54 protein-coding genes and 1 riboswitch (1 of these 55 running past the window's edge) are annotated in these 57671 nt (G+C 61.5%); of the genes, 24 read left to right on the top strand and 30 right to left on the bottom strand.

Going from position 1 to position 57671, the window contains the following annotated elements:
• The 5 genes from M3P21_RS16925 to M3P21_RS16905 all read right to left on the bottom strand — a co-directional run.
• On the bottom strand, positions 1-1252 hold the 5' portion of the coding sequence (locus tag M3P21_RS16925) for an ABC transporter ATP-binding protein (protein ID WP_249711789.1). 380 nt of this gene lie to the left of the window's left edge; only the first 1252 of its 1632 coding nucleotides appear in the window; the start codon lies at positions 1250-1252; the stop codon falls past the left edge of the window.
• A gap of 1 nt (position 1253) precedes the next feature.
• A complete protein-coding gene (locus tag M3P21_RS16920) occupies positions 1254-2384 on the bottom strand; it encodes an ABC transporter permease subunit (RefSeq protein ID WP_249711787.1) in 1131 nt (376 codons plus the stop codon).
• On the bottom strand, positions 2377-3294 hold the full coding sequence (oppB, locus tag M3P21_RS16915) for an oligopeptide ABC transporter permease OppB (RefSeq protein ID WP_249711784.1): 918 nt from the start codon (positions 3292-3294) through the stop codon (positions 2377-2379). Before oppB ends, M3P21_RS16920 begins: the two co-directional genes overlap by 8 nt.
• A gap of 61 nt (positions 3295-3355) precedes the next feature.
• Positions 3356-4945 (bottom strand): peptide ABC transporter substrate-binding protein, encoded by a 1590-nt coding sequence (locus M3P21_RS16910; RefSeq protein WP_249711782.1) that lies wholly within the window; start codon positions 4943-4945, stop codon positions 3356-3358.
• Positions 4946-5114: 169 nt separating this feature from the next.
• Positions 5115-6371 carry a cytochrome-c peroxidase gene (locus M3P21_RS16905; RefSeq protein WP_249711780.1) on the bottom strand — a complete coding sequence of 419 codons (1257 nt, stop codon included), beginning with the start codon at positions 6369-6371 and terminating at the stop codon, positions 5115-5117.
• 30 nt (positions 6372-6401) lie between these two features.
• Between M3P21_RS16905 and M3P21_RS16900 the strand changes: the two genes are divergently transcribed.
• Complete coding sequence (locus M3P21_RS16900) at positions 6402-6869, top strand: tetratricopeptide repeat protein (RefSeq protein WP_249711778.1); 468 nt, start codon at positions 6402-6404, stop codon at positions 6867-6869.
• 96 nt (positions 6870-6965) lie between these two features.
• Here M3P21_RS16900 and dctP read toward each other — a convergent pair whose 3' ends face one another.
• From dctP to M3P21_RS16870, 6 genes are read right to left on the bottom strand one after another with little or no spacing between them, the layout of a single operon-like run.
• Positions 6966-8030, bottom strand: coding sequence for a TRAP transporter substrate-binding protein DctP (dctP, locus tag M3P21_RS16895; protein WP_249711776.1), 1065 nt, complete (start codon positions 8028-8030; stop codon positions 6966-6968).
• A 24-nt stretch (positions 8031-8054) separates the two neighbouring features.
• Entirely contained in the window at positions 8055-9530 is a 1476-nt protein-coding gene (locus M3P21_RS16890; RefSeq protein ID WP_249711774.1) for a TRAP transporter large permease, read from the bottom strand.
• Complete coding sequence (locus tag M3P21_RS16885; protein ID WP_249711772.1) at positions 9531-10121, bottom strand: TRAP transporter small permease; 591 nt, start codon at positions 10119-10121, stop codon at positions 9531-9533. It lies immediately after the preceding gene.
• 51 nt (positions 10122-10172) lie between these two features.
• The gene (locus M3P21_RS16880; RefSeq protein WP_249711770.1) at positions 10173-10688 is read right to left on the bottom strand and encodes a flavin reductase family protein; all 516 of its coding nucleotides are present in this window, start codon (positions 10686-10688) and stop codon (positions 10173-10175) included.
• A complete protein-coding gene (locus M3P21_RS16875; RefSeq protein WP_249711769.1) occupies positions 10688-11578 on the bottom strand; it encodes an aldo/keto reductase in 891 nt (296 codons plus the stop codon). Before M3P21_RS16875 ends, M3P21_RS16880 begins: the two co-directional genes overlap by 1 nt.
• On the bottom strand, positions 11578-12732 hold the full coding sequence (locus tag M3P21_RS16870) for an LLM class flavin-dependent oxidoreductase (protein WP_249711768.1): 1155 nt from the start codon (positions 12730-12732) through the stop codon (positions 11578-11580). Before M3P21_RS16870 ends, M3P21_RS16875 begins: the two co-directional genes overlap by 1 nt.
• A gap of 102 nt (positions 12733-12834) precedes the next feature.
• On the opposite strand from M3P21_RS16870, the gene M3P21_RS16865 reads away from it, so the two are divergent.
• The 11 genes from M3P21_RS16865 to infB all read left to right on the top strand — a co-directional run bounded on the left by M3P21_RS16865 (position 12835) and on the right by infB (position 26237).
• Complete coding sequence (locus M3P21_RS16865) at positions 12835-13545, top strand: GntR family transcriptional regulator (RefSeq protein WP_249711767.1); 711 nt, start codon at positions 12835-12837, stop codon at positions 13543-13545.
• A 10-nt stretch (positions 13546-13555) separates the two neighbouring features.
• Positions 13556-14659: a Gfo/Idh/MocA family protein gene (locus M3P21_RS16860; protein WP_249711766.1), complete on the top strand. Its 1104-nt coding sequence runs from the start codon at positions 13556-13558 to the stop codon at positions 14657-14659.
• 143 nt (positions 14660-14802) lie between these two features.
• Entirely contained in the window at positions 14803-15651 is an 849-nt protein-coding gene (locus M3P21_RS16855; RefSeq protein WP_249711763.1) for a flagellar motor protein MotB, read from the top strand.
• Between the two features lie 88 nt (positions 15652-15739).
• Positions 15740-17038 carry a flagellar hook protein FlgE gene (locus tag M3P21_RS16850; RefSeq protein WP_249711761.1) on the top strand — a complete coding sequence of 433 codons (1299 nt, stop codon included), beginning with the start codon at positions 15740-15742 and terminating at the stop codon, positions 17036-17038.
• 36 nt (positions 17039-17074) lie between these two features.
• Positions 17075-18526 carry a flagellar hook-associated protein FlgK gene (gene flgK, locus M3P21_RS16845; RefSeq protein WP_249711759.1) on the top strand — a complete coding sequence of 484 codons (1452 nt, stop codon included), beginning with the start codon at positions 17075-17077 and terminating at the stop codon, positions 18524-18526.
• 3 nt (positions 18527-18529) lie between these two features.
• Positions 18530-19537, top strand: coding sequence for a flagellin (locus tag M3P21_RS16840; RefSeq protein ID WP_249711757.1), 1008 nt, complete (start codon positions 18530-18532; stop codon positions 19535-19537).
• Positions 19534-20634 (top strand): flagellar basal body P-ring protein FlgI, encoded by a 1101-nt coding sequence (locus M3P21_RS16835; protein ID WP_249711755.1) that lies wholly within the window; start codon positions 19534-19536, stop codon positions 20632-20634. The genes M3P21_RS16840 and M3P21_RS16835 overlap by 4 nt, the downstream gene beginning before the upstream one ends.
• Positions 20635-20794: 160 nt before the next feature.
• Entirely contained in the window at positions 20795-21463 is a 669-nt protein-coding gene (gene rimP, locus M3P21_RS16830) for a ribosome maturation factor RimP (protein ID WP_249711753.1), read from the top strand.
• On the top strand, positions 21463-23091 hold the full coding sequence (nusA, locus tag M3P21_RS16825; protein WP_249711751.1) for a transcription termination factor NusA: 1629 nt from the start codon (positions 21463-21465) through the stop codon (positions 23089-23091). Before rimP ends, nusA begins: the two co-directional genes overlap by 1 nt.
• Before the next feature lie 23 nt (positions 23092-23114).
• A complete protein-coding gene (locus M3P21_RS16820) occupies positions 23115-23738 on the top strand; it encodes an RNA-binding protein (protein WP_249711749.1) in 624 nt (207 codons plus the stop codon).
• Between the two features lie 9 nt (positions 23739-23747).
• Positions 23748-26237 (top strand): translation initiation factor IF-2, encoded by a 2490-nt coding sequence (gene infB / locus M3P21_RS16815; protein WP_249711747.1) that lies wholly within the window; start codon positions 23748-23750, stop codon positions 26235-26237.
• Between the two features lie 80 nt (positions 26238-26317).
• On the opposite strand, the gene M3P21_RS22590 is transcribed toward infB, so the two are convergent.
• The 4 genes from M3P21_RS22590 to M3P21_RS16800 form a co-directional block, all read right to left on the bottom strand.
• On the bottom strand, positions 26318-26452 hold the full coding sequence (locus M3P21_RS22590) for a hypothetical protein (RefSeq protein ID WP_283781023.1): 135 nt from the start codon (positions 26450-26452) through the stop codon (positions 26318-26320).
• Positions 26453-26645: 193 nt separating this feature from the next.
• A complete protein-coding gene (gene mutT / locus M3P21_RS16810) occupies positions 26646-27044 on the bottom strand; it encodes an 8-oxo-dGTP diphosphatase MutT (protein ID WP_249711746.1) in 399 nt (132 codons plus the stop codon).
• 56 nt (positions 27045-27100) lie between these two features.
• A complete protein-coding gene (gene argJ / locus M3P21_RS16805) occupies positions 27101-28327 on the bottom strand; it encodes a bifunctional glutamate N-acetyltransferase/amino-acid acetyltransferase ArgJ (RefSeq protein ID WP_249711744.1) in 1227 nt (408 codons plus the stop codon).
• A gap of 5 nt (positions 28328-28332) precedes the next feature.
• Positions 28333-29184, bottom strand: a complete 852-nt coding sequence (locus M3P21_RS16800) for a peptidylprolyl isomerase (protein ID WP_249711742.1) — start codon at positions 29182-29184, stop codon at positions 28333-28335.
• Positions 29185-29359: 175 nt separating this feature from the next.
• Between M3P21_RS16800 and secA the strand changes: the two genes are divergently transcribed.
• From secA to M3P21_RS16785, 3 genes are all read left to right on the top strand, one after another.
• Positions 29360-32107: a preprotein translocase subunit SecA gene (gene secA / locus M3P21_RS16795; RefSeq protein ID WP_249711740.1), complete on the top strand. Its 2748-nt coding sequence runs from the start codon at positions 29360-29362 to the stop codon at positions 32105-32107.
• A gap of 101 nt (positions 32108-32208) precedes the next feature.
• Positions 32209-33189 (top strand): hypothetical protein, encoded by a 981-nt coding sequence (locus tag M3P21_RS16790; protein ID WP_249711738.1) that lies wholly within the window; start codon positions 32209-32211, stop codon positions 33187-33189.
• A 23-nt stretch (positions 33190-33212) separates the two neighbouring features.
• The gene (locus M3P21_RS16785; protein WP_249711735.1) at positions 33213-34772 is read left to right on the top strand and encodes a phosphate ABC transporter substrate-binding/OmpA family protein; all 1560 of its coding nucleotides are present in this window, start codon (positions 33213-33215) and stop codon (positions 34770-34772) included.
• Between the two features lie 44 nt (positions 34773-34816).
• Here M3P21_RS16785 and radC read toward each other — a convergent pair whose 3' ends face one another.
• The 13 genes from radC to dnaK form a co-directional block, all read right to left on the bottom strand.
• Positions 34817-35575 carry a RadC family protein gene (gene radC / locus M3P21_RS16780; protein ID WP_249711733.1) on the bottom strand — a complete coding sequence of 253 codons (759 nt, stop codon included), beginning with the start codon at positions 35573-35575 and terminating at the stop codon, positions 34817-34819.
• A gap of 35 nt (positions 35576-35610) precedes the next feature.
• Complete coding sequence (locus M3P21_RS16775; RefSeq protein ID WP_249711731.1) at positions 35611-36345, bottom strand: ABC transporter permease; 735 nt, start codon at positions 36343-36345, stop codon at positions 35611-35613.
• Complete coding sequence (locus tag M3P21_RS16770) at positions 36342-37070, bottom strand: ABC transporter ATP-binding protein (RefSeq protein ID WP_249711729.1); 729 nt, start codon at positions 37068-37070, stop codon at positions 36342-36344. The genes M3P21_RS16775 and M3P21_RS16770 overlap by 4 nt, the downstream gene beginning before the upstream one ends.
• The gene (gene tenA, locus M3P21_RS16765; protein WP_373320059.1) at positions 37067-37750 is read right to left on the bottom strand and encodes a thiaminase II; all 684 of its coding nucleotides are present in this window, start codon (positions 37748-37750) and stop codon (positions 37067-37069) included. Before tenA ends, M3P21_RS16770 begins: the two co-directional genes overlap by 4 nt.
• On the bottom strand, positions 37747-38682 hold the full coding sequence (locus M3P21_RS16760) for an ABC transporter substrate-binding protein (protein WP_249711727.1): 936 nt from the start codon (positions 38680-38682) through the stop codon (positions 37747-37749). The genes tenA and M3P21_RS16760 overlap by 4 nt, the downstream gene beginning before the upstream one ends.
• 16 nt (positions 38683-38698) lie before the next feature.
• Positions 38699-39664, bottom strand: a complete 966-nt coding sequence (locus tag M3P21_RS16755) for a HesA/MoeB/ThiF family protein (RefSeq protein ID WP_249711724.1) — start codon at positions 39662-39664, stop codon at positions 38699-38701.
• The gene (locus M3P21_RS16750) at positions 39661-40257 is read right to left on the bottom strand and encodes a thiamine phosphate synthase (protein ID WP_249711722.1); all 597 of its coding nucleotides are present in this window, start codon (positions 40255-40257) and stop codon (positions 39661-39663) included. Before M3P21_RS16750 ends, M3P21_RS16755 begins: the two co-directional genes overlap by 4 nt.
• Positions 40254-41024: a thiazole synthase gene (locus M3P21_RS16745; protein WP_249711719.1), complete on the bottom strand. Its 771-nt coding sequence runs from the start codon at positions 41022-41024 to the stop codon at positions 40254-40256. The genes M3P21_RS16750 and M3P21_RS16745 overlap by 4 nt, the downstream gene beginning before the upstream one ends.
• A gap of 3 nt (positions 41025-41027) precedes the next feature.
• A complete protein-coding gene (gene thiS, locus M3P21_RS16740) occupies positions 41028-41222 on the bottom strand; it encodes a sulfur carrier protein ThiS (protein WP_249711717.1) in 195 nt (64 codons plus the stop codon).
• Positions 41206-42183, bottom strand: coding sequence for an FAD-dependent oxidoreductase (locus M3P21_RS16735; protein ID WP_249711715.1), 978 nt, complete (start codon positions 42181-42183; stop codon positions 41206-41208). Before M3P21_RS16735 ends, thiS begins: the two co-directional genes overlap by 17 nt.
• A complete protein-coding gene (gene thiD, locus M3P21_RS16730) occupies positions 42180-42983 on the bottom strand; it encodes a bifunctional hydroxymethylpyrimidine kinase/phosphomethylpyrimidine kinase (RefSeq protein WP_249711714.1) in 804 nt (267 codons plus the stop codon). Before thiD ends, M3P21_RS16735 begins: the two co-directional genes overlap by 4 nt.
• Before the next feature lie 44 nt (positions 42984-43027).
• Positions 43028-43128: riboswitch (TPP riboswitch) on the bottom strand.
• A gap of 115 nt (positions 43129-43243) precedes the next feature.
• Positions 43244-44392, bottom strand: a complete 1149-nt coding sequence (gene dnaJ / locus M3P21_RS16725; protein ID WP_249711713.1) for a molecular chaperone DnaJ — start codon at positions 44390-44392, stop codon at positions 43244-43246.
• A gap of 75 nt (positions 44393-44467) precedes the next feature.
• On the bottom strand, positions 44468-46378 hold the full coding sequence (gene dnaK / locus M3P21_RS16720) for a molecular chaperone DnaK (RefSeq protein WP_249711712.1): 1911 nt from the start codon (positions 46376-46378) through the stop codon (positions 44468-44470).
• 216 nt (positions 46379-46594) lie between these two features.
• Here dnaK and M3P21_RS16715 point away from each other — a divergent pair, with 216 nt between their 5' ends.
• Entirely contained in the window at positions 46595-47197 is a 603-nt protein-coding gene (locus M3P21_RS16715) for an alpha-ketoglutarate-dependent dioxygenase AlkB family protein (RefSeq protein ID WP_249711710.1), read from the top strand.
• A gap of 9 nt (positions 47198-47206) precedes the next feature.
• Here the strand turns inward: M3P21_RS16715 and M3P21_RS16710 are convergent, their stop codons facing one another.
• Both M3P21_RS16710 and M3P21_RS16705 read right to left on the bottom strand, forming a co-directional pair.
• On the bottom strand, positions 47207-47782 hold the full coding sequence (locus tag M3P21_RS16710) for an SH3 domain-containing protein (protein WP_249711708.1): 576 nt from the start codon (positions 47780-47782) through the stop codon (positions 47207-47209).
• A gap of 17 nt (positions 47783-47799) precedes the next feature.
• The gene (locus M3P21_RS16705; RefSeq protein ID WP_373320058.1) at positions 47800-48621 is read right to left on the bottom strand and encodes an ABC transporter permease; all 822 of its coding nucleotides are present in this window, start codon (positions 48619-48621) and stop codon (positions 47800-47802) included.
• A gap of 120 nt (positions 48622-48741) precedes the next feature.
• Here M3P21_RS16705 and cysQ point away from each other — a divergent pair, with 120 nt between their 5' ends.
• From cysQ to M3P21_RS16665, 8 genes are all read left to right on the top strand, one after another.
• On the top strand, positions 48742-49539 hold the full coding sequence (gene cysQ, locus M3P21_RS16700) for a 3'(2'),5'-bisphosphate nucleotidase CysQ (RefSeq protein ID WP_249711704.1): 798 nt from the start codon (positions 48742-48744) through the stop codon (positions 49537-49539).
• Complete coding sequence (locus tag M3P21_RS16695) at positions 49539-50339, top strand: 3-deoxy-manno-octulosonate cytidylyltransferase (RefSeq protein ID WP_249711702.1); 801 nt, start codon at positions 49539-49541, stop codon at positions 50337-50339. The genes cysQ and M3P21_RS16695 overlap by 1 nt, the downstream gene beginning before the upstream one ends.
• Before the next feature lie 25 nt (positions 50340-50364).
• Positions 50365-51348 (top strand): UDP-glucose 4-epimerase GalE, encoded by a 984-nt coding sequence (gene galE / locus M3P21_RS16690; protein ID WP_249711700.1) that lies wholly within the window; start codon positions 50365-50367, stop codon positions 51346-51348.
• A gap of 4 nt (positions 51349-51352) precedes the next feature.
• Positions 51353-52402 (top strand): glycosyltransferase family 2 protein, encoded by a 1050-nt coding sequence (locus M3P21_RS16685; RefSeq protein ID WP_249711698.1) that lies wholly within the window; start codon positions 51353-51355, stop codon positions 52400-52402.
• 75 nt (positions 52403-52477) lie between these two features.
• Positions 52478-53239, top strand: a complete 762-nt coding sequence (locus M3P21_RS16680; protein WP_249711696.1) for an FkbM family methyltransferase — start codon at positions 52478-52480, stop codon at positions 53237-53239.
• Positions 53240-53465: 226 nt separating this feature from the next.
• Complete coding sequence (locus M3P21_RS16675; RefSeq protein ID WP_249711694.1) at positions 53466-54452, top strand: glycosyltransferase family 2 protein; 987 nt, start codon at positions 53466-53468, stop codon at positions 54450-54452.
• Positions 54449-56149, top strand: coding sequence for a DUF5927 domain-containing protein (locus M3P21_RS16670; RefSeq protein ID WP_249711692.1), 1701 nt, complete (start codon positions 54449-54451; stop codon positions 56147-56149). The genes M3P21_RS16675 and M3P21_RS16670 overlap by 4 nt, the downstream gene beginning before the upstream one ends.
• Before the next feature lie 6 nt (positions 56150-56155).
• Positions 56156-57589 (top strand): sulfotransferase domain-containing protein, encoded by a 1434-nt coding sequence (locus tag M3P21_RS16665; protein ID WP_249711690.1) that lies wholly within the window; start codon positions 56156-56158, stop codon positions 57587-57589.
• Positions 57590-57671 lie beyond the last annotated feature (82 nt).

Genomic DNA, 57671 nt, shown 5'->3' with positions numbered 1-57671 from the left:
GCTCAAGCCCGACATCCTCCAGCGCTTGCGCGGCCCGTTCAGCACGTTCACGCTGCGACAGTCCCGGCTCATGCACCAAAAGCCCTTCGGTGATAATCTCGCTCACCGTCATCCGCGGCGAGAGCGAGCCGTAAGGGTCCTGGAACACCATCTGCAACCCATCGCGATAGGGTCTCATATGCGCCCGGTCGAGCCCGCTGATTTCCTGCCCCAGATAGACCACCCGACCCTCTGAGGGCAGCAGTTGCAGCAAGGCACGCCCCAGCGTGGATTTGCCCGAGCCGCTTTCGCCCACAATCCCGATCGTCTGTTCCCGGTGCAGCGCCACGTCAATGCCTTTCACGGCGGTGAACTGCGTGTCCTTGCGCAGGAAACCTCCGGGCGTGCCAAAGGTCACCACCACATCCTTGCCCGACAGCATCACTTCGGCATCCGCCGCCGGTGCGCTCTTTTGTCCCGAAGGTTCAGCATCCAGCAACATGCGGGTGTAATCAGTGGCGGGGGCCTGGAAGATCTGTTGGGTCTCGCCCTCTTCCTCCAACTGGCCCTTGCGCATAACATAGACGCGGTCGGCAAAGGCTTCGACGATGCCCAGATCATGGGTGATGAACAGGATCGACATGCCCAGCCGGGCCTGAAGCTCGGCCAGCAGATGCAGGATATCGGCCTGAATGGTCACATCCAGCGCTGTTGTCGGCTCATCCGCGATCAGCAGATCGGGGTCATTGGCCAACGCCATGGCGATCATCACACGCTGCCTCTGCCCGCCGCTCATCTCGTAGGGATAAGATTTCATCCGCCGCTCGGGGTCGGGTATCTGCACCAGCTTGAGCAGTTCCAGCACCCGCGCCCGCGCCTTGGATCGCGACAACCCGCCATGCACCATCAACGGCTCACAGAGCTGATCCTGAATGGTGTAGAGCGGATCGAGCGATGTCATCGGCTCCTGAAAGATCATCGAGATCTTGGCGCCGCGGATCTTGTTCAGCTTCTTCACCGGCAGGTTCAGGATGTCTTCGCCGCGATAGCGCACCGCACCCGTCGCCTGCCCGTTCGAGGCCAGAAGCCCCATGGCCGACATCATGATCTGGCTCTTGCCAGAGCCGCTTTCACCCACCACGGCCACTGTCTCGCCACGTCTGACATGCATCGAGACCCCGCGTACCGCCTCGACCGCGCCATCGGGCGTGTCGAAGGTGACGCGGATATTGTCGATCTCCAGCACCCGGTCGGAATGGATTTGCTTTGCCATATCAGCGGTCCTTCGGATCGAGCGCATCGCGCAGGCCATCGCCCAGGAAGTTCAGGGCAAACAGCAGGATTGTCATTGTCGCCGCCGGATAGAACAGCATGAACGGCGCGTTGCGCATGTTCTTGGCCCCTTCCGAAATCAGCACACCCAGCGAAGTCAGCGGTTCCTGCACGCCAAGCCCCAGGAAGCTGAGGAAGCTTTCCAGCAGGATCACCTTGGGGATCAGCAGCGTCATATAGATGATCACCGTCCCGGCGGTATTGGGGATGATGTGCCGCCTCACGATGGCCCGGCCCGACACGCCCAGCGCCTCGGCCGCCTGCACGAACTCGCGCCGCCTCAGAGACAGGGTTTGGCCACGGGTGATCCGCGCCATATCCAGCCATTCGACCGCGCCCACGGCGAGGAACATCAACACCAGATTACGACCAAAGAACACCACCAGCAGGATCACGAAGAACACGAAAGGCAGCGAATACATCACATCGACAAAGCGCATCATGACGTTGTCCACGCGGCCCCCGACAAAGCCCGCCGTCGCGCCATAGATCACCCCGATCGTCAGCGCCACCGCCGTGGCCAGCGCGCCGATCATCAGCGAGATGCGCAGCGAGATCAGGATGCGCGAGAACAGGTCGCGCCCGTTGGCATCGGTGCCCATCAGGAAGTAAAGCTGCTGGACCGAGGCCTCGATCACGCCTTTCTTGGGGTCTGCCGGATCGATGGTGATCTCGGCATCCGAAAACACGCTGGAGCGGTCCAGATAGCGCGAGATGCGCGGGTCGATATCGCGGCTGTCGCTCGATACCTCGATGCGGACCTTGCCGTCCTCCACATCAATCGCGCCAAGATCCACTCGCGCCCGGCGCAGGGCGGATTCAGCCGCCGGGATCACCTGTTCCTCTTGCGGATAGGATTCAAGCGAGGGCTTCACCTTGACGAATTCCGGGTAGACCTTGGAATAGGAATGCGGCGCCAGCATCGGGCCGAAGATCCCCGCCAGCGCCAGCACGATCAGCACAAAGATCGAGGCCATCGCGGCCTTGTTCCGCCGCAGCCGCAGCATCGCCGTCGCCCAGAGCGAGCGACTTTCGCCCTGCACAGGGCCTGTATCAACAGTCATATCAGTCATAGCGCACCCTCGGGTCGAGAACGGCGTAAAGCAGGTCGACGATCAGGTTGAAGACCACAACAAAGACGGCAACGATCACCACCGTGCCCATCACCAGCGTGTAGTCTCGGTTGAGCGCGCCGATCACGAAATAGCGCCCGATGCCCGGCAGGTTGAATACCTGTTCCACCACGATAGAGCCGGTCAGCAGCGCCGCAGCGGCGGGGCCGAGATAGCTGATCGCAGGCAGGATCGCGGCGCGCAGCGCATGTTTGCCGACCACCATATAGGTCGGCAGCCCATAAGCGCGCGCGGTACGCACATGGTCGGACCTGAGCGCTTCGATCATCGAGCCACGGATCAGCCGCGTCACCACCGCGATCTGCGGCAGCGCCAGCGCGATCACCGGCAGGATCATCTGGTTCCACTGGCCCCAGCCCTGCGCGGGCAGCCAGCTGAGCACCACCGCAAAGACCAGCGACAGCACCGGTGCCACCACGAAGTTCGGCACCGTGATGCCAAAGGTCGCCACCGCGATCACCGAGAAATCGGTTTTTGTGTTCTGGCGCAGGGCCGCCACCGAGCCCAGAAACGCGCCCAGCACCAGCGCCAGGATCAGGGCCGTTGCGCCAAGCTGGATCGAGATCGGCAGGCCCTCGGCCAGAATCTCATGCACCCGCTTGTCGCGATAGATGAACGAGGGGCCCATATCGCCTTGGAACAGGTTGCTGAGATAAATGCCGTATTGCTGCCACAGCGGCTTATCCAGCCCGAATGTGGCGTTGAGATTGGCCATCACCGTCGCCTCGAGCGTCCGTTCCTGATCGAAGGGACCGCCGGGCGCGAGGCGCATCATGAAGAATGCCGCGGTAACGATGATAAATAGCGTCGGGATGGCGGATAAAAGCCGCCGGAGTGCATAGCTTAGCATCTGAGGGGTTCACCAAAAGAGAGGCGGCGCCGGGGTTCTCCGGCGCCGCGCTTGAAAGCGGTTACTGAGGCAGGCTCAGGTAGCGTGTCGCGTGGACGTTCTGGATGTTGTCTTCCCAGCCCTGCAGGTCGGGGGACACCAGCGACCGCGAGGAATAGTAGAGCAGCGGGATGAACGGCAGATCGCGCATGAACAGACCCTCGGCCTGCTGCAGCAGCGCCGCGCGCTTGTCCAGATCGGTCTCACCCGCCGCCTGATCCATCAACCCGTCATACTCGGCGTTGTTGTAATTGGCGTAGTTGAAACCGTCATTGTCCGACTCGACCATGAACAGGAAGTTCTGCGGGTCCGAATAATCCCCGATCCAGCCAGCGCGGGCGACGTCGAAATCCCCCTTGTCGCGCAGGTGCGCATAGTGGGCCGAGGCGTCACGCACGTTGAATTCGACATTCACGCCAAAGTTGGACCACATATCCGCAATCGCGGTTGCCGCGTTCTTGTGGTTTTCGCTGGTGTTATACATCAGCTCTATAGTGACCGGGCTGTCGGGCGAAATACCCTTGGCGGCGAGGATTTCGGCAGCCTTGTCTTCGCGGTCCAGCATCGACATGCCGAAATACTCGGTCTCGGGCGAGCCGCCGGAATAGTTGCCAATGCCGGGCGGCACAAAGCTTTCGGCGGGAACCATGGTACCCTGGAAGATCTCGTCCGCCAGGAACTCACGGTCGATCAGCATCGACAGGGCTTGACGCACTTCGGGGTCGGCCAGCGTGTCGTCCTTGTGGTTGAGCGCATAATAATAGGTGCCCAGATAAGGCACCACGCGCACAGCGGCATCATGCTGATCACGCAAGCGCGCAATATCTTCGGCCGGCAGGTCCGAGCAGCTATGCACTTCGCCCGCTTCCCAGGCGCGCACGCAGGTGGCACGATCCTCGAAAGGCAGATAGTTCACTTCGGTAAGCGCGACGTTGTCGGCATCGTGGAAATTGGCATTCTTGGTCAGAACGATCTTGTCGTTCAAAATGTTCGAGGTCAGCGAATAGGCCCCGTTCGACACCATGTTGCCCGGCTGCACGAAATCGGCGCCATGGGTATCAACCGAGGCGGGATGCACCGGCAGGCCGGTCTGGTGGGTCAGCAGTTCAATGAAGAAGGGCGTTGCCGCGCCCAGCGTGATTTCCAGCGTCTTGTCGTCCAACGCTTTCACGCCCAGTTCCGACGGCGCCATCTCACCCTTGTTGACCGCTTCGGCGTTCTGGATCGGGTAAAGGATGTTGGCATATTTCGCGCCGGTCTCGGGCGTCATGATCCGCTGCAGCGAATAGACGAAATCCCCTGCGGTCACCGGGTCGCCGTTGGACCATTTGGCATCGTCGCGCAACTTGAAGGTGTAGACGAGGCCGTCATCGGTGACTTCCCAGTCCTCGGCCACGCCGGGGGCAATCTCGGCGGTGGGGGTGTAGACCACCAGACCCTCATACAGATCGCGCAGAATGTGCGCCTCGGCTACTGTCGAGGTCTTGTGCTGATCCAGCGTTTCCGGGTTGCCGTCATTGCCGCGCATATAGGGTGCAGCACCTGCGGCGCTTGCCAGACCTGCAAGGATCGTGGCGGACAGAAGTGTGGTTTTGAGTGATAGAGTCATCATGGTTCTCCCTCCCTGATAACGTTTTGCATCCTCTTTCCTACGCCCGAGTCTCGGATGGACACAACCCCAACAGGTAACAATCCGCCGGGCAAGTCCGGCGCCAACGGGGGCACGAACGATAATGTCGCGGGCGCGGCGGTGATGTTAAGAAAATGTCATATTCGACCTCTCAGGGCGCGAATCCCGCAGGCACGCCAAAGGGCGTCCGATCCACCGCACGCCCGGTCAGCGCGTGCAGAAAGCCGACCAGATCACCAATCTCTGCATCGCTCAGCGCAACTGATTCGATATCCCGCGCGCGCTGTTGCCGCTGCATTTCGTGCCGGTCCTGCCAGATCACGAAGTCGCCCGCTGCCAGCCATGGCGCCTCTGGTAGCTGCGCCGTTTCGGGGGTCCAAAGGTGTAGCGAGCGGTCGGGATCAAGGTGGTGCCGGATGATCCCTTCAAGCGTGGGAAACGCGCCGTTATGCCCGTATGGCCCGGTTAGAGCCACATTCCGCAGCATCGGCGTGCGGAATCTATAGGCGTCATCAAGCTGGTCACTCTCCCCCATCCGCCCCACATCGCGCGCATATGGGTCAAAGCGGCGGGTTCTGCCCGGACCAAAGGGCGGCAGGCCCAGCGCGTGGAACTTCTGATCAGAGAGCAGCGGGCCGGAATGGCAGGTCGCGCAGCTCGCCTTGCCGTAGAACAGGTCCATCCCGCGTTTCTGCGTACGGGTCAGTGCCGAGGTCTCCCCCCGCAGATAGGCGTCAAACGGACTGTCGATACTGCGCCATTCCACCGCCATGAAAGCGGCCAGCGCATTGGCGATCTCGACGATCGTTACCTGTTCCGGGCGATCAATATGGTCGAAGGCCGTGACAAAGGCATCTTGGTAGGTCGGATCGCCGCGCACCCGTTTGGCCAGAATCGGCCAGGCGGCGTCGATCCGGTCATGGACCGCGCCGATCACCGAGTTCTCGCCCGGGTTTCCCGCCATCTCGAACTGGGCGACCAGCGGGAACAGCGCCTGCGCTGCCAGAAGCGAGTTTAAGCCTTGCGGCAGCCATTCTTCAGCGGGCGAGTCGAACCCGTTGCCGAACTGGTCCGACTTGCTCAACCGGCCATCATGGAAAAACGTGTGCAACTCGCGCGCACCCAAGTTCCACAGGCCGGGTGCGTTGCGAGGAATTCGTTTCTTGATCCTGCTGTCGCCCCTACCGGCATGCCGCTCGGTGCCCAGCCCGACACCTCCCTCTCCGATGCCCAGTGACAGCCCGTCCGAGGTGCCGAAATCGGGATGGTGGCAATGGGCACAGGTTATATTGCGGTTGCCCGACAGGATCGGATCGTAAAAGAGTTGATGACCCAGTGCTGCCTGTGCCGGGTCTGAGGCTATGAAATCCGCTTCGCTCAGGGCGCGCGGCAGAGGCTCCGCCGCCACCGGCAGCGCCAAGACGAGGAAGACGAGACCATGTATCGCCTGCTTTTGTGCCTGTTTCTCGCGCAGCCAGCTTTTGCCGATATCGAAGAGGCGCGCGACCTGATGGAAGCCGGGCAGTTTGACGCCGCCTATGACGCGCTCTGGCCTGCCGCGCGGTCCGGCAATGCCGATGCCGAAGAGCTGATCGGCGTGATGTATGCGATGGGTCTGGGGGTCGAACGCGACGATGCCCGCGCGTTTGACTGGTATCTGCGCGCCTCGATGAAGGGGCACCCCGGCGCGCAATCGGGCATCGGCTGGTATTACGAGGTTGGTCGTGGCCTGCCCTCCCCCGACCTGACCCGTGCCTATCTGTGGTATGCGCTCTCGGCCATTGGTGGCGACCCCGACGCGGCGATCAGCCTCGAAGAGGTGGTCAAGAAGATGACGCCCGAGCAGATCGCCAAGGCGCAGGAACTGATCGACGATTACCAACCCTGGATGTACCCGTTTCGCTAGAGCACGTCGTGCAAAAGTGGGAACCGATTTTGCGCTCCCCGGACGTGCGACACTAAGGTGATGCGGGCGGGCGTTTCCGCCCGCCATTGGATCGGTTTACTGCGTATCCGCCGCGCGGGCTGCATTGATCCGCTCTTCTGCCTGGGCGACCGAACCGACCAGCGCGTCATAGGCCTGCTGGCCGCCATCCACATTGGCTGTGAACCAGTCGTAAACCGGTGCTGCCGCCTCTTTGAAGGCCGCCTTTTCCTCGGGCGACGGCACATAAAGGTCTCCGCCTCCGGCCACGAAATCCTCGTAAGCCTGGATCGACTTGCGCTTGGGCGAGGCGAATGTCGCCTGCTGCAGTTGATAGAAACCATCGACCACAACCGTGCGCAGCTCGGGCGGCATGGACTGGAACTTCTCGTTGTTCATGAACCAAAGGGCGCCCATATAAGCGTGCCCGTCCAGCGTGACATATTGCAGCCCGGCATCGGGGAACTTCATGTTCATGATGTCGGTTATGCCGTTTTTAGAACCTTCTACAACGCCAGTCTGGAAGCTGGTGAACAGTTCCGGCCACGGGATCGGCGTGGGCGATGCACCCAGCGCTTCGACCAGGACCTGCGGCAGGTCGGCAACCACGGTACGGATCTTCAACCCTTCCATATCAGACGGGCTCTGCACCCGTTTCTGGGTGTTTGCGAAGTTCCGCCAACCGCCGGTATTGCCCACGGTCATCAGGCGGATTGCACCACCGGACCCGTCCGAGACCATCTGCTTCATCGATCGCATGAAGTCGCTGTCACTTGCCAAGACGGCCTCGGCGACACGGTCATCAGCCATCAAATAGGGTAGGTCCAGCACCTGGACAAAGGGGAAGATACCTGCAGCACCGCTCGAAGTGGAAATGAAGATGTCCACGCTGCCATCGGCCACGCCCTGCAAACACTCCGCGCCGTTCGAACAGAGCTGCGTGCCGATGAACATCTCTACCTCGATCGCGCCGTTCGAGGCGGCCTCGACATAGTTCTTGAAGACGATCAGACCGTCGTAATCCTCGTCGTTTTCGTTCGAGTTGGCCGTCGCGCGCAGCGTAAAGTCTGCCGCCGACGCCGTGATGGCAGATCCAGCCAATATGGCCGCTACGGCCACCGATTTTAAGGCAGTTTTGAGCACAGCGTTTCCTCCCTGTTCAGATACTCATTGGGCGAACCCGGTCAGTCGCGGGATCGTCATGGATATGGCCGGGACATAGGTGATCAGGAAAATCACCAGAATCTCCACGGCCAGAAATGGCAATATGGCCTTGGCGATGGTTTCCACCCGTTCCCGCGACACCGCCGCCGCGACAAACAAAACCAGCCCCATCGGCGGCGTGGCCAGACCGACGGTCAGGTTAACGCTCATGATGATGGCGAAGTGGATCGGGTCGATACCGAGATCGACAAAGATCGGCCCCAGAATGGGCCCAAGGATGATGATTGCGGGGCCGGCATCCAGAAACATCCCGACGATGAACAACAGCAGGTTGATCAGGAACAGCAGGATCAGGGGGTTCTCGCTGAGGTTCAGGATGAACCCGGCCAGTTGCTCGGGCGCGTGGCTGAGGCTGACCACGGTCTTGAACGCCATCGCCGCGCCCACCAGCAGCAGAACCACCGCCGAGGTGATGCCCGCGTTGGTCAGGATCTGCGGCATGTCCGACAGTTTCAGGCTGCGCAGGATGAAAAAGCCCACAAAGATCGCGTAAGCCACCGCAACCGCCGCCGCCTCGGTGGGGGTGAAGACCCCGGCCAGAATACCGCCAAGGATCAGGATCGGCGTTTGCAGCGGCACCATGGCGCGTTTGCAGACCATGCGGAAATCATGGCTGACCACACGGCGCAGCCCGAGAAAGATGCCATGGGCAATCAGCAGAGCCCCCGCCAGCAAGCCCCATTTGATCGCAGCACCCGCCTCTGCCGCGATGGGCATGAAGGACCAGATCAGCAAAGCAACGTTCAGCCGAACAAGGACAAAGGACACCCACCATTCGGTCTTGCCCAGCTGGGTGCCGGTCAGCACCACCCGATGCGCGGGCGGCAGATCATAGCGGTCGGCCATCAGCCGGACCATCACCATCAGCCCGACGCCGACCAGAATTCCCGGCACGATTCCGGCCAGAAACAGTGCCGCGACGCTTTCGCCCATCACATAGGCATAGATGATCATGATCCCCGAGGGCGGGATGATCGGCCCGATCACCGAACTGGCCGCCGTGATCGCAGCGGCGAATTTGCGGCTGTAGCCCTCTTTCTCCATCGCCGGGATCAGCATCGAGCCCAGCGCCGAGGTATCGGCCACCGCCGAGCCCGACAGACCCGCAAACAGGATCGAGCTGAGGATGTTGACCTGCGCCAGCCCGCCGCGCAGGTGCCCCATCAGCGCCTGGCTGAACTCGACCAACCGGATGGTGATGCCACCGCGGTTCATCATCTCGCCCGCCAGCATGAAGAAGGGGATCGCCATCAGCGGAAAGCTGTCCATGCCGTTATAGACATTGCGGTAGAGCAGCGTGATGTCCTTTTCCTGCCCGTTCAGCCACAACAGCAGACCCGGCGCGGCCAGCAGGCCGAAAAACACCGGCAGGCCGATCAGCAGAAAGAACAGGAATGCAGGCAGGAACCAGATCAGCATCTATTCGCTTCCCAGCAGTTCGACATCATCGATGGGGCGCAAGCGGTCTCCGCCGCCCATCAGGGTCACAAGACCTCGCAGGATCAGCTCGATATTGACCGAGGTCAGCAGGATCACCCCGACCAGCAGCGAGGCCATCATCCAACTGCGCGGAATCCGATGCCATTCGTCAAAGGAAAGCGACGTCGGCAGGTAAAGCGAGGCGGTGGTGAACTTGCCGCCAAACCCGGTGACCTCGCCCCATCCGATCTGGATGGCCACCACCAGCACCATGAGCGAGACCAGTAGCAGAAACAGGCTGAGGATCTGACCCAGGATGCTGGGCAGGGCGCGCCCAAACATATCAATGGCGACAAAGCCGCCGCGCCGGAATGCGGTGGGGGCCATCAGCCCGGTCATCCACAGCATGCAGAACCGCGCGGCCTCATCCGGCCAGGGCAGTGCATTGTTCAGAACATATCGGAAAAAGACCTGAATCAGGATCGCGGCAACCATCGCAGCGATCGCGACAACGCCGATGGCGCGCCCGATCCGCAAGATAATTTCGTTCACGAAGCCAATCGGCGCAAGCACCGATACTAATCCGCCCATGCGGATTGCCCTCCCTTTGGTGCCTGCCTTTGTTGACAGGGCTTGGCGCGCTTATTGCTGCGCGAATTGGCCGAACTTGCCGGCAAAAAAGGCCAATGCGTCTCCGTCGCTCATTTCGATCTGGTCAACTTCTCCGACGATGATCACGTGATCGCCCGCCTCGTGGCAGGCCACATGGCGGCATTCGAACCGCGCCAGACAACCGGGAATCAGCGGCACCCCGGCCTCGTTTTCGATGTAGTCAAAATCGCTCAAGGCATGGGCGTCCTGCGAACAGCCCCAGCACAGTTCGCTTTGATCTGCCGACAGCACGTGGACGGCAAACCGCTCGGCGTCGCGGAACAACGGAAACCGGCGCGAGCCTTTGCTAGGAGCCCACATCACTAACGGTGGGTCCAGCGACAGCGACGAGAAACTGTTGGCGGTAACGCACAGCGGGCCGGTCTCTCCGGCGCAGGTCACCACCGTCACCCCGGTGGCGAATTTCGCAAACGCGTCGCGCAATTGCCGTGGGTTGGCGGTATTGGGTTTAAACACCACCGGCGTCTTCGGAGAGAAGGCGTTCATCACGGCACCTCCTTGCCCAGCGCCGCCTCATAGAGACGGAACCAGTTTTCCCGATCGAGCGTGACTTTCAGCGCATCAGAAATGCGTGCGATCCGGTCCGGATTGTTGGTGCCCATCACCGGCAGGATACCCGCAGGATGGGCCAGCAGGAAGGCCACCGCCACCGCAGCGCGATCCACGCCCGCCTCGGCGGCGATCTGGTCTGCGATCTGCGCGGCTTTGCTCTGCCCGGTCATCAGCGTACCCCCTCCCAGCGGGGACCAGGCCATCACGGGATGGCCATGCTGTTGATGATAGGCCAGATCACCGTTCGAGAAAGATGTTATTTCGGAAAGGGATATCTCGATCTGATTTGTGACCAGCGGCGTCTTCATCGCCGATTGCAGCAGCGACCAGTCCCAGGGGCGGAAATTCGACACACCCACGCTGCCCACCTTGCCCGAGGCGACCAGCCCGTCCAGTGCCGCGCCTGTCTCGTGGTGGTCCATGAAGGGATCGGGGCGGTGAATCAGCAAGAGGTCGATATGATCGGTTGCCATCAGCCGCAGCGAATGCTCGACCGAGGCCTCGATATGGGCGCGCGAGGTGTCGTAATGTTTGACCTTGGCACCCGAGTACCGCCCGCAGGGTGCAACGATGCCGCATTTGGTCACGATCTCCATCCGGTTGCGCAATCCCGGATTGGCGCGCAGCGCATTACCCAGAACCTCTTCGGCGCCGTAATCGCCGTAGATATCCGCCTGATCGAACGAGGTGATGCCCTGATCCAGACAGGCCTCGATCTTGGCGATCACATGGTTTGCCGAGGTATCCTCTGCCTCGGCCAGTCGCCACATGCCGTAAACGATCCGGCTCAGTTCCAGTTCAGTGCCCAATTTGACGCGGTCCATCAGCGACGTACTCCGTTGCCCAACGGTGTTGCGGGCGTGTCCGATGGCACGCGGCCATAGGCCTGCGGCAGCGAACAGGTTTTCAGGTTCGGCAACACGCGGCTGCCGAAATGGCGGGCCTCGTCGATATGCGGGTAGCCCGAGAAGATAAAGGCGCGAATGCCCATCTTCTGATAGGCCTCGATCTTGGACATGACCTGATCGGTGGACCCTACCAGCGCCGCGCCGCAGCCCGACCGCGCCCGGCCCACGCCGGTCCACAGATGGTCCTCGGTATAGCCGAACTGATCGGCCAGCTCGCGCGCCCGCGCCTGATGCGCCACCCCCAGCGAGGTCGAATCGAGCGCCCGTTCGCGGATCAGCCGCCCATACTCATCATCCAATTTAGAGACTATATATTTGGCATATTCGCGCGCCTCGACTTCGGTATCGCGCACGATCATGTGCACGCGCAGACCATAATCCAGCGTCCGGTCATATTTCTTCGCAACTGCGTTCACTGCCTTCATCCGGCCCTCCAGCGCGTCCTTGGTTTCGGGCCACATCAGATAGACATCGCAATGCTGCCCGCACAACTCCAGCGCCGCCGGGGAATAGCCCCCGAAATAAAGCAGCGGCCCGCCGGTCTGATAGGGCTTCACCGGATCAGTGGTCAGGCCCGCGAAACTATAGACTTCGCCCTCATGGTTGATCTCATCCTGCGTCCAGGCTTGCTTCAGGATCTCGACCACTTCGCGCGAACGCTGGTAGCGGTAGTTGCTGTCGGCCTTTTCACCGGGAAAGTCCGAGCTGATGATATTGACCGTCAGCCGTCCCTTCAGCATGTGATCCAGCGTTGCGATGGTCCGGGCCAGCATGATCGGCTGCATCTCGCCACAGCGAACGGCGGCCAGCAGGTTGATGCGGTCGGTGATCGGCGCACAGCCCGCCACAAAGGACAGCGTGTCCTGCCCCACCTGATAAGAGGACGGGCACAGGATGTTGCGGAACCCGTGCGCCTCAGCCTCTTTCACGATGGCCGAACAATGCTCCCAGCTTGACCGCAAGGCGCCATCGGGCTGGCCCAGAAACTGGTAATCGTCCGAGCACAGCGCCGAAAACCACGACACCTCGGCAGCATCAAGGTCGGGCGATGTGATGGGCACGATGGTCATTCGGGGTTTCTCCGCGCTGGGTCGCTTTTTCTCTTGCGTAACAGGCACCTTGATGTAGATCAATAGTGTATCAATTATTTCCGCGACAGGACGCCGCACCCCGTGACGCAACCCGGCCCAAGCCCGAACGCCTTACCGCTTTATGTGCAAATCGCAGAGCGGCTGACCCGCGATATCGCTGCAGGTCGGTTGATCGAGGGCGAGCGCCTGCCGCCTGAGCGTGAGATGGCGACGCAGATGAACACCTCGGTTGGCACGCTGCGCAAAGCCCTGCGCCAATTGACCGAACGCGGCTTGCTGGAGCGCGTGCAGGGGTCGGGCAATTATGTGCGCAACAGGTCCGAGACCGACAGCGTCTATGCCATGTTCCGGCTGGAACTGCCCGAAGGCGGCGGGTTGCCGCGCGCGGATGTGCTGTCGGTCGATCTGCTGCCGAAACCTGACGATCTGCCGGGGTTTGGCACATCGGACAACGGATCACGGGTGCGGCGGCTGCGCTATCTCAACGACACGGTGATCGCGGTCGAAGAGATCTGGCTGGACGCCTCGGCTGGGCTGATCCGGCGGCGGGATCTGTCCGATTCGCTCTATCACTACTACCAGAATCAGCTTGGGTTCTGGATCAGGCGTGCCGAAGACCGGGTCTCGGTTGGGGAGGTGCCGGATTGGGCGCCCACGCAATTTGCCAAACCCCACGGGACACCCATTGGGTATATCGAACGGTTCAGTTGGGCAGACACATCGCAGCCGGTCGAGTTCTCGCGCACCTGGTTTGACCCGGACCGCGCGCTTTATGTCCAGCGGCTCAGATAAGGAGACGGGCGTGACCCGACAGATCAATTACGGGATCATCGGCTGCGGCATGATGGGGCAGGAGCACCTGAGGAACATCGCGCTGCTCGAGGGCGCGCGCACCCACGCAATTTTCGAGCCCGATGCCGGGATGGCCGAGATTGCTGGCCAGATCGCGCCCGAGGCGCTGCTTGTACCCTCACTCGATGCGCTGCTTGCCCTGCCGGATCTGGATTGTCTGCTGGTCGCCAGTCCCAATCACTGCCATGTCACCCAAGTTTTGCAGATCGCCGAAACGCGCCCCCTACCCTTGCTGATCGAAAAGCCGCTATTCACCGACCCGGCGGATGTCGAGGCGATGATGGCGCTGCGCGACAGCTATCCAGCCCCGATCTGGGTGGCGATGGAATATCGCTACATGCCGCCCATCGCGGCGTTTCTGGGCCAAGCCAAGGCGGTGACCGGCGGCATAAGGATGCTGACCCTGCGCGAACACCGATTTCCCTTCCTGCAAAAGGTCGGCAACTGGAACCGCTTCAACCGCAACAGCGGCGGAACCTTCGTTGAGAAATGCTGCCATTTCTTCGACCTGATGCGGCTGGCGCTGGGGGCCGAACCGGTGCGTGTCATGGCCTCAGCCGCACAATCGGTCAATCATCTCGACGAGCGCTATAAGGGCGAGGTGCCCGACATTCTCGATAATGGTTATGTCATCGTCGATTTTGACAATGGCGCGCGGGCGATGCTGGAACTGTGCATGTTCGCCGAGGGCGCGACCTATCAGGAAGAAATTTCAGCTGTTGGACCCGCGGGCAAGATCGAGGCGCTGGTGCCTGGGCCGAGCCGGTTCTGGCCTGTGCATCTGGGCGCGCCGCCAGTCCCTAAACTGATTGTCAGCCCGCGCGCGCCCAAAGGGCCGGTGACGACCGAAATCCCGGTATGCAGGGACCTGCTTGATGCGGGTGATCACAACGGATCGACCTTTTATCAGCATCAGGCGTTCCTGCAACTTCTGCGCGGCGAGCGCGACAGACCGGACGTGTCGCTGCTGGATGGCTGGATGGCGGTCCGGATGGGGCATGCAGCTCAGCGCTCTGCCGCATGCGGAGAGCCGGTATTGTTAGAGCCTGTATAAGCAGGAATATCTGATGCCGCCTCGCGCCGGTGGCGTGCAACCTTCGGCCCAGAAACCACCGGAATACCCGCTCAATTTTATCTGTTAGCCCGCTCTTAACACCTGTGCCGCTACCACGGTGAAGGGTGAAAGAGGTGGTGGAGATGGGTGCGCAATCAAATGCGGCGCCAGTCATCATCAAACGGAAGAAAGTCGTTGGTGGCGGTGGTCACCATGGTGGTGCATGGAAGGTGGCTTATGCCGATTTCGTGACAGCCATGATGGCGTTCTTCATGTTGATGTGGCTGCTGAACGCAACGACCGAAAAACAACGCAAGGGACTGGCGGATTACTTTTCGCCGTCTATCCCGCTCAGCCCGGTTTCGGGCGGCGGCGATGGTGCCTTCGGTGGCGAGAACGTGTTCTCGGACGATGCCGTGGTTCTGGATGGGCGCGGCGCGTTAAAGCAGCACCTGACAGAATCGCGTCGCGCACGGGGTGCAACCGGCGTCGACCAATCCGGGGCCGAGGACGCGTCGGCGGACGAGTTCAGCGCCGTGCAGAACATGCTGCAGGGGCGCAGCGGCGAAAGCCAGGTTTCTGACCGGCTGCTGAAACACATCGTCACCCGGGTCACCGACGAAGGTCTGATCATTGAGCTTTCGGCAACCGAGCGGGTGCCGCTGTTCGATCAACATTCCGACACGCCGACCCAGACAATGCGCGATTTGTCGGCTGTCGTTGCAAAAGCCGCGGCGAGCGTCAGCAACCATGTCGCGGTCAGCGCCCATGTGCAGGCGCGCCCTGTTGTGCTGGTGCGCAGCCCGGTTTGGGACCTGTCCATGGGCCGCGCCACGACCACCAAAACACTTCTGGAACGCACAGGATTGGACCCGGCCCGCATTCAAAGGGTGACTGGACATGCCGACCGCAAGCTCAGGGATGATAACCCGATGGCCGCCCGCAACAACCGCGTCGAGATCACGCTGTTGCGCAGCGAGGCGACAGAATAGCTCGCATTTTAACTGTTAGCGCGCTGTTAAACCCCAGCGCGTAGCTGTTGCAGCAGGCCGAATGACCAAAGCAACAAAAGGGGCTCAGATGTCCATTTCCTCTTCGCTGAACGCGGGCGTGGCTGCGCTGTCAGCCAATGCCAACAGACTGGCAACCATTTCGGACAATATCGCGAATGCCTCGACTTTCGGATACAAGCGCGTCGAAACCGATTTTCATTCGATGGTCACCTCGTCCTCGGGTGGCAACTATTCCGCAGGTGGGGTCCGCACGACCAACCGCCGTCTGATCGATCAGGGCGGCTCGATCGTGTCGACCAGCAACGCGACCGACCTCGCCATCCGGGGTCGCGGCATGTTGCCGGTGCGGCGCACGTCCGAGATTTCGGATACCGGGTCGTCGCAGATGCTGCTGACCACAACCGGGTCGTTCCGCACCGACGAACAGGGATATCTGGTGACCGAATCGGGTCTGGTTCTGCTGGGCTGGCCCGCTGCCGCAGACGGTTCGATGCCTTCTTATCCGCGTGATACATCGGAAGGGTTGCAACCGATTCAGATGGGTGTGAATCAGGTCTCGGGGTCTCCGACAACCCGGATGGGGCTGCGCATGAACCTGCCCGCCACCGCGACCGAGGCCGGCGCGCCGGGTGATTCCCAGCCCCTGTCGGTGGAATATTTCGACAATCTGGGTAAATCGGAAAACGTGCAGATCGAGCTGGTTCCGACCGTGCCCGCGGCCGGTGCCAGCAATGAATGGACCATGATATTGCGTGATACGGGGTCCGGCGGGGCAGTGATCGGCGAATATACCCTGACCTTCAATGACAGCCGCACCGCCGGGGGCACTCTGGCGAGCGTCACTGCCGTTTCGGGTGGTGCCTATGATCCCGCCACAGGCAGTCTTGTGGTCAGTGTTGCCGGCGGTCCGATGGAAATCAATATCGGCCTGTTGGGCGATACGGACGGCATCTCGCAACTCTCTGACACGTTTGCGCCGGTCTCGACCACCAAGGATGGATCTGCTGTGGGCACCATGACCAAGGTGGAAATCGACGAAAACGGCTACGTCTATGCATTCTTCGATTCCGGTATCAGCCAGCGGGTCTATCAGGTTCCATTGGTCGACCTGCCCAATCCCAACGGCATGTTCTCGCTCGACCAGCAGACCTATGCGCCGTCCCGTGAAAGCGGCACCTATTTCCTGTGGGACGCAGGTGACGGACCAACCGGCGACATGGTGTCCTTCGCGCGCGAGGAATCCAAGACCGACATCGCAACCGAGCTGACCGCAATGATCCAGACACAGCGCGCATATTCCACCAGCGCCAAGGTGATTCAGACCGTTGACGAGATGCTTCAGGAAACCACGAATATCAAACGCTGACATGGCACCCGCTAGGGCCATGGAAGGAGGGCGGATATGACAATCTCGGCAGCGTTCAACAACGCGCTCAGCGGCCTGACAGCCAGCGGTCGCGCATCGGGTGTGATCTCGGACAATATCGCGAATGCGCTGACACCCGGCTACGCGAAACGCAGTCTCGAACTGACATCGAACGCAACCGCAGGCCAGGGCGTCCGCGTTCTGGGCATTACCCGCCGTACAGACCCGGTCCTGACGGACAACCGGCGCAGCGCCGAAGCGACATCTCGGAATGCCGACAGCCTCGCAAGGTTTCACGCCGAATTCGGAACGCTGATCGGTTCCACCGACGATCCCGCATCGCTGACAAATCGCGTGGCCGAGTTCGAAGCCGCTCTGATCACGGCCGCAAGCAATCCAAGTGCCCCGACCCGGCTTGACGCCGTTGCCACCGCCGCAAGCGATCTGGCGCAGGTGATTCAATCCGCGGGCAAAGGCCTGCGCGACCTGCGCACGCGCGCTGATCGCAATATCGACCAGCAGGTCGATAGGCTGAACGGCACCCTGCAGGATATCGAGTCGCTCAACGCCCGTATCCGGCGCGTTGAGCTGTCGGGCGCGGACACATCAACCCTGCTCGATCAGCGTCAGCAACTGGTGGATCAGGTCAACACCATCATCCCGGTCAAGATCGCCAGCCGCGAACATAACGGCATTGCGCTTTATAGCGAAGGCGGTGCTATTTTGCTCGATGGTTCCGCCGCAACGCTCGGCTTTACACGCGCCGCCTCTGCCGAACCTCATATGACCCAAGCGAACGGGTTGCTTTCCGGCCTTGAGATCAACGGCATGCCGATGCGGACCGGGGGTGAGACCTCACCGATCCGGGGTGGCACTTTGGCCGCCGAATTTCAGATCCGCGACGATCTTGCGGCCGACGCGCAGCAGAATCTCGACGCCCTCGCCCGCGACCTGATCGAACGATTTGCCGATCCGGCGGTTGATCCGACGCTGACCGTGACCGATCCCGGCCTCTTCACCGACGCTGGTGCCGCCTTTCTGGCGGCCAATGAGGTTGGCCTGTCGAATCGGCTGGAATTCAACGCTGTCGCAGATCCGTCGCAAGGCGGCGAAAGCTGGCGCTTGCGTGACGGGTTGAACGCCGCAGGTTCCGGCCCGCAGGGCGACGCCGCCTTACTCAGGGCGATGAGCGCGGCACTTACCGGCCCCCGAACCCTGGCGAGTGCAAATTTCGGGCCCGGCGCATTGACCGCAGCAGGGGTGGCAACCGGTATGTTGTCGATCACGGCACAAGCCACGGCCGAGACCGAACAGCGGTCGGTCTTTGCCTCGGCCACCTTCACCGAGTTTCAACGGATTGAACAGGAGCTTGGCGTGGACACCGACGCCGAACTGCAATCCCTGATGCAGATCGAACAGGCTTACGCCGCCAACGCACGGGTTCTCGAAGTTGTAGGGACCCTCATGGACACATTGCTGAGGATCTGACCCATGCCCCTGACATCAATCGGCGATCTGGCCAGCTCACTTGCTCTGCGCACCCGCAGCGCGGAAATCAAGACCCGAATCGCAACGCTGACCGACGAACTCAGCTCCGGCCAGACACAGAATGTGAATACCAGGCTTGCCGGTGACTATTCACAACTGGCCGATATGGATCGCCGGTTGCGCCACCTGCAGGCCTTCAGGACCGTCACCGCCGAGGCGGGTGCCTGGGCCAGCGGTATGCAAACGGGCCTTACGAACCTGCATGACCGGGTTGGCGACCTCTCGACCAAACTGGTCACGTTTTCAAAACCCGGTCAGGAGGTCACACGCGCGCATATGAGCAAACAGGCTGCCGACGACCTCAAGCTTCTGGTATCGACGCTGAACACCCGATCCGGTGGGCGGAGCCTGTTTGCCGGGCAGGCGGTGGATACGACGCCGCTCGCCGATGACAAAACCCTGCTGTCGGCCCTGCGCACTGCGGTGAGCGGTCAGACGACGCCAGTTGACATCATTCAAGCCGCCACAGACTGGTTCAACGACCCTGCCGGGTTCGAGACGGTCATCTATCAGGGCTCCGACCAGAGCCTGGACCCGATCAGTGTATCCGACACCCAGGACGCCAGCCTGCCGCTGCGCGCCGATCATCCAACGTTCCGTGCCATCCTGCGTGACACCGCATTGGCAGCGCTTGCAACTGACCCCGCGTTGGGGTTTTCGGAAACGGTCCAGTCGGATCTGCTGCATAGAACCGGCGCCGGCCTGCTGCGCAGCCAGGATGAACTGACTCTGATGCAGGCTGATCTGGGCCATGTGGAATCCCGCATCGAAGCGGCTAAAACCCAGAACGCTGCCGCCGCGACAGCCACAGAGTTTGCCCGCAACAGACTATTGGCGGCGGACCCCTATGACACGGCAACACATCTGGAAGCGGCCCAGTTCCAGTTGGAGAGCCTCTACGCCGCAACCGTACGGTCCTCGCAACTGTCCTTGGTGAACTACCTCAGATGAGCATTTTCAGACTTCTCGCCCTGGCCTTTCTATTGGCCCTGCCCGCCAATGCCGGAGAAATCCGCCTGAAGGACCTTGTCGATTTCGATGGTGTCCGGGGCAACGATCTGATCGGCTATGGCCTGGTTGTGGGTCTGAACGGAACCGGCGACGGGTTGCGCAATTCACCCTTCACCGAAGACATGTTGTCGAATGTGCTGGAACGCCTCGGCGTCAATGTCACCGGAGAGCAGTTTCGTCCAAAAAACGTCGCTGCCGTGTTTGTGACGGCCAGTCTGCCGCCGTTTTCGCGGGTGGGCTCGCAGATCGACGTCACAGTGTCCGCAATCGGCGATTCGAAAAGCTTGCTCGGCGGGACGTTGATCATGACGCCGCTCAACGCCGCCGACGGGCAGATTTATGCTGTCGCGCAGGGTACCGTGCTGGCTGGTGGCGCCAGTGTCGAGGGAGAGGCGGCCTCGGTGGTGCGCGGCGTGCCGACTTCGGGAGTCATCCCCTCTGGCGCGCGGGTCGAGAAAGAAATCGATTTTGACCTGTCATCGCTGAGCCGCCTGCGTCTGGCCTTACGGGAACCCGACTTCACCACGGCGGGGCGCATCGAAACAGCCGTGAACCGCGAGTTCAGACGCCCGGTGGCGGTGATGCGCGATTCCGGAACGGTTGAGCTTGATGTTGCGGCAACCCGCGCTGCATCCGTTGCCCATGCCATTGAACGGGTGGAAAACATTCTTGTTACACCCGAGCGCCGGGCGCGTGTTGTGGTCGATCAAAGGTCGGGCACAATTGTGTTGGGCGACGATGTGCGCATCTCGCGCGTCGCCGTTTCGCAGGGCAACCTGACCCTGCGGATTGAAGAGGCGCCGTTGGTCGTACAGCCGAACCCCTTTGCCAATGGGCGAACCGTGGTAGTCCCGCGCACCACCGCAGCACTTGAAGAAGACGAAGGCATCAAACTCGCCGAAGTGCCCGAGGGAGCCTCGCTGTCGCAAGTTGTTGCCGGTCTGAACGCGCTTGGGGTGTCGCCGAGGGACATGATCGATATTCTCAAGACGATCAAAGCGGCAGGCGCCCTGCACGCGGAATTTGTCGTGCGCTGAGACAAGCACGCGGTGGTGAAAGGTGGGGTGCTTTCGCCTCTTGCAGACTCACCCGCCACCACGTATATGCCTCTCAACAGCGGCGCGTCGGGCTCTGGCCTGAAGCTCCACCGGGAAATATCGACGGGCCGCGGGCCCGTTTTTTTGTGTTTGGACCAAGATGAGCAACGACCTGATAGCAAAGGCAGCGATCGACCGGCGACTGGCCGAGATCGTCACCCCTGTGATCGAGGATCTGGGGTTCGAGCTGGTGCGCATCCGTCTGATGAGCGGCAAGCAGTCGACCTTGCAGATCATGGCCGACAAACCCGATGGCGGCATCGAGGTGGATGATTGCGCCGAGATCTCGAATGCGGTCAGCGCCACGCTGGATGTCGAGGACCCGATTCTGGATGCTTATACGCTGGAAGTGTCCAGCCCCGGCATCGACCGCCCGCTGACGCGGCTCAAGGATTTCGACATGTTCGAAGGCTATGAGGCCAAGCTTGAGACCGCAGAGTTGATAGACGGTCGCCGCCGCTTCAAGGGGGAACTGGCCGGGGTCGAGGACGATGAGGTTCTGATAAACATACCCGAGCATGGCGAGACGATTACCATCGGTCTGCAATTCGACTGGCTAAGCGATGCCAAGCTTGTACTGACCGATGATCTGATCAAAGAAATGCTGCGCCAACGCAAGGCGGCAGGCGCGCTGCCCGAAGACCTGAACGAAGACCAATTCGACGAGATAGTTGAAGATGCGCCCCTGCCGGGGGATGACGTTAAAGGCGCGCCCCTGCGGGGCGACGAAATCGTGCCCGAGCAAGGGTCCGAAGAGGAGACGAACTGATGGCAATCACCTCAGCCAACCAGCTGGAGCTGCTGCAAACCGCCGAGGCCGTGGCCCGGGAAAAGATGATCGATCCCGGTCTGGTGGTCGAGGCGATGGAAGAAAGCCTCGCCCGCGCCGCCAAGAGCCGCTACGGCGCCGAGATGGATATCCGCGTCAGCATCGACCGCAAGACCGGCAAGGCGACCTTTACCCGCGTGCGCACCGTGGTCGAGGATGAAGAGCTTGAGAACTATCAGGCCGAATTCACCGTCGAGCAGGCCAAGCAATACATGGAAAGCCCCGCTGTGGGGGACCAGTTCGTCGAAGAAGTCCCGCCCGTCGAGATGGGCCGCATCGCCGCGCAATCGGCCAAGCAGGTGATCCTGCAGAAGGTGCGCGAAGCGGAACGAGACCGTCAGTACGAAGAATTCAAGGACCGCGCCGGCACCATCATCAACGGTCTGGTCAAGCGCGAAGAGTTTGGCAATGTCATCGTCGATATCGGCGGTGGCGAGGCCGTGCTGCGCCGCAACGACAAGATTGGCCGCGAAAGCTATCGCCCCAATGACCGTCTGCGCGCCTATATCAGAGAGGTCCGCCGCGAACCGCGCGGGCACCAGATCTTCCTGTCGCGCACCGCACCGGAATTCATGGCCGAGCTGTTCAAAATGGAAGTGCCGGAAATCTATGACGGCATCATCGACATCAAGGCGGTCGCTCGCGACCCCGGCTCTCGCGCCAAGATCGCCGTGATCTCTTATGACAACTCGATCGACCCGGTTGGGGCCTGCGTGGGCATGCGCGGCAGCCGCGTGCAGGCCGTCGTGAACGAACTGCAGGGCGAAAAGATCGACATTATTCCGTGGAACGAGGATCAGCCGACCTTCCTGGTGAACGCGCTGCAGCCCGCCGAGGTTTCCAAGGTGGTTCTGGACGAAGAAGCCGGCAAGATCGAAGTTGTCGTGCCCGAAGAACAGCTGAGCCTGGCGATTGGTCGCCGGGGTCAGAACGTGCGTCTGGCCAGCCAGCTGACCAATCTGGACATCGACATCATGACCGAGGCCGAGGAATCGGCCCGCCGCCAGAAGGAATTCGAGGCGCGCACCGGGCTGTTCATGGAAACGCTGGATCTGGACGAATTCTTTGCCCAGCTGCTGGTCTCGGAAGGTTTCCGCAATCTCGAAGAGGTTGCCTATGTCGAGCTGGATGAGCTTCTGGTCATCGACGGCGTCGACGAAGGCACCGCACAAGAGCTTCAGGCCCGTGCCCGCGACTATCTGGAAGCGCAGGCCAAGCAGGCGCTGGACAATGCCCGCGCGCTGGGTGTCGAGGACAGCCTGGTTGAATTCGAGGGGCTCAGCCCCCAGATGATCGAGGCGCTGGCCAAGGACGACGTCAAGACGCTGGAAGATTTTGCCACCTGCGCCGATTGGGAACTGGCGGGCGGCTGGACCACGGTTGATGGCGAGCGCGTCAAGGATGACGGCATTCTGGAACCGTTCGGCATGAGCCTCGAAGAGGCGCAATCAATGGTGATGACCGCCCGCGTTCTGCTGGGCTGGGTCGATCCGGCCGAGCTTGAAGCCGACGACGAAGAGGTCGAAGCCGAAGACGGCGAAGAAACCAACGCGGAGGCCGGGGCCTGATCTCAGGCCCGGATGGGTTCGAGATGAGTCGCGGTGGTGCCTCAAAAGACCGGTCGGACGGTCCCGAACGCAAATGCGTCGCCACGGGCGAGGTGCGTCCTAGGTATGGACTCATCCGCTTTGTGGCAGGACCTGACGGTACGGTTGTGCCCGATGTGATGGGCAAACTGCCGGGTCGGGGCGTTTATGTCGCGGCGGATCGCGCGGCGCTGAAGCGGGCCGTGGATAAGAAACTGTTCAGCCGGGGCCTGAAGATGCAGGCCAAAGTCCCGGACGGGTTGATCGACGAGCTGGAACGGCAAGTGTCGCGCCGCGTCGTCGATCTGTTGAGCATGGCGCGCAAGTCGGGCGATGCGGTTGCGGGCTATGAAAAGGTCAAGACCTGGCTCGACAAGGAAGAGGCGCAGATCCTGCTGCAGGCCAGCGATGGATCGGCGCGCGGAAAGACGAAACTGAGCACGCCTCATTTCGGCAGTTACATCGGTTGGCTGACGGCAGATGAATTGGGCATGGCGTTTGGTCGCCAAACAGTGATACATGCGGCGCTGGCCTCTGGTGGACTCGCCAAACGTGTTGTAGAGGAAGCGCAGCGCCTGCGTGGCTTGCGCGAAACGGATGACGGCGGCAACGGCCGCACGGAAGGGTAAGTAAGCTTGATGAGCGATAGTGACGGCAAAAAGACATTGGGTCTGCGTGGGGCGCCCCGCTCGGGGAATGTGAAACAGAGTTTCAGCCACGGACGGACCAAGAATGTCGTGGTGGAAACCAAACGCAAGCGCGTTGTGGTCCCCAAGCCCGGTGCGTCAAAGCCCGGGGCCGGGTCTGCTACGCCATCGGGTGATCCATCCCGCCGCCCCGCCGGAATCACCGATGCCGAGATGGCCCGCCGCCTGAAGGCGGTTCAGGCCGCCAAGGCGCGTGAAACCGAAGAGGCCGAGCGCCGCGTCGCCGAAGAAAAAGCGCGCGCCGAAGATCGGGAACGCCGCCGGGCCGAGATCGAGGCCAAGGAACGCGAGCAGCGCGAGGCGGAAGAGCGTGCCAAGCAGAAAGCCGCCGACGAAGAACGCCAGCGCAAGGAAGCCGAAGACACCGCGCGCCGCGCCGCTGCCGAGGCTGCCTCTGCCAAAGAAGCGCCCAAGCAGGAACCGCGCAGCGCACCGGCCGGTCGGCCCGCGCCAACTGGCGATGCTCCGCGGCGCGAGCGCGAACAGCGCCAGACGCGAGGCAAAGGCCGCGATGACAACCGCCGTTCGGGCAAGCTGACGCTGAACCAGGCGCTGTCTGGTGGCGAAGGTGGCCGTCAGAAATCGCTGGCCGCCATGAAGCGCAAGCAGGAGCGCGCGCGGCAGAAAGCCATGGGCGGTTCGGTCGAGCGTGAAAAGGTAATCCGCGACGTGCAGGTGCCGGAAACCATCGTGGTGTCCGAACTGGCCAACCGTATGGCCGAGCGCGTCGGCGACGTGGTCAAATCGCTCATGAACATGGGCATGATGGTCACCCAGAACCAGTCGATCGACGCGGACACTGCCGAACTCATCATCGAAGAATTCGGCCACAACGTCGTGCGTGTGTCCGATGCTGATGTCGAAGACGTCATCGCCGATATCGAGGACAAGGACGACGATCTCCTGCCGCGCCCCGCGGTGATCACCATCATGGGCCATGTCGACCACGGCAAGACCTCGCTGCTGGATGCGATCCGCGACGCCAAGGTTGTTGCCGGCGAAGCGGGCGGCATCACCCAGCATATCGGTGCCTATCAGGTCAAAACCGATGGCGGTGCCACGCTGACCTTCCTTGATACGCCGGGCCACGCCGCCTTTACCTCGATGCGCTCGCGCGGGGCTCAGGTGACGGATATCGTTGTGCTTGTGGTTGCCGCTGATGACGCGGTCATGCCGCAGACCATCGAAGCCATCAATCACGCCAAGGCTGCCGAAGTGCCGATGATCGTGGCGATCAACAAAGTCGACAAACCCGACGCCAACCCCGACAAGGTGCGCACCGACCTGCTGCAGCACGAGGTGATCGTCGAGAAGATGTCGGGTGAGGTTCAGGACGTCGAAGTGTCCGCCATCACCGGTCAGGGTCTGGACGAACTGCTTGAAGCAATCGCGCTGCAGGCCGAGATTCTGGAACTGAAAGCCAACCCCGATCGCGCCGCCCAAGGCGCGGTGATCGAGGCGCAACTGGATGTGGGCCGTGGCCCCGTCGCGACCGTTCTGATTCAGAAAGGCACGCTGCGTCAGGGCGATATCTTTGTTGTGGGCGAGCAATACGGCAAGGTCCGTGCGCTGATCAACGACAAGGGCGACCGGGTGCAAGAGGCCGGGCCATCGGTGCCGGTCGAGGTTCTGGGCCTCAACGGCACGCCCGAGGCCGGGGACGTTCTGAACGTGACCTCGACCGAAGCGCAGGCCCGCGAGATTGCCGATTACCGCGAGCAGGCCGCCAAGGACAAACGCGCCGCCGCCGGTGCCGCGACCACGCTTGAGCAGTTGATGCAGAAGGCCAAGGACGACGAGAACGTGTCCGAACTGCCAATTCTGGTCAAAGCCGATGTGCAGGGGTCCGCCGAGGCCATCGTTCAGGCGATGGAAAAGATCGGCAATGACGAAGTGCGCGTGCGCGTGCTGCATTCCGGTGTCGGCGCCATCACCGAAACCGATATCGGTCTGGCCGAAGCGTCTGGCGCGCCGGTCATGGGCTTCAACGTGCGGGCCAATACCTCGGCGCGGAACACGGCGAACCAGAAGGGTGTCGAGATCCGGTACTACTCGGTGATCTATGATCTGGTGGACGACGTGAAAGCCGCCGCTTCAGGTCTGCTGAGCGCCGAGATCAAGGAAAACTTCATTGGTTATGCCGAGATCAAGGACGTGTTCAAGGTCTCCAACGTCGGCAAGGTTGCAGGCTGTCTGGTCACCGAAGGCGTCGCCCGCCGCTCGGCCGGTGTGCGCCTGCTGCGCGACAACGTTGTGATCCACGAAGGCACGCTGAAGACGCTGAAGCGCTTCAAGGACGAAGTGCCCGAGGTTCAGTCGGGTCAGGAATGCGGTATGGCGTTCGAGAACTATGACGATATTCGCAAGGGCGACGTCATCGAAATCTTCGAACGCGAGGAAGTCACCCGCACGCTGGACTGACCTGGTCCGACATGTCGAAAACAAATGGGGTTGGCCGTTGGGCCAACCCCTTGTTGTGTGAGTGGCGCTGTGCCGTTTCGTCAGGCTGTAGCCTTGACCGGACGTCCTGCAAAATGCTTCTTGCCGACCTTCACTTCGATACGCCCATCGGCAAGCGCGCGCACATATGTGCCCTGTACGAACACACACGTGCCAATCGTAATTGTACGTAGCACGTGACATCCTCCCAAATTGCCATTTGGATGAGTTCACTATACACGAAAAACCCGCAAATGGACACTGTTTAACGTCGGGCCGCCAATCGGCCTGCGTGTAAATCCTCTACATGTAGCGTATGAATTCGAGTTTGCGACGAAATGTAGAGGCGCGCTGGGATCGGAATGCAACCAAAAGACGCGGGCGGTCAGATCATAGCCAGTCTCTCAGGATTGGAATGAGCGGAATATCGGCTGGCGGCATCGGATAGTCGCGCAGGTCATTCGGACGGACCCATTTCAACCTCTGGCCTTCATTGGATTGCGGGATTCCCTCCCATTTCCGGCAGGCGAATAGCGGCATGAGCAGGTGAAAGTCGTCATAGCCATGGCTCGCGAAGGTGAGAGGTGCAAGGCAGGATTGCCAGGTGTTGATGCCCAGTTCTTCTTCCAGTTCGCGGATCAGTGCCATTTCAGGCGTTTCACCGGGTTCGATTTTGCCACCCGGAAACTCCCATAGCCCGGCCATGGATTTTCCCTCGGGGCGTTGCGCCAACAGCACCCTTCCATCGGGATCAATCAGCGCAACGGCCGAGACCAGTACAATTTTCATTGTCACAATTCCGGACGCAATACCGGGTTCCACTTTTTGCTGGGAGTGTTCCGGTTTCACGACCGGTAATCCGCGTTGATCTCGATATATCCGTGGGTCAGATCGCAGGTCCAGACGGTGGCCGCGCCCGAACCCAGGCCCAGATCGATGGCGATCACCAGGTCCTGCGCTTTCATGTAGGCGGCGGCGTCTTCTTCGCGGTAATTCGGGCTGACCCAGCCTTTTTCCGCCACCAGAATATCCCCGAACGAGATGCTCAGCCGGTCTCGGTCCGCCGCAGCCCCTGATTTACCGATCGCCATCACGACGCGGCCCCAATTGGCGTCCTCTCCGGCGATGGCGGTCTTGACCAGCGGAGAGTTGGCCACCGACAGACCGTGGGTTTTGGCCTCGGCATCCGACACCGCACCGGTGACGCGGATTTCGATGAATTTAGTCGCGCCCTCGCCGTCCCGCACCACCAGATGCGCCAACTCGCGCATCACCCGTTCCAATGCGGCATCAAACCCGGCATTTCCCGTCGCATCCACCCCCGCAGCGCCGGTGGCGCAGACCAGCAGGCTGTCCGAAGTCGAGGTGTCGCTGTCAACGGTGATGCAGTTGAACGTGCGATCCGCCATGGCCGAGACCGCGCCTTGCAGCGCCGCCTGATCATAGCCCGCATCGGTGAAGATATAGACCAGCATCGTCGCCATATCCGGCGCGATCATGCCCGAGCCTTTGGCGATCCCGGCTATGGACACCGTCTTGCCATCGACCTCGACCTGCGCGCTTGCTCCTTTTGCGAACGTGTCGGTGGTCATGATCGCCTGCGCGGCGGCCTCGATGGCGTCCCCGGACAGGCCGGCATTCAGATCGGTGATCTGCGACACGATCCGGTCATGGGGCAACGGCTCGCCAATGACCCCGGTCGAGGCGGTGAAGACGCGCGCCTCGGGCACCCCGGTCGTCTCAGCCACCGCCTTGGTCACCTCGGCGACCGAGATCTGTCCGTAATGGCCGGTAAAAGCATTGGCATTGCCCGAATTTACCAGAATTGCGGCGGGGCCAGTGTTGTCCCCGCCCAGTTTCTGTTGACAGTCCAGCACCGGAGCCGCGCGGGTCGACGAGCGGGTGAAGACACCCGCCACCGACGTGCCCGCATCAAGAACCGCCAGCATCACGTCTGTGCGCCCGGCATATTTCACGCCTGCTGCCGCCGTGGCAAAGCGCACGCCGCCAAGCTGCGGCAGGTCTGGAAAACGCGCGGGCGCCAGCGGCGAAACCTTGGTGATCGTCGCCAAAGCGCTTACTCCTGCACGAGGTCGAGCTGCTTGAGCATCTCGGGCGTCAGACCTTCGACTTCGGGGCGTTCCACCGTTGCGGACTGGGTCAGTTCCGCCACTTTCGCCTCGATCACCTCGCGCTGGATCTGCTGTGCCAGATCCTGACGCACATCCTCCAGCGCCGGGGCCTGGGATTTGCGCTTGTCGTTCAGGATGATCAAATGCCAGCCGAACTGGGTCTGCACCGGTTCCGAGACCTGACCGGGTTCCAGCGCCATCACGGCCTGCTCGAATTCGGGCACCATCTGGCCCGCTCCGAACCAGCCCAGCGCGCCGCCGTTGGGGCCCGAGGGGCCGGTGGATTTCTCTTTCGCGGTTTCCGCAAAATCCGCGCCGTCATCCAGCGCGCCCTTGATGGCCTTGGCCTCATCCTCGGTCTCGACCAGGATATGCGCGGCGTCATATTCGTCGCCCCCCGCCCATTCGGTGAACTGCGCGTCATAGGCCGCCTGCAGCGCCTCGTCGGTCAACGCCTCTTCGGTCAGCCGGTCGATCATAGTGGCGGCCAGCAGCGAGCGTTCTTCGTTCTCCAGCGTCAGCGCGATCTGGCGCGGCATCTCGTCACCCAGCGCCGCGCGCAGCAGGTTCTGCTGGATCAGCTGATCGAGAATGGCGTCATACAGCACCTGATCCTCGACCTGCTGGTACTGCTGCGGTAGCGCCGCCCGCGCCAGGATCAGATGGCCCAGCGTGATGTCTTCGCCGTTGACCGTTGCGACAACAGTGTCGGCATCTGGCTGGCTTTGTGCAGCCACCGGCAGCGCCATCACGGCAGCAAGCGCCAGAGCTGGCAGAAAAGTGAGGCCTTTGGGCATGAAATCATCCTATATTCAGACCGCGACAGGGCGCGGCGTTGACACTCTTAGACCTGCCGCTTACATCGCTTTGAAGCCTTGGACAGGACCGCCTTCACCCCCCGTATCTATGGGTTGCGCGCAGGGCGGGCAAGCCTGTCGCAACCTCGATAAGAATAGATCCGCTGGAGTGAACATGCTGGGACTGGGAACGCTCACCAAAAAGGTGTTCGGAACGCCAAACGACCGCAAGATCAAGGCGACCCGCCCGCTGATCGCAAAGATCAACGCGCTGGAAGAAGAGTTCGAAAAACTGTCCGAACAGGGCCTGATCGACAAGACCGAAGAGCTGCGCAAACAGGCGCTGGACGGCGCGGAGTTGGATGACCTGCTGCCCGAGGCCTTCGCCAATGTGCGCGAAGCCGCCAAGCGGGCACTGGGGCTGCGCGCCTTCGACGTGCAGCTGATGGGCGGCGCGTTCCTGCATCAGGGCAATATCGCCGAGATGAAAACCGGCGAGGGCAAAACGCTTGTCGCCACCTTCCCCGCCTATCTGAACGCGCTGACCGGCAAGGGCGTGCATGTGGTCACGGTGAACGAATACCTTGCCAAACGTGACGCCGAATGGATGGGCAAGGTGTTCGGCGCGCTGGGCATGACCACTGGCGTGATCTGGACCGGCATGCCCGAGGATGAGAAACGCGCCGCTTATGGCTGCGATATCACCTACACCACCAACAACGAGCTGGGCTTCGATTATCTGCGCGACAACATGAAGTCCGAACTGGACCAACTTTTCCAGAAACACCACAATTTCGCCATCGTGGACGAAGTCGATTCGATCCTGATCGACGAGGCGCGGACTCCGCTGATCATCTCGGGCCCGGCGCAAGACCGATCGGACCTGTATCTGACCATCGACACGGTGATCCCGACGCTGGACGAGAGCCACTTTGAACTGGACGAAAAGACCCGCAACGTGACCTTCACCGACGAGGGCAACGAGTTTCTGGAAAATCAACTCAAGGCGCGGGACCTGCTGGATGAAAGCCAGTCGCTTTATGATCCCGAAAGCACAACCATCGTGCATCACGTCAATCAGGGCCTGCGGGCGCATAAGCTGTTCCAGAAGGACAAGGATTACATCGTTCGCGACGGCCAGGTTGTGCTGATCGACGAATTCACCGGCCGGATGATGCCGGGCCGCCGCCTGTCGGACGGTCTGCATCAGGCCATCGAGGCCAAGGAAGGCGCCCCGATCCAGCCCGAGAACGTCACGCTGGCAAGTGTGACCTTCCAGAACTATTTCCGGCTATATGACAAGCTGGGCGGCATGACCGGCACCGCACTGACCGAAGCCGAGGAATTTGCCGAAATCTACGGTCTGGGTGTGGTCGAGGTTCCGACCAACAAGCCGATCGCACGGGAGGACGAGGACGATCAAGTCTATCGCACTGCGGGCGAGAAATACGGCGCGATGATCAAAGAAATCCGGAAAGCCAACGAGAAAGGCCAGCCGGTTCTGGTTGGCACCACCTCGATCGAAAAGTCCGAAATGCTCAGCCAGTTGCTGACCGAGGAAGGCATCAAGCACAACGTCCTGAACGCCCGCCAGCACGAGAAAGAGGCGCAGATCGTCGCCGAGGCCGGTCATCTGGGCGCGGTGACCATTGCCACCAACATGGCCGGTCGCGGCACCGATATTCAGCTGGGCGGCAATGTCGAGATGAAGGTTCTGGCCGCATTGGCCGAAAACCCCGAGGCCGATCCAGTCGAGCTGCGCGCCGCCGAAGAGGCCAAGCACGCGGAAGAAAAAAAGAAGGTGCTTGAGGCCGGCGGGCTGTTCGTGATGGCCTCGGAACGCCATGAAAGCCGCCGCATTGACAACCAGCTGCGCGGCCGTTCGGGCCGTCAGGGTGACCCGGGTCGCACGGTGTTCTACCTCAGCCTCGAAGATGACCTGATGCGCATCTTCGGCTCGGAGCGTCTGGAAAAGGTGCTGCGGACGTTGGGCATGAAAGAAGGCGAGGCGATCATTCACCCCTGGGTGAACAAGTCGCTGGAACGTGCCCAGGCCAAGGTCGAGGGCCGCAATTTCGACATGCGCAAGAACGTGTTGAAATTCGACGACGTGATGAACGACCAGCGCAAGGTGATCTTCAGCCAGCGGCGCGAGATCATGGCCGCCGAGGACCTGTCCGAGATCGTATCGGATATGCGCGAGCAGGTGATCGACGATATCATCGACCAATACATGCCACCAAAGTCCTATGCTGATCAATGGGACATGCAGGGGCTTTACGCCGCCGTAATCGAAAAGCTGGGCCTCGACCTGCCGATCATTGACTGGGCTGACGAAGAAGGCGTCGACGACGAACAGATCCGCGAGCGCCTGATCAAGGCCGCCGATGAAAACATGGCGAAAAAGGCGGTCGATTTTGGCCCTGAGAACATGCGCAACATCGAAAAACAGGTGCTGCTGCAAACCATCGACAGCAACTGGCGCGAGCATTTGCTGACGCTGGAACACCTGCGCTCGGTCGTTGGGTTCCGGGGATATGCCCAGCGCGACCCGCTCAACGAATACAAGAACGAGAGTTTCCAGCTTTTCGAAGGGATGCTCGACAGTCTGCGCGAAACGGTGACCCAGCAACTGGCGCGGGTTCGCCCGCTGACCGAAGAGGAACAGCGCGAGATGCTGGCCCAGATGACCGCCCAGCAGGCCGAGTTGCAGAGCGCGGCAGCGGGTGAAGCGCCGCAACAGAACGCCGATGCGAAAGAACCCGCACTGGCGGGCGCGGATCAGTCGGCTGATGGCGGCGCGCAGGCAGCTCCCGGTTTTGTCGAAGACGATCCCGAAACCTGGGGCAAACCCTCGCGCAATGATCGCTGTCCCTGCGGCTCTGGCAAGAAGTTCAAACACTGCCACGGGCGACTGACCTGAGGGCGCTGCCCTTATTCGGACAAAATGACTCCCAAGGACGGCCACAAACTGGCCTCCTTTTTTAACGAAAGTTAATCCGAACAAAGCCGGGGGAGTCGGTGATGATTCGGACACGCAACCTACTGACAGTCGGCGGAACGGCGTTCTGCGCACTGGCGATCGGATATTTCATGCAGCGCGACGCGCCTGCGCAATATGCGTCCGTCATCCGGCATCCGTCTGGGTTGCAACAGCGGGTTCTGGCCCCATTTGCCCGCGCGGACCTAGATGAATATGCCATGCTGGAGGTCCGCGATATCAAGCTGACCTCGGCCCTACCCGGCCTGCCGGTGCCTACCCGCCTGCCTCAACCGGCGCTGGAACATGTGACAGATGGCGCGGTCGCAGCGCGCAAGATTTCCCTGCCCATACTGCCCGCCGACCCGATGCACCCGAAGCTTGGATGTAACGTAACTGTCGCCTCATCGGTATTGCCGCTGGCCCGCGTCGCGCTTTCGGTTGACGCACCGTGCTTTCCGAACCAGCGGGTAACGGTGCATCACAGCGGACTGTTCTTTGCCGACACTACAGACGACAAGGGCGCACTGGATGTGACGATCCCGGCGCTGTCGGAACAGGCGGTGTTTGTCATCGAGTTTGACAATGGTGCCGGTGCGGTCGCCCGCGCCGAAGTGGACGAATTGCTGGATTTCGAGCGTGTGGCAATCCAGTGGGGTGGTGAATCCGGTCTGCAGATCAACGCCAGAAGCGACAATGGCGTGATCCCGGTCACCGCCGAAAACAGCGCATATGGTGATGTCGTTCGCCTTGGCAAGCTGGGCCACAGTACCTCGCGCGTGGCCGAAATCTACAGTGTTCCCCGCGATCGGCTGGCGCGCTCAGACGCAATCTCGCTAACGATTGAGGCCAAGGTAACCGCCGCCAATTGTGACCGCGACATCGCCGCGCAATCGCTGGAGCTGCGCGCGAACCGCAGCTTGCGAATGCGCGACCTGACCCTGTCAATGCCTAGTTGCGACGCGACCGGTGACTTTCTGGTGTTGAATAATCTTGTCGAAGACCTGAAGATCGCCGGAAAATAACCCGCAGGCAAATCAGGTTTCTCATGAATTGGCTTCGTGCGGCGGTTTTCGCCGCGCTTTTTGTTTACGGCACGGCGCTGCCCGGGCTGGCCCAGGATGTGACACTCACCTCGCGCGATGGTGCTGTGGCGATCACCGGTGACCTGCTGGGCTTTGACGGCGAGTTTTACCGGGTCGATACCAGCTTCGGAGAGTTGACGGTCGATGCCTCGGGCGTCAGCTGCGACGGACCCGCCTGCCCAAAACTGACCGATTTCGTGGCTGAGATCACGCTTGCCGGGTCCTCTTCCATGGCCGAGGTGTTGCTGCCCGCCCTGCTTGAAGGTTTCGCGCGGCGCAACGGTTATCTGACGCAGCGCCTGCCCTTGCCCGATGGCGGCTTCGTATATGCGTTGCAGCAACCCGGTCAAACCCTGCCCGCCGCGCGGTTCCGGTTCGATATCTCGTCCACCGATCAGGGCATCGATGCACTGTTGAACGGGCGCGCGGATATCGCCATGGCGCTGCGCGAGATTCGCCCCGAGGAGCGTGACCGCGCCCGTGAGGCCGGCCTTGGTGACATGACGCATCCCAACCGCAGCCGCGTTCTGAGCCTTGATGCCATGGTGCCCATCGTCGCACCAGACAACCCGGTGCACAGCCTGTCGGTCGATGATCTGGCGCGGGTTCTTTCGGGTGCGGTGACCAGCTGGGCCGAACTGGGCGGGCCGGATGCGCCGATAGCGGTGCATTTGCCGGGCGGGGGATCGGGCCTGGGGCAAGCGGTCGAGGATCGCATTCTGAAGCCCGGCGGCACCACGGCGCTGGCGGATGCGACGCGGCACCAACGCGGCAGCAACCTGACCCGCGCGGTTGAGGCAGACCCCTTTGCACTGGGTATCGCAAGCTTTGCCGAGATCGGCAACGCCCGGCCCCTGACCTTGACCGGTACCTGCGGATATGCGATCGCGGCCAACCGGCGATCAATCAAAACCGAGGACTATCCGCTCAACTCGCCGATGTTTCTCTACATCCCCGCCCGCCGTCTGCCAAAAGTTGCGCGCGAGTTTCTGGCCTATACGCGTGGTCCGTCGGCGCAGCTGGTCATTCGAAAGGCCGGGTTCGTCGACCAGATGCCGGAACTGGTAGAAATGGGTTCGCAGGGCGCGCGGCTTGCCAATGCGATTGCATCGGCAGGGGACGAGGTGCCACTGTCCGAGCTGCAGCGATTGACGAAGACCCTGTCACCACTTGCCCGGCTGACCACCTCGTTCCGGTTCGAGGCCGGATCGTCACGCCCCGACGCGCAGTCCCGCGCAAACATCCAGCAACTGGCGCAGGCGCTGGAGGTCGGGACATATGATGCGCGCAAGCTGGTCTTTGTCGGGTTTTCCGATGGGGTTGGCCCGGCCACCAGCAACCAGAGTATCGCCCTGCGCCGCGCCAAAGCGGTGCGCAAAGCGGTGATCGAAGCCGCTGAAACCGCCGGATTGGACCGGGTGGAAATCAGTGTCGAAGCCTTTGGCGAAGCGATGCCGATGGCTTGCGACGACAGCGACTGGGGTCGTCAGGTGAACCGCCGGGTCGAGGTCTGGACCCGTTAGGGTCATTCGATCCGATAACCGTATCCCGCATTGCGGAAGACGCGTCAAAGATATCCTTCGCTGCGAAAGCTCAGCTCGTTCGATTTACCGATGATCAGGTGGTCGTGCAGGGTCAATCCCAGCGCCTGACACGCATCCTGAATGCGCATGGTCATGTCGATATCCGATTGCGACGGCGTCGGGTCGCCCGAGGGGTGGTTATGCACCAGAATCAGCGCTGAGGCATTCAGTTCCAGCGTCCGTTTTGCCACCTCTCGCGGATAGACCGGCACATGATCGACGGTGCCACGCGCCTGTTCCTCATCCGCGATCAACACGTTCTTGCGATCCAGGAACAGCACCCGGAACTGTTCGGTCTCGCGATGGGCCATGGTGGTGTGGCAATAGTCCAGCAGCGCATCCCAGCCCGACAGAACATGGCGCTGCAACACGCGCGCGCGGGCCAGCCGATGGGCGCTTGCCTCGACAATCTTGAGCTCGGTGATCACGGCGGCACCCACACCCGGCAGTTCCGCCAGCCGTTCGGGCGGCGCGCTGAGCACCCGGTTGAAATCCCCGAAACTCTCGAGCAACTTCCGCGCCAGCGGTTTCACGTCCTGCCGGGGAATGGCGCGGAACAGCACCAGTTCCAGCATTTCATAATCCGGCATCGCCGCCGCGCCGCCAGCCATGAACCGGTCGCGCAGGCGTTTGCGGTGATCCTTGATATAAGACGGCATGCGCCCCGTGGGCAGCGCAACCGCCGGAGCCTCATCCGGGTCAAACAGCATCGGGGCTTCTTCAAAGGCGTCTTTATTGGACATATCGCGAGGCTGCGCGGGAATCAGTTTCCGCCCGGTTAACGCGCCTCACCGGCCATGCGCGCGGTCAGTTTGCGGACCACCAGATGCAACAGAACCGAAAGCACGCCCAGCGTCAGCATGGCGGCAAACATCAGATCGGTCTTGGCCCGGCCATTGGCCAGCAGCATCAGATAGCCCAGCCCGCGTGACGAGCCCACCCATTCGCCGATCACCGCACCGATCGGCGCATAGACCGCGGCCAGCCGCAGCCCCGAGGCCAACGAGGGCAGCGCAGCGGGCACGCGGATCTGCCACAGGATCGCGCGGCGACTGGCCTGCATCGTGCGCGCCAAGTCCAGATACCCCTCGGGTGTGCGCATCAGCCCGTCAAAAAAGGATGATGTCACGGGGAAGTAGATAATCAGCACCGCCATGGCGACTTTCGACCCTAACCCGTAGCCAAACCACAATGTCAGGATCGGTGCCAAGGCAAAGACCGGCAGTGCCTGGGTGAAGACCAGCATCGGCTGCACCAGCACCCGCGCAGTCCGCGATGAGGCAAGCTGTATCGCTGTCGCCGCACCGAGCGCCGACCCGACGACGAGACCGATCAGAACCTCCAACCCGGTCACAAGCGTGTTTTCGGCGATCACTGCGCGGTTGGCCCACCAGGTCTCGGCCACCAGCAACGGTCCCGGCAGGATAAAGCGCGGCAGAGCGGTGAACACCACCACCACCTGCCAGAGCAGAATGGCAAACACCGCCGCCGCGAGAGGGGCACCGAACCTCATGCCGCGCGCTCTCGCAGCAGACGCAGCAATGCGCCCTGCGCCTCCAGCATCTCGATATCGTCCACCCGACGTGGCGCGGGCGAGGCGGGCACAGCGCAATGGTCCAGGCTGCGATGCGACATCACTGCGATGGTCTGGCCCAGCCGCGCGGCCTCACCCGGATCATGGGTCACCAACAGAACGGTACGGCCTTGCAACAATTCGACCGCCAGTTCCTGCATATCGGCCCGCGTCCGGGCATCAAGCGCCGAAAAGGGCTCATCCAGCAGGATGATCTGCTTGTCCTCCATCAGGGTCCGGGCCAGCGCCGCGCGCTGCCGTTGCCCGCCTGACAGTTCCGCAGGTTTCTTGTGAGCGTGATCAGCCAGACCGACGCGTCCCAGCAACCGCGTCAGCCGGCCGGCATCGGGCTTTTCCCCGCGCAATCGCGCACCCAGCGTCACATTGCGCGCCACATCCGCCCAGGGCAGCAACAGATCGTCCTGCGCCATATAGGCCACACGTGGCACGACCGGTTGGTCATCAGAGGCGCGGATCGCACCATCGAACGTGGCCCCGGTCTGCAACCCGGCGATCAGGCGCAGAACCGTTGATTTCCCGACACCCGAGCCGCCCAGCAGGCAGGTCCATTCCCCCGCCCTCAGCACAAGAGACAATGGTGCGAACAGGGGCACGCCGTCGATGGAGGCACCCCCTTCGACCACTATCTCGGGTGCTGCATTCACGGGGTCAGACCCATGTCCCAGAACTTGACCTCAAGCTCGGTGGCGGTGCGGAACGTCTTGCACAGGCTCTGCCAGATCGGCAATTGATCATAGCCCTCGCCCAACCGACGGGTCACGGCGCTGTCGATCATCGCCCCAACATCGCGACAATAGCTCTGGTATTGATCCCCTGCATAGGTGTCGATCCATTGCTGGTAAGTGTCAGAGTGCGCCGCTTGCTTCAACCGCAGGCCGATCTCGGCATAGCCCATCACGCAAGGCGCCAGCGCGGCCAGCAGCGTCAGAAAGTCACCACTATAGCCAGCTTCAAGCACATAGCGCGTATAGGCGAGGTTTTCGGGTCGCTCAGGCGTCGCGGCCAGCGCGTCATGCGAGATACCGGCCTCGGCGCAGACGCCGACATGCAGCATCATCTCTTCATGGATCAGCCCGTTCACCGTGGACGAGGCCACCAGCATCTCGTCATGGGTTTCAGCCTTGACCACCGCCAGCGCCCAGGCGCGCGAGAAATGGGTCAGGAACACATAGTCCTGCCGCAGATAATGCAAAAATGCCGCATTGGGCAGGCTGCCATCGCTGAGCCCCTCGACAAAGGCGTGGCGGGTATAGTCCCGCCACGTTTCGCCACTGGCCGCGCGCATCAGGCCGAAGGCGCGGCCATAATCCGGGGTCGCACTCATTGTGCGGTCACGTCGATTGCGATGTCCGAAACCGGGTTGATCCCCTTGGTCAGACCCTTTTCCTGCAGGAACTCTTCGAACCGCGAGTAACGCCCGGCATCCAGCCCGGCGGGGCGCAGCGCAAAGCGGGTCAGCGTGTCTTTCCAGGCGCGCTTGTTCAGCTCGTCCTGCAATTCGGGTGACGTGCCTGAGAAGATCTCCCAACTTTCTTGCGGATGGTTGACGATGAACTGCGTCGCCTTCTCAGTGGCGGCCAGGAAACGGGCTACTTTATCCGCATCCATTTTCGCCGGGTTGGCCACATAGATCAGCTCGTCATAGGGCGGCACGCCTTCTTCCTCGATATAGAAGCAGGTGCCGGGATGCTCTTCGATATCCATCTGGTTCAGCTCGAAGTTCCGATAGGCACCGATCACCGCATCGACCTGACCCGACATCAGTGAGGGCGAGAGCGAGAAGTTCACATTGACCAGTTCAACCTCGTCCAGTTTGACGCCGTAATTGCCCAGAACCGTGCTCAGCACCGCCTCTTCGACACCGGCGACCGAGAACCCGATCTTCTTGCCCTTCAGGTCGGCGGGCGTCTTGATCGGCCCGTCCTTGAGCACCAGCAAACAGTTCAGCGGCGTGGCCACCAGCGTGCCGACCCGCTTGAGCGGCAGGCCTTCATGGATTTGCAGATGCAGCTGCGGCTGATAGCTGACCGCCAGATCGCCCTGACCGGCGGCAACCAGACGCGGCGGGGCCGAAGGGTCGGCGGGGGCGATGATTTCGACGTCGAGGTTCTGATCGGTGAAATAGCCCTTTTCCTGCGCCACAATAATGGGCCCGTGATCGGGGTTTACGAACCAGTCCAGCAGGACGGTCATCTTGTCTTCGGCGAATGCCGGGGCCGCAGAGAGAAGCGCCAATGTGGTGAGAAGTTTCTTCATGGTATCATTGTCCTGTTCATGAAGTGGAGGCCGCGACGAGAACAATCTCGCCGGGCCAGAATTCGGTGACTTGTTCCGCTGCCCGCCAGGCCCGCAGGCCGGACGCGCAACACAGCGCCAGCGGCGTGGCGGGATCGGGCAGCGCCGCGCGTAGCTTGTCGGCCGCGATCCGCAGCGCATCGGGATGGGCGGGCATGGGTGCCTCAGTGGCATCGCGCAGCTCGATGATCATGTGGTTTGGCCCAAGCTCGGAGGCGGCGACAAAGGCATAGCCATGCGCGGGCTCGGGCGCATTGTCAAAGCGGAAGCCCGACAGGTGGAAACTGCCCGCATCCACCTGCACCATCTGTCCGATGGGCGAGGGATCAAACCCCAGCAATACCGACAGCGCCATCTGTGCCTGCAGCGCGCCGATCATGGCGACAACAGGCCCTAACACGCCGGAACTGGCGCAATTTTGGGTATTGTCCGGCATCTCGGGGAATACCGCGCGCAGGCTGGGGCCGGTACCGCAGAACCCGCCAACATACCCATTCAACCCCAGAGCAGAGGCGCTGATCAGCGGGGTCTGCTGGTCGTAACAAGTGTCGCTCAACACGTAGCTGGCTGCGTAACTGTCGGCGCAATCGAGCACGATATCGGCCTGCTGGACGAATGCTGCCGCGTTTGCGGGGGACAAAGTCTGCACCACGCCCGTTGCAGAAATCTCTGAGTTGATCTCCTGACAGCGAGTCGCGGCGCACATCACCTTGGGCTGACCGCAATCTGCCTCGGTGAACAAGGTCTGACGATGAAGGTTCGACAATTCGACCACGTCCGGATCGAGGATGGTCAGGTGTCCCACGCCCGCACCCGCCAGGAGCGGCAGCAGCGGTGCGGCAAGTCCGCCAGCACCGACAACCAAAACACGGGCCTGCGCCAGCAGCGCCTGCCCGTCAGTGCCAACCTCCGGCAATTGCATCTGACGTGCATAGCGGCTCATCGGGTGACCTCGATCCATTGCCGCACGCGCGCTTCGGGATCGTCGTTCAGCGTGATGTCGGTCACCACCGAGACGATATCGGCCCCGGCCTCCAGCACGCCGGGCGCGCGCTCCACACTCATCCCGCCGATGCCGACCAACGGCACCGACCCGACGCGGGCCTTCCATTCGGTGACCTTCGGCAGGCCTTGCTGATGCCATTTCATCTTTTTCAGGATCGTCGGATAGACCGGACCCAGCGCGATATAGGCCGGATCAAGCGCAAGGGCGCGGTCCAGTTCCGCGTCGTCATGGGTCGAAAGCCCCAGCCTTAGACCCGCTTTTTGGACCGCAGGCAGGTCGGCCTCATCCAGATCCTCCTGCCCCAGATGCAACCAGTCACAGCCCTCGTCGATGGCAATCTGCCAATGGTCGTTGACCACCAGAACCGCGCCATGGCTGCGGCAGAGGTCAACGGCCGTGCGGATCTGGGTTCGGATCACCGACTCAGGCTGGTCCTTGATGCGCAGCTGCACCAGCTTGACGCCCAAGGGCAGCATCCGCACCAGCCAGGACACATCGTCGAAGATCGGATAAAACCGGTCCAGTGTCATGACAGGAACGCCTTTCCGATCACCGGGGTTGACGCGGTAGCCATATCGCGCGGCTCGATCGGGTCGGCCTGATGGGCCAGCCTGCCCGCCTCGATCGCTTGCGCCATGGCGCGGGCCATGGCGGCGGGATCACCCGCGCGGGCGACGGCGGTGTTGAGCAACACGGCGTCAAAACCCAGCTCCATCGCATGGGCCGCATGGCTGGGCAGGCCGATCCCGGCATCCACCACCAGCGGCGTGTCGGGAAACTCGGCCCGCATGGCACGCAAGCCGTATTCATTGGCCAGCCCGCGCCCCGATCCGATCGGCGCGCCCCAGGGCATCAGCACCTCGCAACCGGCGTTCAGCAGGCGCTCGCCCACGATCAGATCCTCGGTTGTGTAGGGAAAGACCTGAAACCCGTCCTCGCTCAGGATTCGCGCGGCCTCGACCAGTTGGAACACATCCGGCTGCAGGCTGTCGGTATGGCCAATCAGCTCCAGCTTGATCCAGCGCGTATCGAACACCTCACGCGCCATATGGGCGGTTGTGACCGCCTCTTTCACCGTATGGCAGCCAGCGGTGTTGGGCAGGATATGCACATCCAGATCGCGGATCATCTGCCAGAAGCTTTGGCCCGCGCCGCCTGCTCCCTCACGGCGCAGGGAAACGGTGGCGATGGCGGCTTTGGAGTCGCGAAACGCCGACTCGAGGATCGCGGGGCTGGGATATTGCGCCGTACCCAGCAGCAGCGGGTTGGCCAATTGGGTGCCATAGAACGTGCGCATCGCTCAGCCCCCCTGCATCGGCGCGAGAATTTCGACGCGGTCGCCATCGGCAAGCGCGAGGTCGATGCGAGCGGAGGAGCCAACGAAGACCTCGTTCACCGCCGTCGCTACCCGGCCGGAATAGCCGCATTCAGCCAGCAGCTCGGACAGGGTTGTGGCCGCCACCTCGCGGGGGTCACCGTTAACGATGATCTTCATCGACAAACTCCGAATGTGTGTTCTCAAGCGCCAGATCAGCCACACCTTGCGCCAGCGCCGGAGCCAGCAGATAGCCGTGCCGATAGAGGCCGTTGGCAAAGATGCGCCCGTTCCTGCGCCGGATGCGGGGCAGGTTGTCGGGGAAGGCGGGGCGCAGATCGACACCAGTTTCCAGTATTTCGGCCTCACCAAAGGCCGGGTTCAGCGCAAAGGCGGCGCTGAGCAGTTCCAGCACGGACCGGGCGGTGATCCGCGTCTTGTCCTCGCTTTCGATCATGGTTGCGCCCAGCATGAAAATACCGTCACCACGCGGCACCACATAGAGCGGGATGCGCGGATGCAGCAGCCGGATCGGTCGGCGGAGCGTCACATCGGGACAGCGGATGACCAACATCTCACCCTTCACGCCGCGCAGATCAGTGAGTTGGTCGCGGGCGGCATAACCCCGGCAGTCGATGGCATTGTCGAGCGTCTCGGGCGCGGGTTCGGCGTGGAAAGCGACACCTTTCGCCACAAGCGCCTCGCGCAGGCTTTGCAGTGCGTTGCGGGGGTCGAGATGTGCCTCTTGCGGGAAATGCAGCCCAGTTTCAAACTCGCTCAGAGCCGGCTCTAACTTGGCGATTTCGTCACGATTGGCCTGCGCGTAACCCTCGGTGCGGCGCGCGAAGCGGCGCAGGTCCGGCAAGTCGCGGCGATGGGCCACCACCAGCGTACCCGCGCGGTCCACTCGCATGTAACGTGCCCACCAGTCGATGGCGGTCTGGCCGTGGCGCAGCACCGGTTCCTCGGCGTTTTCATACTCACACCAGGGCGCCAGCATGCCCCCCGCCCACCAGGAACATCCATGTGGGCCGGGCGGGCCCGCAGGGTCAAAGACCTGCACCTGCGCGCCGCGGGCGGTCAGCTCGGTCGCAACCGACAGACCGGCGACCCCGGCCCCTATGACGGAGTGCAGCGTCACCCCTGCCAAACCTGATGAAAGTGATGCACAGGTCCGTGGCCCTGCCCGATCTTCAGATCGTCGGCTTTCAGGATGGCACCCTGAAGATATCCATGCGCGTGCTGCATCGCCTCGTCCAGATCCTGCCCTTTCGCAAGCCCCGCCGCGATGGCCGAGGACAGCGTGCAGCCGGTGCCATGGGTATTGATCGTGTCGCGGCGCGGCGCGGTGTAATCGGCCAACAGACCCACACCATTCACCAGCATGTCGTGACAGACCGGACCCTCGGCGTGACCGCCCTTCATCACCACAGCCTGCGCACCCAATGCGACCAGGGCCTGCGCCTGAGCGAACATCTCGTCCTGCGTTTCAGCTGGTTTGACCTTAAGCAGACGCGCCGCTTCGGGCAGGTTCGGGGTGATGACAGTGGCGCGCGGGATGAGCACATCGCGCAGGATCGCCACCGCTTCATCCGCCAACAGCGCATCGCCGGATTTGGCGATCATCACCGGGTCAAGGACAACGGGACGATCAAAGCCGCGAATAGCATCCGCAACCGTGGCGATGATCTCGGGCGAGGCCAGCATGCCGATCTTGATCGCGCCCACGTCCAGATCGCAGAGCACCGCGTCGATCTGCGCCGTGATCACATCCGGCGGGATGCCGTGGACGGCGGTCACGGCTTGGGTGTTCTGCGCGGTGACGGCGGTGATGACACTGGCACCGTAGACGCCCAGCGCGGACATGGTCTTGAGGTCGGCCTGAATGCCCGCCCCTCCTCCGCTATCGGATCCGGCTATGGTCAGGGCGATCGGCGTCATCCATTGCTCTCCCGCTTTGGGGGACAATGGGCGGTGGGCACGCTCGATATTCTGAGACCGTTTCCTACGCCGGCATTGCCCGGTTCAGGTTCGATGGGTTGACGCAGATGCGGCTCTCAGCCCGGAGGCACCCCAACGGTTTGCGCGTTCATCTCAGGGTCACGGCAAAGAATCAAGAGGAGAAATGACGTTGCGTTACACGATCAAAACAAAAGAGCCGGCCCCAAGGACCGGCTCTGATACAGGGGATTTCGCAAGTTTCAGCCCTTCATGCCATCCCAGAAGGATTTGACAGAGGAGAAAAAGCTGTTCGATTCCGGGTTGTTGTCATCGCTGATATCCTCGAACTCGCGCAGCAGTTCCTTTTGCCGCGCGGTCAGATTGACCGGGGTTTCCACCGCCAGCTCAATGAACATGTCGCCCACGCCAGCACCGCGCAGTGCCGGCATGCCTTTGGCACGCAGACGCATTTGACGACCTGACTGGCTGCCCGAAGGCACCTGAACCCGGCCCCGACCACCGTCAATCGTTGGCACTTCGATGGATCCGCCAAGCGCTGCCTTGGACATCGAGACCGGCACCCGGCAATAGAGGTTCACGCCATCGCGCTCGAACAGATCATGCTGCGCGACCTCGACAAAGATATAGAGATCACCCGGAGGGCCGCCGCGCATCCCGGCCTCGCCCTCGCCCGCCAGACGAATCCGTGTGCCGGTTTCGACGCCCGCCGGAATATTGACCGACAGCGCGCGATCCTTTTCGACCCGGCCTGCGCCCTGACAGGATTTACAGGGGTTCTTGATGATCTGGCCCAGACCCGAACAGGTCGGGCAAGTGCGTTCAACGGTAAAGAAACCCTGCTGCGCCCGCACCTTGCCCATGCCGGAACAGGTCGGGCAGGTGCTGGGTTCGACGCCGCCCTCGGCCCCGGTGCCTTCACAGCCGGAACAGGCCACGGCAGTTGGGACATTGATGGTTTTTTGCAGACCTGAATAAGCATCTTCAAGCGAGACACGCAGATTATAGCGCAGGTCCGAGCCGCGCGCCGCGCGGCGTCCGCCACCACCACGCTGACCACCCATGAAATCGCCAAACAGATCGTCGAACACATCCGAGAAGGCGCTGGAGAAGTCGCCGCCGCCAAAGCCGGCACCGGGACGACCGCCGCCGCCACCCATGCCACCCTCAAAGGCAGCATGACCAAACCGGTCATAGGCCGCCTTTTTCTCGGCATCCTTCAGGACTTCGTAAGCTTCGTTGGCGTCCTTGAACTGCGATTCCGCGTTGGGATTGTCTTTGTTGCGATCGGGATGAAGCTCTTTGGCCTTTTTGCGATAGCCCTTCTTGATCTCATCCGCCGAAGCGCCTTTAGCAACGCCGAGCACATCGTAATAGTCGCGTTTTGACATCCGATTTTCCTTCTGCCTCAACGAGTATGGGCCGGTCCGGATACCGGACCGGCCCAATCAGGCACGGTTGACCCGTTAGTTGCGCTTGTCGTCGTCGAGATCTTCGAACTCGGCGTCCACGATGTCATCCTCGCCCGGCGCTTCGTCAGCAGCGGTCGGTTCGTCATCGCCTTCTTCCTGGCTGGCCTTATAGATCGCTTCGCCCAGTTTCATGGCCGCTTCGGTCACGTTCTGGATGCCCGATTTGATCTTGTCGGCATTTTCGGTCTCAAGCTCGTCCTTGAGCGCCGCAATCGCCAGTTCGATGGCCTCGACCGTGGTCGGATCAACCTTGTCGGAATGCTCTTCCACCGATTTTTCGGTCGAGTGGATGAGGCTTTCCGCCTGGTTCTTGGCCTCGATCAACTCGCGGCGTTCCTTGTCGGCTTCGGCGTTGTCCTCGGCGTCCTTGACCATCTGTTCGATGTCTTCGTCCGACAGACCACCCGAGGCCTGGATCGTGATCTTGTGTTCCTTGCCGGTGCCCTTGTCCTTGGCCGACACGGACACGATGCCGTTGGCGTCGATGTCAAAGGTCACCTCGATCTGCGGCATGCCGCGCGGTGCGGGCGGGATGTCTTCGAGGTTGAACTGACCAAGGATCTTGTTGTCCGCAGCCATTTCGCGTTCCCCTTGGAAACAACGGATGGTCACTGCGTTCTGGTTGTCCTCGGCGGTCGAAAAGACCTGAGACTTTTTCGTCGGGATGGTCGTGTTGCGGTCGATCAGACGGGTGAACACGCCACCCAGCGTCTCGATGCCCAGGCTCAGCGGGGTCACATCCAGCAGAACCACATCCTTGACGTCGCCCTGCAGAACACCGGCTTGAATGGCGGCGCCCATGGCGACGACTTCGTCCGGGTTCACACCTTTATGCGGCTCTTTGCCGAAGAATTTGGTCACTTCCTCGACCACTTTCGGCATCCGGGTCATACCACCGACCAGAACCACTTCGTCAATGTCACCGGCCGAAAGGCCTGCGTCTTTCAGAGCAGCGGCGCAAGGCTTCATCGAGGCCTTGATCAGGTCGCCCACCAGCTGTTCCAGCTTGGCGCGGGTCAGCTTCATGACCATGTGCAGCGGCTGGCCCGAGGACGGATCCATCGAGATGAACGGCTGGTTGATCTCGGTCTGCGAAGTCGAGGACAGTTCGATCTTGGCCTTTTCAGCGGCTTCCTTCAGACGCTGCAGGGCCATCTTGTCTTTCGACAGATCGACGCCGTTTTCCTTTTTGAACTGGTCCGCCAGATAGTTGACGATCCGCATGTCAAAGTCTTCACCGCCCAGGAAGGTGTCGCCGTTGGTCGATTTCACTTCGAACAGACCATCGTCGATTTCCAGAATGGTCACATCGAAGGTACCGCCACCAAGGTCATAAACCGCGATGGTCTGGGTCTCTTCCTTGTCCAGACCATAGGCCAGCGCAGCGGCTGTCGGCTCGTTGATGATGCGCAGCACTTCCAGACCGGCGATCTTGCCCGCATCCTTGGTGGCCTGACGCTGGGCGTCGTTGAAATAGGCCGGAACGGTGATCACCGCCTGGGTAACTTCCTCGCCCAGATAGCTCTCGGCGGTTTCTTTCATCTTGCCCAGGGTGAAGGCCGAAATCTGGCTGGGCGAATATTTCTCGCCCTTGGCTTCGACCCAGGCGTCGCCATTGCCGCCATCAACGATGGCGAAGGGCACCATTTTCTTGTCTTTCGCAACCGCCGCGTCGTCGTACCGACGACCGATCAGGCGCTTGACGCCAAACACGGTGTTGTCGGGGTTGGTGACCGCCTGGCGTTTCGCCGGCTGACCGACCAGACGCTCTTCATCGGTGAAGGCGACGATCGAGGGCGTGGTCCGCGCCCCTTCTGCGTTTTCGATAACCTTGGGCTGCGAGCCGTCCATGATGGCGACACAGCTGTTTGTGGTCCCAAGGTCGATCCCAATAACTTTGCTCATGCGTTTCGATCCCTTTCTGTCTCAAGGCGATGTCCCGGGACCCGAACCCGTTGTGGCATTCAGATCCCGATTCAGTGTTGCGCGACAGCACTACACCATCGCGCGTCCCGGCGTATATAGGGGTCGGGCACAGGCGCTGCAAGCACTCTGAAACGCGGGTTTTCACGAATCTGTGCGCTTTTTGGCAAGGCTTTGGCAAGGAATGGGAAGTCGGGGATGAACAGGCTGCTTTTGCGCGGGTTCGATATCAGGAAGGCGCATCTGGATGCGGTCGCTCAGGCGGGTCTGGTTGATGTGCTGCGACCGATTCTGAAAGCGGCGCCGCTGATCGCTCCGGTGACGTTGCGGGGCCAGAAAATGTCGGTGCGCATGACCTCGGTCGGAGACGTCGGATGGATCACCGACGCCGCCGGGTACCGGTACGAGGCGCACCATCCAAAAGGGCAGCCCTGGCCGGCGATCCCTGAGCGCGTGCTGCGAATCTGGCAAGAAGTGACCAGGCTGGACCGGCAGCCCGACAGCTGCCTGGTCAACTATTACGGCGATGGCGCGCGGATGGGGCTGCATCAGGACAAGGACGAAGCCGACTTCTCCTGGCCGGTCGTGTCGGTGTCGCTGGGCGACGACGCGCTGTTCCGCATCGGCAACACCACGCGCGGCGGCAAGACGGAATCGATCTGGCTGAATTCGGGCGATGTGGTGGTGATGGGTGGGCCTGCGCGGCTGACCTATCACGGGATCGACCGCATCCGCTTTGGCTCGTCCCGATTGCTGCCCAAGGGCGGGCGCATCAATCTGACCCTGCGGGTGGTGACCTGACGGAACGGCTTAGCGCGGTGCGATCGAGCAACAACCGGTCAGGAAGCGGTCGTCATCCAGAATCAGATCGATCTCAAGCGCAAAGGCGTTGTCGGACATGCCGTCGGAACACTCCGCCCGTCGGATGATTGCCTGTCCGCTGTCGCCCAGCGCAAATCTCAGGCGGTCGGAATAGCCCATGGCCGGTTGGCGGGCACCCGCGCTCAGCGCCGCTGGTTCGGCGTCGAAGAACCGAAACTCCGCCGTGCTACCTGGATCCGCGCTCAGCGACCAGAACGGTTCGGTTCCGTAACAATGCAGCGGGCCGGGATAATCCGCGTCAAAACCGGGGCCCTGTGGTGCCAGATACCGCATCGAAACCCAGCCACCATGTTCCATGACATTGACCCGACCCCAGCTGCCGCTGCTGTCGCGCCGCACGATTTCAACCTCACGCGCATCCGGGGCCAGCGCACCGATCTTGTCGGCACCGGCGCGTGGGTCGCTGCGAATGTTGAGGACATCGTCGGCGGCAACACCCGTCACCGCATAAAGCCGCGGCCATGGGTCCGCCGCGATAACCTGCCCTGTCATCAGCAGAGTCATCAGGGCGAACACCTTCCTCATCGCTTGGCGTACCAGCTGGCCGACACATGGCGACGGGTATAGAATTCACCCATCAAGCCCAACATGATCAGCACCACACCAACGCCAAGCGCATAATGCCAACTGGTGACATGCGGGGAATAGTTTCGGAAGGCAAAACCGCGACTTTGATCGATGATGTGAAATAGTGGGTTCCAGTCGAACACAGCCAGCATCGAAGCCGGAATGGTGTTGGCGATAAACATCTTGCCCGACGCGATCATCTGCGCACGGCGATACACTGTCGACATGATCCCGACCGTTGTCGGAAACCAGGGCTTTATCGACATGAACAACAGCCCGACCGCGCATCCGGTGAACCATGCCAGCAACAGCATTCCAAAGGCACCGGCGGGGTTCTGAATCTCGACCGCGCCGAACACCGCGTGATAACCGAACAGGATCAGAAGCACCGTCAATATGTTCACATAGAGGATTCCCAACGCCGAGGCGCTGATCGAGATGATGGTGTTCATCGGCGCATGCAGCATCATGGGGCTGGTCGGCCCTTCCGCCCCCATCACCGCTGCGACCGCCTTGACATGTGTCATGAACAGAAAGATGCCGGTCAGCAAAAACAGCACGAAATCCCCGCGCAGCGGCGCGGTTCTTATCCCGAACAGCTGGAACATGAAGTAGAACGCCGCCACCATGACAAGGACCTGCAACATGTTCTGCCCCAATGCGATAAAGGCATTGTTGTGCTTGGAGCGCACGCTGCGCGCCACCGAATGAAAGACCAATTCGGCCATTGTGAGCGCGCCGCTCAGCAGAGATGTATTTCGGCGGTATCGAAACACGTTTGGCTCGTCCCGTAATGCTGCCCAAAAACTCGCACGGAAATCTTGCCGTTCCGTTACAGGAACAGCATAAGAGCACCAATGCGTCAGAGCAACAAATCACAAGATCGGAGCATTTTTGTGACTTACGAAGATCTAATTCCCGTCATCCGGCGGCTGGCAATCGAAGCCGGGGACAAGATCATGGAGATCTACAACTCCGACGATTTCGACGTGAAGGTCAAATCCGATGACAGCCCGGTCACCGAAGCGGATGAGGCAGCTGACGCATTGATCTCGGCCGGGCTGCGTGCCGCTTTTCCCGATATCCTGCTGGTGACCGAGGAACAGGCGGCCTCGCATTCCACCAAGGGCGACACCTTTCTGATCGTCGACCCGCTGGACGGAACCAAGGAATTCATCCATCGGCGCGGCGACTTCACTGTCAACATCGCACTGGTCGAGAATGGCGTGCCAACGCGTGGTGTGGTCTATGCCCCCGCCAAGGATCGCATGTTCTACACGTTGCCCGATGGCCAATCGGTTGAAGAAACCGGCGCGCTGGACAAGGCGGCACCGGGCGCGACCGCACCGATTTCGGTTTCAGACGCGGACAATTCCGCGCTGATGGTGGTCGCCTCGAAATCGCATCGCGATCAGGCCACCGACGACTACATCAACAAATACAGCGTCAAGGACAGCAAAAGCGCGGGATCATCGCTGAAATTCTGTCTGGTCGCCACTGGCGAGGCCGACATCTATCCCCGCGTGGGCCGCACCATGGAATGGGACACCGCAGCGGGCCACGCGGTTCTGGCAGGCGCAGGCGGCAAGGTGGTGCGCTTTGACACCCATGAACCGCTGGCCTACGGCAAGGACGGCTATGCCAACCCGTTCTTCATCGCCTATGCGCCCGGTGTCGAGTTGAAAGAAGCCTGATGTCCGTCCTGATCGTCATCCCCGCGCGCTACCCCTCGACCCGCTATCCCGGCAAGCCCTTGGTCCCGCTCACAGGCGCGACCGGCAAATCGCAGACCCTGATCGAACGCTCCTGGCGTGCGGCTTGCGCCGTCTCGGGCGTGGACCGTGTTGTGGTGGCGACCGATGATGATCGGATTCGCGACGCCTCAGAGGCTTTCGGGGCCGAGGTCGTGATGACCTCGGACACCTGCCGCAACGGCACCGAACGCTGTGCCGAGGCGCACGCCGCGCTGGGTGGCGATTATGAGATCATCGTGAACCTGCAGGGCGACGCGCCGCTGACCCCGCATTGGTTTGTCGAGGATCTGGTGGCGGGCCTGCGCAACAGCCCCGGTGCCGGTGTCGCGACCCCGGTGTTGCGCTGTGACGGCGCGGCGCTCAACAGCTTCCTGCATGACCGCAAACACGACCGGGTTGGCGGCACCACAGCAGTGTTCTCGGCCAATCACACGGCCATGTATTTCTCGAAAGAAGTGGTGCCCTACACCAGCCAGACCTACGGTGATGACGCAGCCACACCGGTCTTTCACCATGTCGGCGTCTATGCTTACCGGCCCGAGGCGCTGTCCTCTTACCCGGACTGGCCGATCGGGCCGTTGGAACAGCTGGAGGGGCTGGAGCAGCTCAGGTTCATGGAACAGGGCCACCGGGTGCTCTGTGTCGAGGTCAAGGCGCGCGGCCGTCAGTTCTGGGAGCTGAACAACCCCGAGGATGTGCCCCGGCTGGAAGCGATGATGAAAGATATGGGGCTCGAATAGGGCTCTAACAAAGGCAGAGCAGGTCATGACAAATATATTGGTAACCGGGGGCGCGGGCTATATCGGCTCGCATGCCTGCAAGGCGCTGGCCGCAGCGGGGTTCACCCCCGTCACTTTCGACAATCTGGTCACCGGCTGGCAGGACGCGGTCAAATTTGGCCCGTTTGAGCAGGGCGATTTGCTGGACCGGGCGCGGCTGGACGAAGTTTTTGCCACCTACAAACCCGCCGCCGTGATGCATTTCGCCGCCCTCAGCCAGGTGGGCGAGGCGATGTCACAGCCGGGACGCTACTGGACCAATAACGTGACCGGCTCGCTGAACCTGATCGAGGCGGCAGTGGCGGCGGGCTGCCTGGATTTCGTCTTCTCCTCGACCTGCGCCACTTACGGCGAGCATGATAATGTGGTGCTGGACGAAGACACGCCGCAACTGCCGCTCAACGCTTATGGGGCCTCGAAACGCGCCATCGAGGATATCCTTGTGGACTTCGAAGCAGCACACGGGCTGCGCCATGTGATTTTCCGCTACTTCAACGTTGCGGGTGCCGACCCTGAGGGAGAGGTGGGCGAATTCCACCGCCCCGAAACCCATCTGGTGCCGCTGATGCTGGACGCCATTGACGGCAAGCGCGCCGCGCTGACCGTGTTCGGCACCGATTACGACACGCCAGACGGCACCTGCATCCGCGATTATGTGCATGTCTGCGATCTGGTGGATGCCCATGTGCTGGGTTTGGGCTGGCTGCGCGAGGGCAAGGGCAGCCGGGTGTTCAACCTGGGCACAGGCTCGGGCTTTTCGGTGCGCCAGGTGATCGATCATTCGAAATCGGTCACCAATCGCGAGGTTCCTTACGAGATCGGATCGCGCCGGGCGGGCGACTGCACCAAACTGGTCTCGGGCTCGGTCCGCGCGCTGCAGGAATTGGGCTGGAAACCGGAGCGGTCGAAACTGGACCGGATGATCGCTGACGCCTGGCGCTGGCATCAAAACGGGCACTACGAGAAGTAACGCAATGCGCGCTGTCGCCTCCGCCCCGCCGACCGCGATAGGCTGGAAAGACGCCTATCGTTTGCGGTGGAAGCGGCGGCGATTGCTTTGGCGGTCCTGGCGCAGTCGCCACCACTTGCGCGCGCTGGTGGACCGGACCACGCAGATCAGGCCGGATGATATCCTGCTGGTTGCCACCATGCGTAACGAGATCACGCGATTGCCGCACTTCCTGGACTATTACCGCAGGCTGGGCATCGACCACTTCCTGATTGTCGACAATGACAGCGACGACGGCACCTCCGAGTTGCTGCGCGACCAGCCGGATGTGTCGCTGTGGCACGCGGCGGCCTCTTACCGGGAGGCCCGGTTCGGCCTGGATTGGGTGACCTGGCTGCAAATGCGGTACGCGCATGGGCACTGGGTATTGATGGCCGATGCGGACGAGCTGCTGGTCTTTGCCCATTGCGACCGTTCCGGATTGCGCGATCTGACCGGATGGCTCGACGCGCAGAACCGGCCTGTGTTTGGCGCGCTGATGCTGGACCTCTACCCCGAAGGGCCGATCGGCGCGCAAAGCCATGACCCGGAGACCAACCCGCTTGACGTGGTGAACGGCTTCGATCCGGGCCCCTATCGCGGGCAGTGGCAGGTGCCGCTGGGCAATCTCTGGGTACAAGGTGGCGCCCGTGAACGGGTGTTCTTTGCCGACCGTCCCGAACGCTCGCCCACGCTCAACAAGATCCCGCTGATCCGCTGGTCGCGGCGATATGCATACGTGAATTCCTGCCACTCGATCCTGCCGCGCAACCTGAATTTCGCCTATGACGGACCCGGAGGCACTGCACCTTCGGGCGTCTTGCTGCACACGAAATTCCTGCCCGAGATCCTGCCCAAATCCGCCATCGAACAACAGCGCGGGCAGCATTTCACCCATCCCGAGGAATTCGGCCCCTATTACGACCGGATTGCCGCCGCCCCGACTCTCTGGACGCGGCAATCGCAACGCTATGAGAACTGGCAAAAGCTGGAGCGGCTGGGCCTGCTGAATAGCGGCGGCTGGGATGGGCGGTGACAGGTCTCGACCTTGCGGCGCGATCTGGATATGGCAGGTCGGAGCCGCAAACACCAAAGACAAGAGAGGCAGCCCATGCTCACCAAAGCGCGTAAGATGTTCTACCGCGCGCGCGGCCATTACAACGGCACCCTGAACGGCGAACCGTTCCGGCTGGACCCCTATCATTCGAAATTCTGGCGCAAAGCCTCGACCGGCAATTGGGAGCGCGACACCTTTGCCGTGCTCGACCAGCATCTGTCGCCCGACCGTGACTATGTGGATATCGGCGCCTGGATCGGCCCGACTGTTCTTTATGCCGCACGGCGCGCCCGTCATGTCTGGTGTTTCGAGCCTGATCCGGTGGCCTATCGCCATCTGATCTGGAACTTAGAGTTGAACAATATCCGCAATGTCTCGGCCTTTGGCGTGGCGCTCTGGAAAGACACCGGCGTTGTCCGCATGGCCAGCCTCGGCGGTGAGGCAGGCGACTCGATGACCTCGGTGCTGGGCGATCCGGAACGTGGCACCGAGGTGATCAGCGCCACATGGGATCAGATCGTGCAAGCGGTTGATCTGAGCGGTGTTTCGTTGGTCAAAATGGATGTCGAGGGGGCAGAGTTTTCGCTGCTGCCGACGCTTTTGCCCTGGCTGAAGACGCAGCGCCCAACGCTCTATCTGTCGACCCATGCGCCCTTTCTGGATGAGGGCACCCGTCAAGACGCCATGCGCGGGTTGTCCGATGGTCTGGCGTTCTATCAACATTGCGAGGCCGATGGCGCACCAAGTCCCACCGCGCAAGCAATGCAAACCCCGCGCGCGCTTGGCCAGTTTCCCAGCTTTCTGTTCAGGGGGTGACGGGTGGGAAAAATTTCCCCGCGACCCCGTTTCACTCGTCACATAGGCACGCGAGGCGTGGCACAAAAGCCAAAATGATAACGCATTTTAACCCCATTAATATTCAATACGGTTAAATGGGCTATATGTTGCATCATCGCTCCATGCCGGGTGGCTCCGGTCAGGGCCAGTCCAGGCGTACCACTCGAAGGTTGGACATATCGTGAGTCTGTGGGATTCCTATCGTATGAGGTTGCGGCGTCGGCGCCGTCTTTTGCGCTGCCTTCGGAAAGGTCGCGAGCTATCAAAGGTTCATGACAATACCAGTGCGATCAAACCCGGCGATGTTCTGCTGGTCAGCACCATCCGCAACGAAAAGATCAGGCTGCCCTATTTCCTGAAATACTATCGCGAAATGGGCATCGACCATTTCCTGCTGGTCGACAATGACAGCAGTGACGGCACGCTGGAATATCTGGCGGGGCAAAGCGACATCTCGGTCTGGCACACGCGCCACAACTACCGTCGCGCGACCCACGGCGTCGACTGGATGAACTACCTCAAGCGCAGCTATGCGCATGGCCACTGGACACTGGTTGTCGATCCGGACGAGTTCTTTATCTATCCGTTCTGCGACACCCGCCCGATCCAGGCGCTGACCGACTGGCTTGAAGGCTCCTCGATCCGCAGCTTCGGGGCGATGCTGGTTGATGTCTATCCCAAGGGAAAGCTGGGCGATGTCCCCTATCAGCCCGGTCAGGACCCGTTGGAAATCGCGCAATGGTTCGACAGCGGCAATTACTCGATCACCAAAAACCCCACTTATGGAAATCTGTGGATCCAGGGCGGACCGCGCAGCAGGGTATTCTTTGCCGACAGGCCAAAGAAAGCCCCCGCGCTAAACAAGATTCCGCTGGTCAAATGGCACCGCAAATACGCCTATGTCAGCTCCACCCATACCCTGTTGCCGCGCGGGTTGAACCAGGTCTATGAGGAATGGGGCGGTGAAAAAGCCAGCGGCGCGCTGTTGCACACAAAGTTTCTGGACACATTCTCGGCCAAGGCAAAAGAAGAGGTGCAGCGCAATCAGCACTATGCCAATTCGGCCGAATACCACGCCTATGAAAAGGCAAGGCAGGACCTGCCGGACATGTGGTGCAAGTGGTCCGAACGATACATCAATTGGCGCCAGCTCGAGATTCTCGGCCTCATGTCCAAGGGGAACTGGGCATGAGCAGCGTCGGCATCGTCATGCTGGTCCATAGCGCGCTGGATCGAGCCGAGCAGGTGGTGCGTCATTGGCGCGCAGCTGGATGCCCGGTCGTCATTCACGTGGACCGGAAGGTGCCCCGCCCGATCTTCGATGCCTTCCGCACCGCCTGTGCCAACGACCCGCAGATCCTGTTCAGCAAGCGCCACACATGCGAATGGGGCACCTGGGGTATTGTTGCCGCTTCGCAATCCGCCTCGGAAATGATGCTTGAGACGTTTGCCGATGTGCGCCATGTCTATCTGGCCTCGGGGGCCTGCCTGCCGCTGCGCCCGGTGCAGGAATTGATCGACTACCTGGCCGACCGGCCCCATACCGATTTCATCGAAAGCGCCACCACCGCCGATGTGCCTTGGACCGTTGGCGGGTTGGACAGCGAAAGATTCACGCTGCGTTTTCCGTTCTCGTGGCGTAAAAACCGGTTCCTCTTCGACAAATTCGTCGCATTTCAACGCGCACTGGGCCTGAGGCGCGATATCCCCGAAGGGTTGACGCCTCATATGGGCAGCCAGTGGTGGTGCCTGACCCGTCAAACCCTGTCCGCGATCCTTCAGGACCCCAACCGCGCGCGCTATGACCGATACTTCCGGCAGGTCTGGATCCCCGACGAAAGTTACTACCAGACACTGGCGCGACAATATTCCAGCCGTATCGAAAGCCGCTCTCTGACCCTGTCGAAGTTTGATTTCAGGGGCAAGCCGCATATCTTCTACGACGATCACCTGCAGCTCTTGCGGCGGTCCGACTGCTTTGTGGCCCGCAAGATCTGGCCGCGTGCCAACCGGCTCTATCAAGCATTTCTGACCGAACAATCCGAGGCGATGAAACGGGCTGAGCCCAATCCCGGCAAGATCGACCGCATCTTTGCCAAGGCGGTAGAGCGGCGCACCCGCGGTCGCGACGGATTGTATATGCAAAGCCGCTTTCCAAGACACGGCAACGAAAACGGGCTAACATCGAACCCCTATTCTGTCTTTCAAGGCTTTACCGAGCTTTTCGAGGGTTTCGAACCCTGGCTGAAAAAGGCGACCGGGATGCGCGTGCATGGTCACCTATTTGCACCCGACCGGGTCCAATTCGCCGGTGGTGACACGATGATAAACGGCGCGCTCTGCGACAACGCAGTGATGCGCGACTACAACCCCACCGCCTTTCTGACCAACCTGATCTGGAACACGCGCGGTGAGCGGCAATGTTTCCAATTCGGCCCCGGCGATACTCAGTCGATCAACTGGTTGGTGGCGCGCGATACCAATGCGCAGATTTCGGTGATCACCGGTGCCTGGGCGGTGCCGCTGTTCCGATCGAACCGAAACTTCGCCGATCTGCGTGCCGAAGCCGCGCGCCTGCAAAAGATCGAAAGCGAGCATCTGAATATCCTGCGCTCGCCGTTGACCAAAGCACGGGTACGGATCTGGACAATGGCGGAGTTCGTGGAATCCCCGATGGAGCCGGTGCAGATGATCATCGACGAGATCGCCACGGCCCCCACGCACCGACTGACCGAAGCCCCGAAAATGGTTGATCTGACCGGCTTTGGTCAATTCCTGCAAAACCTCAAGAACCAGGGCATGCATCCTTACCTGATGGGCGATTTCCCGGTCGAGCCGGACCTGGTCAGCCAGCCCAGGCCGCTGCGCAAACCCTATCTGGTGCGTTGACGCGACATGCCCGCCGATTTCAACTATTTCATCGTCTTTGCCGAGATGCGCACCGGCTCGAATTTTCTTGAGGCCAACTTGAATGCACTGCCCGGCGTCACCAGTTACGGAGAGGCGTTCAATCCTCATTTCATTGGCGGCCCGAAATATTCCGAGATTCTGGGCATCTCGCAAAAGGCGCGCGACCAGGACCCGCTTGCCCTGCTTGCCGCCATCCGCGATATCCCCGACGCATTGGGCGGATTTCGGTATTTCCACGATCACGATCCGCGGATTCTGGACCCCGTTCTTTCCGACCCGCGCTGCGCCAAGATCATCCTGACACGCAACCCGCTGGACAGCTATGTTTCGTGGAAGATCGCGCGCGCGACCAAGCAATGGACGCTCACCAACATCAAGCGCCGCAAGGAAGCCAAGGCCAAGTTTGACGGGCCGGAATTTCTGGACCAGGTCGAAACCAACCAGTCCTTTCAGATCACCTTGCTGAACGCGCTGCAAAAGACCGGGCAGACGGCGTTCTATCTGGCCTATGAATATCTGCAAAACGTCGAGGTATTGAATGGTCTGGCGGCCTGGCTTGGCGTTGACGGGCGGTTAAAGGACGTGGATCAGAGCCTGAAACGGCAAAACCCCGAACCGGTCGAAGCCAAGGTGTCGAACCCGCGCGCGATTGGGAAAGCTCTGGCAGAGTTGGACCGGTTCAACCTGACCCGCACGCCAAATTTCGAACCACGCCGGGGTCCGGCGGTACCGGGCTATGTGCTGGGGGCGGAAACGCCGTTGATGTTCATGCCGGTGCGCGGCGGGCCCGAGGCCGAGGTCCGGCAATGGATGGCCGCGCTGGATGATGTGCCCGTGGGCAACCTGACCTCTGGTGCCAATCAGAAAACCATTCGGCACTGGATGCGGGAACGCCCTGAACACCGCCGCTTCACGGTTCTGCGCCATCCTTTGGCCCGCGCACATTCGGTTTTTTGCCGCCAGATTCTGTCAACTGAATCAGGCAGCTATCTGAGGATCCGACGGTTGCTCAGGAAGTTCCACAAGATCCCGCTTCCACCCGAATCGCCCGATGAAAACTACTCCAGGGACGATCACCGCGCCGCGTTCAAGGCGTTTCTGGGCTTTCTCCGGCAAAACCTGGCAGGGCAGACTTCGATCCGGGTGGATGGGACCTGGGGCAGTCAGACCGAAACGCTGGCGGGTTTTGCCGGTTTTGCCCTGCCGGATATGGTCCTGCGTGAAGATGAGATGCCTACGCAACTGCCCGCCCTTGCCCAGCAATTGGGCCGCACGGACGCACCGGTGCCAAAAACTGCCGACGATGATGCGCCTTATGCTCTGGCCGATATTTATGATGCCGATCTGGAACAGGCCTGCGCCGAAATCTATCTGCGCGACTATATCCAGTTTGGCTTCACCGAGTGGCGCGCGCCCTAAAGCGTTTCGGTTTGAACTTGAATCGCGAGTGGTTCCCTTGAGGTTTCAGATGTGATTCATCTTCTTTGGGAGGATGGATTAG

The organism is Ruegeria spongiae (genome assembly GCF_023502395.1).
Lineage (GTDB): Bacteria > Pseudomonadota > Alphaproteobacteria > Rhodobacterales > Rhodobacteraceae > Ruegeria_C > Ruegeria_C spongiae.
Note: the sequence above shows the minus strand (reverse complement) of the source record. Positions and strands in the feature narration are given on the sequence as shown.

Coding starts and splice junctions, on each gene's coding strand:
- M3P21_RS16910 (WP_249711782.1), bottom strand. CDS start 4,945: ATGATGACTCTATCACTCAAAACCACACTTCTGTCCGCCACGATCCTT.
- mutT (WP_249711746.1), bottom strand. CDS start 27,044: ATGAAAATTGTACTGGTCTCGGCCGTTGCGCTGATTGATCCCGATGGA.
- M3P21_RS16850 (WP_249711761.1), top strand. CDS start 15,740: ATGTCCATTTCCTCTTCGCTGAACGCGGGCGTGGCTGCGCTGTCAGCC.
- M3P21_RS16750 (WP_249711722.1), bottom strand. CDS start 40,257: ATGACACTGGACCGGTTTTATCCGATCTTCGACGATGTGTCCTGGCTG.
- oppB (WP_249711784.1), bottom strand. CDS start 3,294: ATGCTAAGCTATGCACTCCGGCGGCTTTTATCCGCCATCCCGACGCTA.
- tenA (WP_373320059.1), bottom strand. CDS start 37,750: ATGAGTGCGACCCCGGATTATGGCCGCGCCTTCGGCCTGATGCGCGCG.
- thiD (WP_249711714.1), bottom strand. CDS start 42,983: ATGACGCCGATCGCCCTGACCATAGCCGGATCCGATAGCGGAGGAGGG.
- infB (WP_249711747.1), top strand. CDS start 23,748: ATGAGCGATAGTGACGGCAAAAAGACATTGGGTCTGCGTGGGGCGCCC.
- M3P21_RS16745 (WP_249711719.1), bottom strand. CDS start 41,024: ATGCGCACGTTCTATGGCACCCAATTGGCCAACCCGCTGCTGCTGGGT.
- M3P21_RS16820 (WP_249711749.1), top strand. CDS start 23,115: ATGAGTCGCGGTGGTGCCTCAAAAGACCGGTCGGACGGTCCCGAACGC.
- flgK (WP_249711759.1), top strand. CDS start 17,075: ATGACAATCTCGGCAGCGTTCAACAACGCGCTCAGCGGCCTGACAGCC.
- M3P21_RS16760 (WP_249711727.1), bottom strand. CDS start 38,682: ATGAAGAAACTTCTCACCACATTGGCGCTTCTCTCTGCGGCCCCGGCA.
- M3P21_RS16710 (WP_249711708.1), bottom strand. CDS start 47,782: ATGACTCTGCTGATGACAGGGCAGGTTATCGCGGCGGACCCATGGCCG.
- M3P21_RS16870 (WP_249711768.1), bottom strand. CDS start 12,732: ATGACCATCGTGCCCATCACATCGCCCGACCTTGATGCTGCCGAGGTG.
- M3P21_RS16790 (WP_249711738.1), top strand. CDS start 32,209: ATGATTCGGACACGCAACCTACTGACAGTCGGCGGAACGGCGTTCTGC.
- M3P21_RS16680 (WP_249711696.1), top strand. CDS start 52,478: ATGCTCACCAAAGCGCGTAAGATGTTCTACCGCGCGCGCGGCCATTAC.
- M3P21_RS16695 (WP_249711702.1), top strand. CDS start 49,539: ATGTCCGTCCTGATCGTCATCCCCGCGCGCTACCCCTCGACCCGCTAT.
- M3P21_RS16890 (WP_249711774.1), bottom strand. CDS start 9,530: ATGCTGATCTGGTTCCTGCCTGCATTCCTGTTCTTTCTGCTGATCGGC.
- M3P21_RS16920 (WP_249711787.1), bottom strand. CDS start 2,384: ATGACTGATATGACTGTTGATACAGGCCCTGTGCAGGGCGAAAGTCGC.
- M3P21_RS16785 (WP_249711735.1), top strand. CDS start 33,213: ATGAATTGGCTTCGTGCGGCGGTTTTCGCCGCGCTTTTTGTTTACGGC.
- M3P21_RS16755 (WP_249711724.1), bottom strand. CDS start 39,664: ATGAGCCGCTATGCACGTCAGATGCAATTGCCGGAGGTTGGCACTGAC.
- M3P21_RS16670 (WP_249711692.1), top strand. CDS start 54,449: ATGAGCAGCGTCGGCATCGTCATGCTGGTCCATAGCGCGCTGGATCGA.
- M3P21_RS16900 (WP_249711778.1), top strand. CDS start 6,402: ATGTATCGCCTGCTTTTGTGCCTGTTTCTCGCGCAGCCAGCTTTTGCC.
- M3P21_RS16835 (WP_249711755.1), top strand. CDS start 19,534: ATGAGCATTTTCAGACTTCTCGCCCTGGCCTTTCTATTGGCCCTGCCC.
- M3P21_RS16685 (WP_249711698.1), top strand. CDS start 51,353: ATGCGCGCTGTCGCCTCCGCCCCGCCGACCGCGATAGGCTGGAAAGAC.
- nusA (WP_249711751.1), top strand. CDS start 21,463: ATGGCAATCACCTCAGCCAACCAGCTGGAGCTGCTGCAAACCGCCGAG.
- thiS (WP_249711717.1), bottom strand. CDS start 41,222: ATGAAGATCATCGTTAACGGTGACCCCCGCGAGGTGGCGGCCACAACC.
- dnaK (WP_249711712.1), bottom strand. CDS start 46,378: ATGAGCAAAGTTATTGGGATCGACCTTGGGACCACAAACAGCTGTGTC.
- M3P21_RS16775 (WP_249711731.1), bottom strand. CDS start 36,345: ATGAGGTTCGGTGCCCCTCTCGCGGCGGCGGTGTTTGCCATTCTGCTC.
- M3P21_RS16715 (WP_249711710.1), top strand. CDS start 46,595: ATGAACAGGCTGCTTTTGCGCGGGTTCGATATCAGGAAGGCGCATCTG.
- galE (WP_249711700.1), top strand. CDS start 50,365: ATGACAAATATATTGGTAACCGGGGGCGCGGGCTATATCGGCTCGCAT.
- M3P21_RS16880 (WP_249711770.1), bottom strand. CDS start 10,688: ATGAACGCCTTCTCTCCGAAGACGCCGGTGGTGTTTAAACCCAATACC.
- dnaJ (WP_249711713.1), bottom strand. CDS start 44,392: ATGTCAAAACGCGACTATTACGATGTGCTCGGCGTTGCTAAAGGCGCT.
- M3P21_RS16885 (WP_249711772.1), bottom strand. CDS start 10,121: ATGGGCGGATTAGTATCGGTGCTTGCGCCGATTGGCTTCGTGAACGAA.
- rimP (WP_249711753.1), top strand. CDS start 20,795: ATGAGCAACGACCTGATAGCAAAGGCAGCGATCGACCGGCGACTGGCC.
- M3P21_RS16675 (WP_249711694.1), top strand. CDS start 53,466: ATGAGGTTGCGGCGTCGGCGCCGTCTTTTGCGCTGCCTTCGGAAAGGT.
- M3P21_RS16855 (WP_249711763.1), top strand. CDS start 14,803: ATGGGTGCGCAATCAAATGCGGCGCCAGTCATCATCAAACGGAAGAAA.
- M3P21_RS16800 (WP_249711742.1), bottom strand. CDS start 29,184: ATGCCCAAAGGCCTCACTTTTCTGCCAGCTCTGGCGCTTGCTGCCGTG.
- radC (WP_249711733.1), bottom strand. CDS start 35,575: ATGTCCAATAAAGACGCCTTTGAAGAAGCCCCGATGCTGTTTGACCCG.
- secA (WP_249711740.1), top strand. CDS start 29,360: ATGCTGGGACTGGGAACGCTCACCAAAAAGGTGTTCGGAACGCCAAAC.
- M3P21_RS16840 (WP_249711757.1), top strand. CDS start 18,530: ATGCCCCTGACATCAATCGGCGATCTGGCCAGCTCACTTGCTCTGCGC.
- M3P21_RS16875 (WP_249711769.1), bottom strand. CDS start 11,578: ATGGACCGCGTCAAATTGGGCACTGAACTGGAACTGAGCCGGATCGTT.
- M3P21_RS16665 (WP_249711690.1), top strand. CDS start 56,156: ATGCCCGCCGATTTCAACTATTTCATCGTCTTTGCCGAGATGCGCACC.